The sequence below is a fragment of the Flavobacteriales bacterium genome (assembly GCA_019694795.1).
Taxonomy (GTDB): Bacteria; Bacteroidota; Bacteroidia; order Flavobacteriales_D; family UBA2798; genus UBA2798.
This window is the reverse complement of record JAIBBF010000013.1, coordinates 1-57,671: the sequence shown is the minus strand read 5'-3', so window position 1 is coordinate 57,671 and position 57,671 is coordinate 1. Positions and strand designations below refer to the sequence as shown.

The window sequence follows — 57,671 nt, the reverse complement described above, 5'->3', positions numbered from 1 at the left end:
TTGGCAACTTTTAATTGTTCATTCGCTTCAATTAACTCCAATGCGTGGCGTGTAATTTCTTTGTCCAGATGTTTTCGTTCATCATTGTTCTGGTCAATTTGCGAGGCGCATTCCAGTGCTTCTTTTTCACTCTGTGAGGTAAGTAAACGAACTGCATTTTTTCCTGAGTCGATTCTTCCTGCTGCGTTGATGCGTGGTGCAATTATAAATACGAGATTAGAAATATCGAGCGGCAATGTTTTTCCTGATAAAAGCAAAATGGCTTTTACCCAATGCGCTGGCGATTCATTGATTTTTTTTAATCCGTAATAGGTAAATATTCTGTTCTCTCCGGTAATAGGAACAATATCTGCAGCAATGGCCACAGCCACAAGGTCGATGTATTCGAAGAGGACATTCTCGTCTCGTTGGGTGCTTCTGGTCCAGGCCTGCAATAGTTTGTATCCCACTCCGCAACCGCAAAGTTCTTTATAGGGATAGGCGCAATCCTCACGTTTGGGATCTAAAACTGCAACGGCATCCGGTAATTCGTCACCGGGACGGTGATGGTCGCAAATAATAAAATCGATTCCTTTTTCTTTGGCGTATTGAATTTTGTCAATAGATTTTATGCCGCAGTCCAATGCAATAATCAGCTTCACATCACTATTTTCCGCTGCATCAATCCCTTGGGTTGAAATCCCGTAGCCCTCAGCGTATCGGTCGGGAATGTAATAGTCGATGTTCTCGTGAAATCGGCTTAGATAGGCATATACCAATGCAACCGAACTGGTTCCGTCAACATCATAATCGCCGTAAATCAGTATGTTTTCTTTATTCGCTATAGCAAGTTGGAGACGGTCCACCGCTCTATTCATGTCCTTCATCAAAAAGGGATCGGGCATTTCACCGGGTGATGGACGGAAAAAAGATTTGGCTTCCTCGTAGCTATGAATTCCCCTGCGAACCAATAAACGGGCAATCAGCTCAGGTACCTGCAATTTCTCCTCTAAAAGCGCAATTGCTTGTGTCGACTCAACTTCTTTCAATGCTTTCGCAAATACCCACCTTTTTTGCATATTTTTATGGAATACCTTTTGATGGGATAAAGGTACAACCCTAAACGATCTTATGCGAATACTTTTTTTGATACTTGTTACGCTTGGAAGCTTCCTTCAGGGATACGCTCAGGAAGGCAGTTCCTTTTATTTTACACAAGCACAACCCTCCAATGCCAAAGCGCTGCAACAATTCCCCGACGAGCTGCTGGGCGACTATCGAAGCAAAAAGGATACCCTGCTTACCATGATGATCCGTAAAGATTCTATCCGCATGCGATTGATCACACCTGTGGTGATTGCACGCTCGGAATTAATGGCGCAGAACAATTGGCACTTGCGCGATAATTTGTTGTATGGCGTTTATCCCGATCGTCCCGTTGAAGTGGTAATGAAAAACGATACGTTGATTTTCGGACTCGAATTCGAGCAAACGGTTTTTCGTTTTTGCGATAGCATGGTGCTGAAGGGAAAGGATAAACAATTTTTCTTTAGTACACGATCCGGTAAAGGGAAATGGACGGTTTATCTTCTTGAGTTGAAAAAAGAAAATGAACAGTACTCCATAATTTGGTCCGCCGTAGATCATGAAACCGAACAGAATGAATTGCTGATAAAAAACAGTCCCGGCTATACCCGAAAAACCATCAATGGCAGCACCATTTATTTACTTAACCTGAATGAAATTCAAATGCAGACATTCGTATCCGGAGGCGGATTTAATGTTCCCGAATATTATCACCGGGTGAAATGATGCAGCAAATAAAAAATATCATTTTTCATCGTTACACGGTTTTGATTATAGCCGTTGGAATGATTTGGACAGGAAGTTCGCTCTACAAATCATCTTTTGTTGCGCTGGATCATGATTCGCTGCGTGAACAGGTAGAATCCGCCATTGTTGATCTGGATGCGGAATTGGGTTCCAGCATGAATCAACTGGAGCGTATTCTCAATGAAAATAAATCGGAAACCATTTTTGAGCGTTCAGAATTATTGCTGAAATCACTGGGAAATGAGGATAACAAATCGCTTTTCGTTTTTAAAAATGGAATAGCAGAATTTTGGACTACCGCACATTCTTTGCCCGATAGTTTGCAACTGGCTTCTATGAGCAACAAAGGTGTATTGAAGTTGCGCAATGGTTGGTACCGTTATTTTCGCAAACAGGTGGATGAAGAACGAACGATTGTCGGACTATACCTTCTGCGTCACGATTACCTGAACCGGAATAAATTTCTTTCCGATGCTTTTCATCCGGCATTTGGTATTCCCGAAACAGCCATGTTAATGGATGAACCCTCCGACGATTTAATTTCCATTCAATCGGGAGAAGGAGATTTTCTATTTGGCATAATGCTCAATGAAAACGATGCGCGATCCGATTCGGCTTTGTATTTTATTGCGGTATTGCTACTGGGAGGAATGGTACTTCTTGTCCGTTTCCTAAAGGAAGAATGCATTAATCTTGAGCGATTTGTTGGATCGTTTTACGCTTCTATATTGTTAGTCTTTAGTGTGGGATTACTACGGTACTGGTCATTGGTCATGGAATTTCCCTCTGCATTGTATGAATTTGAATTGTTCAAACCGGATTTATTTGCGGCATCTTTCTTTTTACCATCACTGGGTGATTTTTTAATTAATGCTCTTTTAATTCTCTACGTTTTTTATTTTCTCGATGCCCGGTCGCGTGCTTTTTCTTACCGACTGGCAGGAAATCAAACGCTGGCAACCGTACTCTCCGGGGCCATGGTCTTGCTGATTCTGGTGTATGGATTTATTATAGGCGTATTGTTAAAGGGATTGATTGAGGACTCCAATATTGAGTTTAACATCAATAATATTTTCAATTTATCGCTTTATAGTTTTGTTGGATTTATCATAATTGGATTACTCTTTTTTGCTTTTTATCTGTTTTGTGAATTTGCATTCAGAACCAGTGTCTCCATGCAAACGAAACCGCGAAACATGTTTTTGGTGGTTGCACTTTTGGCCATCATCGATTTGGTGATACAACACATCATTGGTCAGCGCGATTTATTACTAATTCTCTGGCCGGTTTTTGTATTGGGGGTACTCTTTTATGTGCATTATTATTCTAAAACGAAAACAGTAAGCTTTAATGTCACTGTTTTGCTGTTGCTAACCTTTTCCGGCTTTACGGCGCATGCATTATCTAAATTTACCAGTGCTAAAGAAGGTCAAAACCGAATTGTGCTTGCAGAGAAACTGGCCACCGATGAGGATCCTATTGTCGAAATTTTATATTCTGAAATGGAGACGGATCTATTAAGAAGTAATGTGCTTAATAATGCCTTCGATTCAACACGTAATTTTTCTAAAACACAATTTGAAGAGGAGCTTGAAAAAAAATATTTTTCGGGCGACTGGAACAATTTCGATATTCAGTATTATTTGTTTTCCTCCGATAGCACACCGCTCGGCCTGGAAGGATTTGCACCGGTGCGCGAATTTTCCGAATTGGATAATATCATTCTCGAAAATGGCGTACCGTCCAAGTTCAGCGGCAACATGAATTTTATTTATAATTCAGTCAATAAACTCAGTTATGTAATTAAACTTCCCGTAAGCCTCCGTAATGAATCGCCAAAAGGATTTTTATTTTGCGAATTGAGAAGTAAAAAAATTCCGGAGGATATTGGATTCCCGGAATTGTTAATGGACAAGGGATCTAATAAAATTGATGTGATCCATCAATATTCCTATGCCCGTTATGTGGACAGCGTTCAGGTTAACCGCTTTGGGTCATACCGCTACAGTTTGTTGAGTAGTCATTATCCTGCATTAAAATCGAAATACGAATTCAGGAAGGAAAACAATTACGATCATTTGTTTTATCAGGTCGACGATAGAACCATGCTTATTCTAAGCCGACCCGAAGAGCGTTTTATCAATCAGGCAACATCATTCTCGTATTTATTTACGCTTTTCTGTTTGATTGTTATAACCGGATTTTCATTAAAACAATTATCGCGCGGAATAACAGCAATTCATTTAAGTCTTCAAGGTAAAGTACAGTTCTTATTGGTGGGCGTATTACTGATTTCGCTGGTGTTATTTGGATTGGGAACGCGTTATTTTATTGCGGATCAATACCAGGAAAAAAATCACAACATTATTTCAGAAAAGATTCAAAGTGTAAGAATAGAGGTGACACATAAATTGGGCAGGGAACAGGAATTAGGTAAAGAACTAAAAAATTATGTGGGCTATATTCTCGATAAATTCTCATCGGTGTTTTTGTCCGACATAAACCTTTACGATAAAGACGGTTCTTTAATTGCGAGTTCTCGTCCCAAAATTTTCCAGAGTGGATTATTATCCTCGCAAATGAATCCGGAAGCATTTCATCAAATGACACATGAGAAAAACAGTGAATTCATTCAGGATGAAGTCATCGGTAATATGCATTACCTGAGCGCTTATGTTCCTTTGCTTAACGATCACAATGAATTACTGGGATATCTCAACCTGCCATATTTTGCCAAACAAAGCGCATTGGAAACGGAATTATCGAGCTTCCTGGTGGCTATTCTCAATATTTTTGTAGTGCTGTTTGCATTATCCATTCTTGCAGCATTGTTTGTTTCGAACTGGATTACAAAACCATTGCGTCTTGTTCAGCAAAGTCTTGCAAATATCCAACTGGGGAAAACCAATAAGCCGATTGCCTATAAGGGAAAAGATGAAATCGGATCGCTGGTGGAAGAGTACAATAAAAAAGTGAGTGAGTTGGAACATTATGCTGTGGAATTGGCAAAATCGGAGAGGGAAAGTGCATGGCGCGAAATGGCCAAGCAAGTGGCGCATGAAATTAAAAATCCGCTTACACCCATGCGCTTAAGCATACAACACATGCAACGCTCCCTGCGTCCCGAAGATCCGGACTGGAACGAAAAATTAAATCGCTTTACGCATACGGTAATTGAACAAATCGATGCCTTGTCAAATATCGCCACTGAGTTTTCCAATTTTGCCAAAATGCCGAAAGCGCAGGAAGAGTTAATCGATTTGTGTACGGTTTTAAACAATGCAGTTGAATTGTATAAGGACACTCCCGATGTTCAGGTGAAAATTGCCCGAATGGATTTGCAGCAAGCCATTATTTATGCAGATAAGGACCAAATGGTGCGGGTGTTCAATAACCTCATAAAAAATGCCATTCAGGCCATTCCTGAGAATAAAATGGGTAAAGTGGATGTTTACCTGAAGAAGAATGAGGATCGCTTTGTGGTGGAGATCAGGGATAATGGTACAGGGATCGCTCCGGAAAAAATTGATAAAATTTTTACGCCGAATTTTACGACTAAATCAACCGGAATGGGACTTGGTCTTGCCATGGTAAAAAACATTGTGGAAAATGCCAATGGTAAGATATGGTTTGAAACTTCCTGGGGCACAGGCACAGGTTTTTTCGTGGCCTTACCGGTCCATTCTGCCTAACCCTTAAAAAACATCTTTTTTTACATCGGGCTTTTGCTATTTTTGTAAAAACACAATGCTTATGAACTACCAGAATCTTCTGTTCCGCACCGAAAACGGAATCGCATACATTACCATTAATCGTCCCGATAAACTCAACGCTCTTAACCGCGATACTATTACCGAATTACACACAGCACTTCAACGTGCTGATGAAGACACCTCTGTACGTGCAATCATTCTCACCGGTAGCGGTGAAAAAGCCTTTGTTGCTGGTGCTGATATTTCTGAGTTTGCCGCTTTTTCAGTGGAAGAAGGGAAGGCTTTGAGTAAGGATGGTCACGATCGCTTATTTACATTTGCAGAGCGCTTATCCACACCCATTATCGCCGCTGTAAACGGATTTGCATTGGGAGGCGGACTCGAACTGGCCATGAGTTGTCACATTCGTGTTGCATCAGATAATGCAAAAATGGGATTGCCCGAAGTATCACTCGGTGTAATTCCGGGTTATGGTGGAACGCAACGCCTTGCTCAATTGGTGGGAAAAGGAAAAGCGTTCGAAATGATTTTTACGGCGGGAATGATTACAGCTGCAGAAGGATTGCAATACGGTTTAGTTAATTATGTAACACCACAAGCCGAATTGATAGCAAAATGTGAGGAAATTGCCAATAAGGTGATGAAAAATTCTCCTTCGGCCATTGCTAGTGCAATTCGTGCTGTTAATGCAGGATTTATTGCCGGCATGGATGGTATGCAGGAGGAAGTGAAAGAATTTGGAAAATGTTTCGGCACCGAAGATTTTAAGGAAGGTACAACAGCATTTCTTGAAAAAAGAAAGCCACAATTCAGCGGAAAATAAAATTAATCAATCAGCCTGCCTTCGGGTGGGCTTTTTTCTTTCTCTATGAGTGTAATCAGAAAACTGGCATCGCAAACGGCAATTTATGGATTGAGTTCCATTGTTGCGCGTTTTCTGAATTACCTTCTTACACCACTTCACACCAGCAGTTCTGTTTTTTCTGAATCGGAATATGGTGTTATTAGTGAAATGTATGCGTATGTTTCCTTTCTTATTATTTTTCTCACCTATGGAATGGAGACGGCTTTTTTCCGTTTTTACTCCAAGGACGAATTCAATAAGCGCAGTGTATTTGCTACCACGTTCTGGACATTGTTCAGCTCTTCTTCCGTATTCATTTTTACCTGTATTTTATTTGCTGTTCCATTAGCCGATTTACTCGGATATAAAGAACATCCTGAATATGTAGTCTGGTTTTCCATTGTGGTGGGATTAGATGCGCTATCCTCCATTCCAATGGCTTATCTGCGTGCCGAAGGAAAAGCGGTTCGATTTGCGGTGGTCAATATTCTCAGTGTTCTTGTCAATATCGGTTTAAATTTATTTTTTCTGGCCTATTGTATGCCACTGGTAAAATCCGGACAATCCAACTGGCTCACCGAAACGTTTTATGATCCTTCCATCGGCGTGGGATATGTTTTTATTGCAAATCTGATTTCGAGTTTTGTCAAATTCATTTTGCTGGCGCCTGAAATGATTTTAGCTTTTGGCAAATGGAGTTTTTCTTTACTCGAGAAAATGCTGTTGTTCGGATTACCACTTTTGGTAGCGGGATTTGCGGGGATGATCAATGAAACCATCGACCGGATCATGCTGAAACATATTTTACTTCCCAAAATCGGTGAAGAAGCAGCATCTGCTCAGGTTGGAATTTATAGTGCCATTTATAAACTATCCATTATAATCACCTTATTCATTCAGGCCTTTCGTTATGCAGCGGAACCTTTCTTTTTTGCTCAGGAGAAAGAAAAGAATTCAAGAGAGGTTTATGCACGCGTGATGAATTATTTTGTAATTGTTTGTGCTGTAATTTTTCTGGGAGTGATGTTGTATATCGATGTCCTTAAACATTTTGTTCCCAATGAAAATTACTGGAAAGCATTGCACATTGTTCCAGTGTTATTATTCGCTAATATCTTTTTAGGAATTTATTACAACCAAAGTATTTGGTATAAGTTAAGCGGACATACCATGTATGGGGCCTACATCGCCATTTTTGGTGCAACGCTTACTTTGGTACTCAATTATATTTTTATTCCGGAATACGCTTATGTAGCGTCGGCATGGACCACTTTTATCTGCTACGGAAGCATGATGTTGATTAGCTATTTTCTCGGACAGAAATTTTACCCCGTTCCTTATAAAATTTGGAAAAGCATTTTTTATTTGTCGCTTGCATTCGCCATTTATTTTGCGAGTACATGGATAGATATGGAGTGGGGACTTCAACGTTTTATCATTCATTCGTTCTTATTAATTTTATTTGTCGCCGTAGTATGGATGATGGAAAAACCAAAAAAATTGACCCATGAAAATCAAAATCATTAATAAATCTTCGCATTCGCTTCCGACTTATGAAACCATTGCATCAGCCGGAATGGATTTACGTGCCAACTTAACTGAAACGGTATTGTTAAAACCCTTAGAGCGACGATTAATTCCTACGGGTTTATTTATTGAACTTCCGGTTGGTTATGAAGCACAAGTTCGCCCGCGTTCAGGATTAGCGTTAAAAAAAGGAATTACCGTGTTGAACAGTCCGGGTACCGTAGATGCAGATTACAGAGGAGAAATTGGTGTAATTCTGATTAATTTAAGTGCAGAAGAATTTCAGATTGTAAACGGAGAACGAGTTGCCCAATTAGTTATTGCCAAACACGAACGCGCAGAATGGGAAGAGGTGGAGGTGTTAACAGAAACTGCACGTGGTGAAGGGGGATTCGGAAGCACCGGAAAATAATTTTTTTACATGGAGGAGGACCTCAAACAAAAAGTTTCGCTTTTACCGGATTCTCCCGGTGTATATCAGTATTTCGATATTGAAGGCAAACTTCTTTATGTAGGAAAAGCTAAAAATCTTAAAAAAAGAGTTAGTTCTTATTTTAATAAGGAACACGATAGCGGAAGAATCACCATTATGGTTTCCAAAATTGTGGATCTGAAAGTCATTGTAACGGAGACGGAACTCGATGCGCTTTTGCTGGAGAACAATCTGATTAAAAATCTTCGTCCGCGTTACAACGTCATGTTGCGTGATGATAAAACCTATCCATGGATTTGTATTTCGAATGAAGCTTTCCCCCGGGTGTATCATACGCGAAGAAAGGAAAAAGATGGTTCCAGTTATTTTGGACCCTACGCTAATGTAAAGATGATGTGGTCCTTGCTGGAATTAATCCGCCAAATGTATCCCATCCGTTCCTGTCAGCTCAATCTCTCCGAAGAAAATATCGCAAAAAAGAAGTTCAAGGTTTGTCTTGAGTACCATATTGGAAATTGTAAAGGACCCTGCGAAGCCAAACAAAGTGAAGAAGAATATGATGAGATGATTGCCGATATCCGTTATCTGATCAAGGGGAATACGTCGCAGGTATTAAAACAGCTTCGCGAGAAAATGAAAATTTACAGTCAGGAGTTGGCATTTGAAAAAGCACAGGAATTAAAAACGAAAATTGATATTCTCGAAAATTACAGATCAAAATTTACGGTGGTTTCTTCCACAGTGAGTGATGTGGATGTGTTTTCCATTGTTAACGACGATAAGTTTGCTTACGTTAATTATTTTAGGGTTATCGATGGTTCAATCGTTCAGAGTCATACACTGGAAATTAAAAAAATGCTCGATGAGCCCAATGATGAAATTCTCACCATTGCCATAACGGAGTTGCGTCAAAAATTTCAAAGTGATGCGAAAGAAATCATCGTTCCGTTTGAACTGGAATACGATCAGATTTTAGTTACTGTTCCCCAGCGTGGCGATAAAAAGCAGTTACTCGAATTATCGGAGAGAAATGCACGGTATTACATGATGGACAAACATCGTCAGGAAAGTGTTAAAGATCCTGAACGATCTACCGAGCGCATTTTGGAGACGATGAAAAAAGATTTGCGGTTGACGGAACTTCCTCGACACATTGAATGTTTCGATAATTCCAATATTCAGGGTACAAATCCGGTTTCTGCTTGTGTGGTTTTTAAAAATGCAAAACCGAGCAAAAAAGATTATCGCCATTTTAATGTAAAGACGGTAGAAGGACCGGATGATTTTGCTACAATGGAGGAAGTCATTTTCAGACGTTATTCCCGTTTATTGGAAGAAAAACAGGAATTACCCCAGTTAATTGTTATTGATGGTGGAAAGGGTCAATTAGGTGCTGCATTAAATAGTTTAGAGAAATTAGGACTTCGCGGAAAAATTGCCATTGTGGGTATAGCCAAACGATTGGAAGAAATTTATTATCCGGGCGACAGTCTTCCGTTGTATATCGATAAACGATCTGAATCCTTAAAAGTAATTCAACACATGCGGAATGAAGCGCATCGTTTTGGAATTACTCATCACCGCAACCGGCGAAGTAAAGGAGCTATTCAAAGTGAATTAACCTCCATTCCCGGAATTGGTGAAAAAACCATGGAGCAATTAATGAAGGTGTTTAAATCCTTAAAACGACTGAAAGAAGCTGAAGAATCTAAAATTGCGGAAGTCATTGGTCCGGCTAAAACCAAGGTGTTGTTGGAATATTTTAATTCCCTGTCTAAATCAAAACCGGGCTAGACGTCGCGACTTTTTCCACTTTCGTCGAATAGCCTTCATTTAGCATGATATTTCATTCATATTTCCGTTGTTTGCAGTAAGCATGAAGTCGAACTATTACCTCCATATACTTTTTTGGGCATTGTTTTTTTTGCTCCCGGAAAGTTATGCGCTTATCGAGGGAAGGTTTATTTTTCATGGGGGACATTTCCTCCATTCCCTTATTAGTGATGGGTTTTTAGTGACCGTATTTTACGTGAATGCTTATTTTTTACTTCCCAAACTCATTCAGGAAAAGAAGTATGTGTATTATGGTCTGTTTTTATTGGTTATACTTTCCATCAGCTATCTGATCACCTGGCAATTTCATCCCGGACATCATCGTCATCGTGAATTGGATGAGCACGAGTTGATGGAAATAAGAATGGGCATTGAAGAACCACATCATGGAATACCTTTTGGCATGTGGTTTTTTCCTCCTGTATTGTTTGTAACACTTAGTACCATTTACTGGTTGGTGCTTGAGCGCATGCAGTTTGAAAAACGACAGGAAAATTTAATCCGTGAAAATCTGATTACCCAAACTTCATTTTTAAGATCTCAGGTTGCACCGCATTTTCTTTTTAATGTGTTAAATGGATTTGTATCACTGGCCAGGAAAAAATCGGATGATCTCGAACCGATGATGATTAAGCTTTCCGGTTTAATGCAATACATGTTGTACGAATCGGACGCAGATCGTGTAACCCTAAAAAAAGAAATCGATTATATTTCAGATTATATCGATTTGCAAAAAATGCGTTTTGGTAATCGTGCAGATATTCATTTTGAAGCACATGTTACGGGCTTTGAAGCAACCATGATTCCGCCCATGTTATTTATTCCATTTGTAGAAAATGCATTTAAACACAGCGCAAGTTGCGAACGAATTGAAATCAGTATAAAAATAACGCAGAGTAATCAACAGATTGTTCTCGAAGTCAGAAACTCTTACGATCCGCAGTCGGCGAGGGAAAGGACAAGCGGAATCGGGATTTCCAACACCAAAAAACGATTGGATTTAACGTATCCCGGAAACCATGATTTAAATATCACTTCAATCAATAACGAATTTGTTGTAATCCTACATATTCCAGATCATGATTAAATGTATTGCGGTCGACGATGAAGCACTGGCTTTGGATTTGCTGGCGGATAATATCCGGAGGATTCCTTATTTAGAATTAGTGGCCACCTGCAATAATGCCAGAGAGGCAACTCAGGCTTTGGCGGATCATAAAGTCGATTTAATTTTTCTCGATATTCAAATGCCGGGTATTAACGGTATTAATTTTTTAAAAGGAATTCAGCATCCACCGATGGCAATTATCCTTAGTGCATATCCCGATTTTGCTCTTGAGGGATATGAATTATCATTGGTTGATTATCTGGTTAAACCGGTTTCTTTTAATCGATTCGAAAAGGCCGTTTTAAAAGCGAAAGATTTATTCGAACTACGCAACCCAACTACAGATTCGGAGCTTGTCGACACTTCTGTTTCTGAAGATTATTTTTTCGTAAACGCGGATCATAAATTGATTCGTGTCCATTACGATGAAATTTATTTGGTGGAAGGATTAAAAGATTATATTAAAATTCATCTTAGCGGACAAGCACGTCCTTTGGTGACCCGCATGAGTATGAAAAACATGGAGAGCCGGCTCGAAGGAAAGGGCTTTTTACGCATACATAAATCCTTTATTGTTTCATTGGATAAAATCAAAGCCGTTAAAAAAGGATTTGTTTTGGTCAACGATCGAGAAGTGCCCTATTCTGATAATCAAAAAGCCTTGTTATTCGAGTACATCGATAAAATGCGTTAACCGTTCCTCATTGGGGAAGATGATTTTATCTTCAATTTTTAATGTTTGGTATATATTACCAAAATGTAAAATGAAATTGACCGTTATTGCATGAAATAGCAAAAATGGCAATGATGATTCGTCCTACTTTACTTATCGCATTTTTCTGCGGCATGCTTTCCGTTAATGCACAAACGGATTTATATGGCCCGGATATTCAGAAAATAGAAATCTACTTTACACAGTCGAATTGGGATTATCAATTGGACACAGCCAAAGCAGGCAGTGAAGGATATATTGTGGCCGAGTGGGTAAAAGTGAATGGCGTACAATTTGATTCGGTGGGGGTAAAATATAAAGGAAACAGTTCCTATAATGCCAACAATAATAAGAACCCTTTGCATATTGAGTTGGATTATACCCACAACACCACCTATAATGGAATTTCCGATATTAAATTAGGCAATGGGTTTTCCGATCCATCCATGTTTAGAGAAGTGCTTTCTTATGAAATTCTTCGCAATTACATGCATGCTCCAAAATGTAATTTTGCTCAGGTATATATTAACGGAAGTTTAAGAGGATTATATAGTAACGCAGAATCCATAAATAAAGATTTTGTAGGTACGCATTTTTATTCTTTCGGGAATACATTGGTAAAATGTAATCCGCAAACTGTTGGCGGAGGGAATCTCCCTAATCTATCGTATCTGGGAACGGATAGTACTTTATACTATTCGAAGTATGAAATTAAATCCGATTTTGGCTGGACCGATTTAATCCGTTTATGCGATTCTCTCAATAATAATTTCAGCAATATTGAAAAGATAATGGATATCGACCGTGCCATCTGGATGCTTGCATTTAATAACGTGCTTGTAAATCTGGACAGCTATACCGGTTCTTTTGCTCAAAACTATTACGAATACCTGGATGATAATGGGAGATTTAATTCCATCATCTGGGACTTGAACATGTGCTTTGGTGGGTTTAACATGACCGGAATTGGTGCTCCACTTTCTGTAACGCAAGAACAGAACATGAGTCCAACCCTACACTCCACCAGCACCAATCGTCCCCTAATAAAAAACATCCTCAGCGACGCACGCTACAAACGAATGTATATTGCGCACATGAAAACCATTACCAATGAGTTTTTCACTAATGGAGCCTATGTAACTATGGCGCAGGATTACATGACGCTTATTGATACAGCAGTGCAGTCGGACCCCTATAAATTTTTTACCTACACGCAGTTTCAGAATTCGCTTACAACAAGTGTAACGAGCGGACCAATGACAATTCCCGGTATTTCCTTGTTGATGAATGCACGGGCAACCTATTTAAATTCCACCACGGAGTTTCAACAAGTATCACCGGTGTTGTCCAACATCAACTATGCGCCGGCTTCTCCAACCCTGAATGATACAGTGTGGATTACTGCACAAATCAGTAATCAGGTGTACTCTTATTTAGGATATCGTTATCATGAATCAGAAATATTTAATAAAACACAAATGATGGATGATGGTTTGCATCACGATGGTGCAGCAGGAGATGGTGTTTTTGGAGCTTATTTTATTTGCGGCAGCGCACAGATGCAATATTATATTTATACTGAAAACAACAATGCAGGATTATTTTCTCCGGCACGTGCGGAATATGAATTTTATACCATTGATGCCGCTGTTTCCAATTTAAATTCCGGCGATCTGGTCATTAATGAATACATGGCACAAAATACCGCAACAGTTGCTAATGCCAATGGAAAGTTCGGCGATTGGGTGGAACTATATAACAATTCAACTTCAACATTAAGTTTGTTCGGTTTGTATTTAACAGATGATGCAACGAATCCTACGAAATGGGCGTTTCCCTCTGCCACCACTATTGCTCCCAGTTCATTTTTAATTGTCTGGTGCGATCAGGATACTTCTTCATTGGAGTACCATGCTAATTTTAAATTGTCGGCTTCCGGTGAAAGTATTTATCTGAATAAAGCAGATGGAACTGTATTGGATAGTTCTGTGTTTTCTGCGCAAACAGCAGATATCTCCATGCAGCGTTGTCCAAACGGTACTGGTCTCTTTTCTGCCACATTGGGATCGACATTTAACAGTTTAAATTGTGTGGTTGGTGTAGAAGAAAATGTTGGGAGTAGTTTCTCTATTTATCCGAATCCCGCCAGCGATCGAATGGTGATTTCTTCCGCATCTGCATTTAAACAGGTGGAAGTATTTAACGCAACGGGTCAAATTGAAAATTCATGGAGTGGTTCTCTAACCGGAAATGTTTCCATGGATGTTTCTGCTTTATCCAATGGAATTTACTTTATCCGTATCGATGGAAGTTTTGCTGGAAAAGTGTTGATTCAGAAATAAAACTGAAACGAATTTTGCTTAAGATAATTTATCACTGAGAATGCGGACTTCAACAGCAGGAGAAATTTTTTCGTAAATAATATTGTAAACACATTGTACAATGGGCATATCTACATTGTACTTTTTGTTCATTTCTACAATACTTTTTACGGCATAATAACCTTCTGCAACCATTTCCATTTCTAATTGGGCGGCTTTTACGGAATAACCTTTACCAATCATGTATCCGAACGTGCGGTTTCGCGAAAATTTAGAATAGGCGGTCACCAATAAATCTCCCAGATAAGCACTCGATTTTACATCGCGGTGTATCGGATGAACAACATCAATGAATCGTGCAGTTTCTACACTTGCATTCGAAATTAACACAGCCTGAAAATTATCGCCGTAGCCTACACCTCCGCAAATACCGGATGCAATGGCATAAATATTTTTTAATACCGCCGATAATTCCGTTCCCAATAAATCATCAGAAACCGTAGTGCGTAAATAGCGACAACTTAAATGATCGGCCATCACTTGTGCGCTTTGTGTATCGGAGCAGGCAATGGTTAAATAGCTTAGTCGCTCCAGGGCCACTTCTTCGGCGTGACAAGGACCGCATATAATTCCGATCTTATCCATAGGAACGCCAAGCACCTGATTAAAATAATCGGCAGGAATAATATTTAATTCCGGAATCATACCCTTGATGGCAGAGAAAATTATTTTCCCCTTGAAATTTTCTTTCGGATATTTTTCAAAAACCGATTGAAGAAATGCAGCAGGTGTTGCCATGATCAGAATATCGCATTGCGGTACGATTTCTTCCAGCCGGTTAGTAACGATCAGTTTCCCCGGATCGAATTCTACCGATTGCAAATAGCGTGGATTATGATGGAACTTACGGATATGCTCAACACTTTCACTCGTGTGAACCCACCAGTAAACATGGTCTAAATTGTTGCTCAACAACTTTACAATGGCTGTTCCCCAGCTACCTCCGCCAATAACACCGATTTTCATTGCTATTTCATTCTTATTTACCGCAAAATAAACAAATTGAAATTGCCATCGATTTATTATTTTTTTACTACTGGTAATCAGTGGTTTGCGACTTTTTCGGAATAGTAATACTTCTATATTCGGTTATTTTTTTGTTAAAAGGATTTCCATTGCTTAAAAAAAGGGCAATATTTACAGTGAATTATGAGCATTTTAAAAATCAAAAACCTGCGTGCTGTCGTTCTGTTATTGGCGACCTACCATTTATTGGTTTTTACATTGCCATATGTAGGATCCTACCTTCATGAGCTTAGTGTTAAAACTTCAGAAGGTTCCGTTCAAATGGGCGGCGATGAACAGAAGAAAGATTTTCTGTTTGATCTAAGAGAACTGGAAGATCTCGAAGAAACGGATACGGACGGATTGCGATTCCCTGCATTACCGGTATTTTATTCTGAGCCCTGTAATTTCACTTTTCATTCTACTTTCAGCAATAGCGGTTATCACGCTTCTTACTTCGCTGATTTATCTTTTATTTCCACACCACGCTTTATTCAATTGCGAACATTACTGATTTGATGAATTGAAACGTCCCGTTCCTGTAATATGGAACAAGCTTTTTTATTCAACGTTCAATTAAATCAAGTTCGTTTTCACTTAAGAAAACAATCAGTGATGTCTGATCAACATCTCGCATACAGAAAAAAAGATATGGGTGTCGGTTACCGGACAGTTAATCTTGCAGAAGTATTCCTGGATTAAGTCTCGTTCTTTCCTCATTCGCCATGCTTACAGGGGCACCAAGCAAAATCCTGTTCGTAATCGCCGCCTGTGTCTTTTATTCCTTGTGCCAACTGATGACTGAAATTCGATTGAACGAAATCAACAAAAAATTTCGTCCAAATGTCATCTTCAAATCAACATAAAAACCATTCCAAATCCATTCCGTTAGATGGAATTAAAGGATTAGTTCAAAACTGGAAATCCGATATGATGTCGGGATTCCTTGTCTTTCTCCTCGCATTACCACTTAGTTTGGGAATTGCAAAAGCCAGTGAGTTTCCGCCTGCCATGGGAGTGTTAACGGCTATGATCGGTGGATTACTCGTTAGTTTTTTCGCCGGTTCGCGATTAACGATTAAAGGGCCTGCTGCAGGACTTATCACCATTTGTGCCGGCGGCGTTATAGCTATGTCGGAATTAGGGGGTGGCGATAAAACAGAAGGTTGGCATTTGATTTTGGGAGCGGCAGTAGTTGCTGCACTAATTCAAATCGGATTTGGTTTATTAAAATTCGGATCACTCAGTGATTTTTTCCCTCACTCTGCAGTACACGGGATGTTAGCAGCTATTGGAATTTTAATTTTTGCAAAACAGTTTCCGGTTTTATTGGGAGTAGATCCATCCATGACAAAAGGAATGACGCCGATTCAATTATATGAACATATCCCCAACTTCATTGCAAATGCCAATGGAAGCATTGCAACCATCGGATTGTTGTCGCTCCTCATCATGTTTATTCTTCCAGCCATGGGAGGCGTATTTAAAAAAATACCGGCACCAATGATTGTATTACTCATTGCAGTACCAATGGCAGCTTATATGGGATTATCCTCTGTGCACGATCATAGCGGTAAGCCCTTTTCATTGGTAAAAATCGGCGATTTCTGGGGAACACTCGGATTCAATGCCAGTTTCGCAGCAATAGGTACGTTAACATTCTGGAAGTTTGTATTCATGTTTTTGTTTGTCAATACCATCGAATCGTTACTCACGGTAAAAGCGATCGACGGGATGGATCCATATAAACGAAAATCGGATTATAATAAAGATTTAGTTGCAGTAGGAGTAGGTAATGCATTCAGTGGATTGTTGGGTGGACTCCCTATGATTTCTGAAGTTGCTCGTTCTTCGGCCAATGTAAACAATGGCGGAAAAACAAGATGGGCTAATTTCTTTCACGGATTTTTTCTGCTTATCGCTATGCTGGCCATGATACCAGTGATTGAAATGATTCCTAATGCAGCATTGGCGGCAATGTTGATTTTTGTTGCTTATCGTTTGGCAAGTCCAAAAGAATTTATCGGAACCTATAAAATCGGTGCAGAACAATTAGCCATTTTTCTTGTTACAATCATTGTTACTGTTGCCGAAGATTTATTGTTAGGTGTAGCTGCAGGAATTTTAACCAAGCTGATTATTCAGGTTGTTAACGGAGCACCACTTCGTTCTTTGTTTAAAGCACGGTACACCATGAAAGAACATGGAAAGCATATCGACATCCAAATACACGATGCCGCTATTTTTTCAAACTTTCTTGGCTATAAAAAATTATGGGAAACAATTCCGGGTGGACATCACCTCACCTTCGATTTTTCCGACTGTGTATTTGTGGATCATTCATTCATGGAGCAATTGCATTTGTTCGAAGAAGAATATCACTCTACCGGAGGAGAAATTAAAGTGGTAGGACTGGAAAATTTTAATCCATTCTCATCGCATCCGGCAGCAGCACGAAAAAAAGTATCACATACCTGAAGATGAAAACAAAAAAATTATTTTTTATTCTGTTAATAAGCACTGTTCAATTCACCCACGGGGTGATGGCGCAGATACCTGAATTAAAAAAGAATTTTTCTGAAGACGGAAAATATTACATCAAAGCCACCTTTTTAAACCAGGCCTGGCTGAGATATAATCAGAGTAATCCCGGTACCATGGTGTTGGGAGAACCAACAGATGAAACATTTGATATCGGATTAAGGAGAACCCGAATGCAGTTGTTCGGACAACTAACCGATCATCTTTTTTTCTACACGCAATTCGGCATGAATAATTTCAATTATTTATCGGCGAATTCAGGAAACAGAAAACTTCAGGCATTCTTTCATGATGCATTGGCAGAATACCATGTTTTTGCCGGACAGAACTATTTAAAAATCGGAGCGGGATTAACGATCACCAATGGATTATCGCGTTTTTCACAGCCAAGTATTGGAACGATAATGACGCTCGATGTTCCGGTATTTGCACAAGCTACCGTAGATCAAACGGATGAATTTTCACGAAAATTATCGCTGTATGCACGTGGACAATTAGGTCGGTTGGATTATCGAATTGCATTAACGGATCCTTTTCCCATCACCACTTCTGGTGCAAGCATACCGCCAATAAATGCAGATGCAACATTTGCGAGTATGGGTCACCATAAACAATACCAGGGATTATTCATTTGGAATTTTTTCGATAAAGAACCGAATACTACACCGTATATGACGGGAACCTATCTTGGAAAAAAGAAAGTGCTTAATCTCGAAGCAGGTGCTATTTATCAGCAGGCGGCTACCTGGACAAGCGATGGAGTGGATACCAGCTTTCATGATATGTTCCATTGGTCGGTTGCTGCATTTTTAGATATGCCATTGAATAAAGAAAAAGGAAATGCGATTTCTGCTTATGCCGGATTTTTTTCCATGGATTACGGACCTAATTATGTTCGCAATAATGGAGTAATGAATCCGGGTCAGAGCACCAATGCTAATGCTTCCTTTAATGGAACAGGATCCGCTTTTCCAATGATGGGAACAGGAACAACTATTTATGTGCAGTTAGGCTATCTGATGAAACAGGATTTACTGAAGAAGTCAGGAACATTAATGCCTTATGCTTCGATGCAATACAGTCAATTCAATAAATTAGATGATCCCTCTGTTGTTCTTGACGGGGGAATCAACTGGCTGATTAAAGGTCATGCTCAAAAATTAAGTTTAGGCTTACAAAATCGTCCTGTTTTTAACGCCAATACCTATACATTAAAAGAAAGGAAAAACATGCTGGTGCTTCAGTATCAGGTTAGCATTTAGCCGTTTACCCTGAAAAAAATGCCTCAACCTAAGGGTGGGGATCAGGATAAGGAAAAAACACGTATTTTTGGTTTTGGTGTTCGTTATTCGCAAATATCGATCCTTGTCGCTGATCCCCGCTCTTCTCTTATGCGGGGTGGTGTTATGGCTGTCTATCGGAGAGCCATATTTTCTATTGGCAAAACGACTGGTCATTCGCCACGAGATGAAGGAGAAAATTCTTCACAATCTGAAAGCATCTGAACTCACTTATATTTCCATGGAGGAAATTCAGAAAGATCCCTCTTCTTATTGGGAAAATGATCATGAGGTCTATTTTCAGGGCGAAATGTATGATGTGGTCCGCACTGAAGGCAAGGCCTATGCTTGTGTAAAAGACCATGCCGAATCCGATTGGAAAAGAGATTTACTCAAACGACTGGATCAGGATTTCGAAAAACGATTTGAATTTAAAAAGCTACTGGATCTGAAATGGTACAGTGAACAAACCGAAACCATTCTTTTTTATCCTTCCAATGAACCAACATGTCTTGCCGACATTCCCGTTTCTACAGGTGTTGGTTTTTTAAACGGAGTTTTTTCCCCTCCCGAGATTTAATCTGAGAACGCTGAATTTTGTTGCCTGCCTTTGGTGGGATGTCTCTCTATTGATTAAATCCAAAATTTAAAAATGAAAAATCTGTTTACACTTTTGGTGTTCATGGTATCGTCCTTTTCCATGAGCGCTCAAACACTTACTATCATCGATATCACATCGCTGCAACCCTTGCGTGGTGTAGAAGTGTCTGATCCAAAAGGGACGTATAAAGAAATGACCAATGCAAAAGGTCAGGTAAACCTTCCATCTCCGGCACCGGAATCGTTGGTGCTTTTTCATCCAGATTTTCGTCCTCAACTCATTAATCCTGCGCAAGTAATTCCTGCAGGAGGAGTGGTTTATATGAGTACGATTGAAGTCCGCCTCGATGAAGTAGTTGTTTCGTCTTCTAAATTCACTGAAAAACGCGAAGATGTTGCACAACAAATTGATGTGTTAAATGCGCGTCAACTTGAATTCATGAATGCTCAAAATTCAGGTGATGCACTTACACAAACCGGAAATGTGTTTCTTCAGAAAAGTCAACTCGGTGGCGGGTCTCCAATCCTTCGCGGATTCGAAGCAAATAAAGTGTTGATTGTGGTAGATGGAATTCGAATGAACAATGCCATTTACCGCGCGGGACATCTTCAGAATGTAATTCGTTTAGACAATAACATGCTGGATCGTGTTGAGGTGGTTTACGGACCTGCATCTACGGTATATGGTAGCGATGCGCTTGGCGGAGTAATGCATTTTCATACACGAAAACTCCAGTTTTCTACCGATGAAAAAAGTCTGGTTACCGGAAGTGCATTTACACGTTTCTCTACCGTGAATACCGAAAAAACAGGAAATTTTTCATTTAATGTTGCCAATAATAAATGGGCATTTATGCTCACGGGCACCTATTCCGATTTTGGCGATTTGAGACAAGGAAATCTTCGCGATCCACGCAATGGAGATTTATGGAAGCGCATGAATTATGCAGAACGAATCAATAACAAAGATTCAATGTTTGTCAATAATGATCCGAATGTTCAGGTGCAATCCGGTTATAAACAATATAACGTCATTAGTAAAATCGGATTTAAACCAAACGAGCATCAATTACATCAACTCAACATTCAGTACACCAATACCGGAAATGTAAACCGTTATGATCGTCTTCAGGAATACAGTGGCGGAATTTTAAAGTTTGCTGAATGGTATTATGGTCCCGAAACCATGTTGCTGACTGCCTACCAGGGTTTGTACACCAAAAAAACAAAAGTGTATGATCAACTCAATGTTTCACTTTCTTTCCAGGATATTGCTGAAAGTCGCATTAGCCGACGCTTTAACAACAACAACAAAAAATTTCAGGAAGAAAATGTAAACGTGATCAGCCTCAATGTTGATATGATGAAAGAGGTAAAAAAACATGAAATCAGATATGGTGCCGAGGTGAGTTACAATACGGTAAAATCGAACGGATATTCGCGCAATATTGTAACTGAACTTGAATCACCCTCCGCTTCCCGTTATCCCGATGGCGATAATTCAATGATGTATTCTGCAATCTATGTAACCCACAGTTGGGAGATCAACGATAAGTTGATTCTAACTGATGGACTTCGTTTCTCGAATGTAAGTTTGGATGCAAACTTTTCAGATACATCCCTCATGCATTTTCCTTACACCAACGTACAGCAAAAAAATTCAGCACTCACAGGAAGCCTCGGTTTAATTGTGAAACCTGCTCAAGATTGGAGAATCGCTCTATTAGGTTCTACCGGTTTCCGCGCACCGAACATCGATGATGTTGGAAAGGTATTCGACAGTTCACCGGGTATGCTGATTGTTCCTAATCCTGATTTAAAACCAGAATACACTTATAACGCCGATTTAACCATTGAAAAATCGTTCAACGGAAAAGTTCGTTTAGGTGTTACAGGATATTATACCTATTTAACCAATCTGATTACCGTTCAGAAATTTACATTTAACGGATCAGATTCAATTGTGTATAATGGAACACCAAGTTTAGTAACTGCTGCACAAAATTCAGACAAAGGCTACATTTATGGAACCAGCTTTAATTTTGCAGCCGACGTTACTGAACACTTCAGCATTACCAGCGCTATAAATTATACATACGGTCGTGTAATTACAGACACTACCGATTATCCGCTCGACCACATTCCTCCCGTATTTGGAAGAACAGCTTTTATTTTGAATTTGAAAAAATTCAGAGGAGAGTTCTATACCATGTATAGTGGATGGAAAAGGGTTAAAGATTATAACCTGGTGGGAGAAGATAATTACTCTCAGGCTGCACCGGACGGAATGCCCGCATGGTGTACCCTTAATGTTCGCGCTTCGTATCAAATCAACAAATATTTACGAGTTCAGGGAGGAATAGAAAATATCACTGATCTGAATTATCGGGTATTTGCAAGTGGAATTTCTGCGCCTGGCCGCAATTTCACTATGACACTTCGCGCGAATTTCTGACCAAGAAATTATTAATGCTATGCAGTTCCGGAAAAATCCGGAACTGTATTTTATCTCTTACAATTTAATTTCAGTTTTATGAAACGGATTTTTATCACCCTTGTGGTGTCGTTCAATGCTTTTTTTGCAATGGCACAACATCTCCCTTGCGGTTCAGATGCAAAACGCAGAGAACTGATCCATAATCATCCTGAGATCCTGCAACAGGAGGCAGATCATGAATTGATTACTAATCAGCTCATCAATCAGCAAAAAATCAACCGAGCTAATCAGCAGATCTACACCATTCCGGTAGTGTTTCATATCATTCACCAGAATGGTGCAGAAAACATTTCGGATGCACAGGTCATCGATGCCGTAAATATTTTAAATCGCGATTACCGCAAACTGAATGCAGATACCGCTGCAATTGTTCATGGATTTGATACACTTTGTGCAGATGCAGGAATTGAATTTCGTTTGGCAACCATCGATCCGCTGGGAAATTGCACCAATGGAATAGAACGTATTTATTCAACTGAGACTTATGTTGGAGATGACGGATCAAAACTTCATGCATGGCCACGCAACAAATATTTAAATGTTTGGGTAGTGGCACAAATGGAAAACGGAGTAGCAGGTTATGCTTATTATCCTTCATCCGTTTCCGGTGGCTTTATGGCTTTTGTTGATGGCGTAATTATTCTTCACAATTATGTGGGTAGCATTGGAACTTCCAATGTGGGAACATCGCGGGCGCTGACTCATGAGGTGGGGCACTGGTTAAACCTGCAACATCCATGGGGAAATAATAATGATCCGGGAGTGATTTGTGGTGATGATTTGGTGGATGATACACCAATTACAAAAGGCTGGACAACCTGCAATCTGAATGGTAACGTTTGTATTCCGGGCATCTATGAAAACGTGCAGAATTATATGGATTATTCCTATTGCAGTGTGATGTTTACGCAAGGACAAGTAGATCGTATGCGCGCTGCTTTAATTGATAATACGGCAGACCGCAGTAATCTTTGGACAACTGCAAATCTGATTGCTACAGGTGTTGAACCGGGAACAGAATTAAGTTGTGCTCCTAAGGCCGATTTTTATCCTGCCAAACCAACAGTATGTCTGAATGAGAATATTGTTTTTTACGATAACACAGTCAATGGAGCTTCTACTTCATGGCAATGGACATTCCAGGATGGAAATCCTGCAACTTCTACTGTACAGGATCCTACTGTTTCCTTCGGAACTCCGGGATGGAAAACTGTTTCTTTAACGGTTAACAATGCAGAAGGAACAGATTCGCGTACCATTACAAATTCTATTTATGTTTCCAATGGCCTTGCCGATTACGGTACACCTTATTGGGAAAGTTTCGAATGGTATTTACCCTTCGCAGAAAAATGGATAGTGCGTAACCGCGATAATAACGAAACCTATTTTCAATTGTATCATGGCGCAGGGTATACCGGCGATTATTGCATTATGTTGAATAACGCAAGCATCATTACCAATCCATTTGATGATGGTGCAAAAGACATTGATGAGTTAATTACGCCATCTTTTAATCTAACTGCTGTGCAAGGATCAACCCTGAATTTTAGATATGCTTCTTCTACCAATGCAATGAATGCAGATGATATTACTGAAACACTTAAAATATATTCATCAACCGATTGTGGTCAAACCTGGATATTGAGAAAAACAATAACAGGATTGGCGCTGGCTACTAGTCAGGGTGCAGGAGGTTCAAGCTATGTCCCGGTTTCCGCAACTGACTGGGCCTATGAAGCCGTGAACATTTCTGCATCTCTGGCACAGCCGGATATTCGTTTCAAATTTGAATATGTAAGCAGTGCCTATTCCAACAATCTGTTTATTGATGACATCAATATCGCAACAACAACAGGAATCGATGAACAGGAAGAATTAATCGTGGATCTTTTTCCGAATCCTTCTTCGGAAATGTTTACGATCAATTCAAACACACCCGGCACCAAAATGGTGAAGGTTTATTCTGCCACCGGAGAAATCGTACATGATTTTTCTATGACGGGAATAAGTGCAAATGTGGACTGCAGCAAGTGGTCGGCCGGTGTTTATTTAGTAAGCATACAAGCAAGTGGAGGAACCTTTAAAATCATTCGGTATTTAAAGTTCTGAAGCGTTTGGTGAATAGAGAGAGGCCCCGGGTGTTAATTCATCCGGGGTTTTTTATTAATGAAAAGTTAAAATCAATCCCCTTTGGTTTTTTCGGTTTAAATTGGATAGGCTGGCAATGGGGGAATTAAAATCCTTTCATTATGAAAACGCTATCATTCAAATTCGTTATTTTGCTGGCATCAGCTATAATACTTATTTCCTCCTGTGCCATTGTTCGTCCCGGTGAAATCGGCTTTAAACAACGCTTAGGTCGCATCAAAGGTAAACCCATCGAAAGTGGGGTGGTATGGTTTAATCCTTTTACATCCCGCTTAATTAAGATTAACATACGAACGGTTGAGGTTTATAATAATCTTCCATTACCTACTAAAGAGGGATTAAGTGTAAATGCAGAGATCAGTTTATTGTACCATGTAAATCCCGATTCAGCCAAAAGGATTTACGTTCAATTTGGAACAAACTATGAAGAAGTAGCTGTGTTGAGTAATTTTCGCGCTACTGCACGTGAAATAAGTTCTAAATATTATGCAAAAGAATTGTATGCTACAGAACGAAATAAAATTGAAAATGCTATTGCTCAGGAATTAAGTGCACACATCGGTAAATATGGAATTGTTATTGATGCAGTTTTATTAAAAGATATTTTACTTCCTGCACAAATGGTTAAAGCAATTGAAGATAAAACAACGGCAGAGCAAGAAGCATTGCGAATGGAATTTGTCATACAAAAACAAAAGAAAGAAGCAGAACGAATGATCATAGAAGCCGAAGCAATTAAACAGGCACAAACTATTATCAATTCTTCTTTAACTCCTATGTTGATCCAGTACAATCAAATTGAAATGCTTAAAAATTTAAGCACATCTCCCAATGCAAAAGTGATTGTTACCAACGGATCTACATCGCCGATGATATTGAATACCGGCGAGAACTAAAAGTTTAGTTAAAAAATACCTTTTTTCGGGTATTGTAAATTTATTTCATCATGTGGTTTTTTGCATAACCAAAAACCACATGATGAAAAACTATTTATTTATTTCCATCCTAGTTGTTTCCGTTTTTTCCTCTTGTAAAAAGGAGGACCCGGAACCTGAAAACTCTGCCGATCCTAACGCTGCATTAAAAGAAAGTATCGTAACAAGTTATGCAAACATTGTTTTTGCCAATTACGAAGATTGTTATTTAACGGCGGTAATTCTCGATCAGAAAATTGATGCTTTTATAGCAGCTCCTTCGCAACAAAATCTCGACGATGCCCGTCAAGCCTGGCGTGATGCGCGGGAGCCTTATGGTCAATCTGAAGTGTATCGTTTTTACGGTGGAGCAATTGATGATGGAGATGGTCCTGAACCTTTTTTAAATTCCTGGCCATTGGATGAAGCGTATATCGATTATGTGTCGGGCGATTTAAATGCAGGAATTATTAATGATCCGGTTACATTTCCAACTATCACTGCTTCTTTATTGCTACAATTAAATTTAAGCGGAGCTGAAGAAAATGTTGCATTGGGATATCATGCCATTGAGTTTTTATTATGGGGTCAGGATACTTCAGCAAATAATTGCGGACAACGTCCCTATACCGATTACCTGACGGTAGGAGGAACAGCTTCTAATCAGGACCGGAGAGTGTTGTACTTATCGATTGCTTCCGATTTGCTGCTTGCATTTTTAAATGAATTGAAAAATGAATGGGATCCTTCTTTGCAGGGAAATTACCGTCAGGAATTTTTGTCCTATTCCAACGACGATGCTATTCGTAAAATGATGGTGGGAATGGCTGTTTTATCCGGAGCAGAATTGTCGGGAGAACGAATGTATGTTGCTTATGATAATATGGATCAGGAGGACGAACACTCTTGCTTTAGCGATAATACTCATCGCGATATTATTTTAAATGCAAAAGGTATTCATAATGTCTATACCGGAACCTATCAGCGAGTAGATGGAACAATTGTCTCCGGATCCTCCATCAGTCAGTTAGCAGAATTGTTTTCAACTTCACTTAATGCACAGTTGATTCAATCGCTCAATGATGCAGATAACAAATGCAATTCCATTTATGTACCTTTTGATCAAGCAATCATTATTCCTGCAGAACGACAAATTGTATTAGACGCTGTTTTGCATCTTCAATCGCAGGCAGATTTAATTATTGATGTTGCTTCATCTATGGGTTATACAATTGTATTGTAATGAAGTATTTTCTTCTGGCATTATTTTCCTGTTCAATTTTTGTTTGGACCTCATGCAGAAAAGATCCTTCATTGGAAGACGATTTATTATATGCAGAAGAGGGTGAAGAAAAATCAGGAGGTGAACTTACCGTTTACGATGATACACCCAATGCATTCGGACACCAAATTCCCGGTTTATCGACACAGCAGGGACTTGACTTCTTTACGGGAAATTCTTTTTTCAATCAGAATTGGGTTACTGCACCTTCAATTACAACAGCAAGGGATGGATTAGGACCATTGTTTAATTCCAGATCATGTGCAGGTTGTCACTTTCGTGATGGAAGAGGACGGCCACCATCACCTGGTGAATTCGGAACTGGATTTTTAGTGCGGACAAGTATCTCAGGTATTGGATTACATAATGAACCAGTTCCTGAAAATAATTATGGCGGACAATTACAGGATCAGGCCATATTGGGAGTAGATCCGGAAGTAACGATTTCCATTAATGAACTATTGGTAAATGGAAATTATCCGGATGGAACAGTCTATCAACTTTTGCAACCCGATTACCAATTTTCACAATGGAAATATGGAAATCCCGATCCTGCCATTCGTTATTCGCCACGCGTAGCACAACAAATGATTGGATTAGGACTTCTGGAAATTATTCCGGAATCACAAATACTTGAACGTGCAGATGAAACAGATGTGGATGGAAATGGAATTTCAGGGAAAGCAAATTATGTATGGAATTACAGAACACTGCAATCTGAATTAGGAAGATTTGGATGGAAGGCTAATCAACCGGATTTATTTCAGCAAACCGCAGGGGCATTTTTAGGAGATATGGGGATTACCACTTCATTATTTATCAATGAAAATTGTACTTCTGCAGAAATCGATTGTGCAGCTGCTCCCAATGGGGGAACACCCGAGATTGATGATTTGGATTTGAATAAAGTTGTTTTGTATTGCAGAAGTCTCGCGGTCCCTGCCCGAAGAAACTGGAGTGATCAATCTGTTTTAAGAGGTAAAAATTTATTTGTACAGATTGGATGCGAAGATTGTCACAGAATGAATTTTACAACAGGAATTTCTGTTGATATACCAGTTTTATCCTTGCAAAAAATTCATCCATATTCCGATCTGTTACTGCATGATATGGGGCCGGGACTTGCAGATGGAAGAAACGATTTTTTAGCTTCAGGATCAGAATGGAGAACGCAGCCCTTATGGGGAATCGGATTAATCGAAATAGTTAATGGTCATTCACGCTTATTGCATGATGGAAGAGCACGATCCATTGAAGAGGCCATATTGTGGCATGGAGGAGAGGCACAATTGTCGAACACAAAATTTAAACAGCTTACGCTTTCCCAACGAGAGGATGTGTTGAATTTTATTCGGTCGCTGTAAATTATTTATTCATACGCTTCATGATATCTTCCATGAAGTCGGCCTGTATTTGTTGTATTTCTAATAAACGCTGATTTTGCGTTGCCAGTAAATGATCTACTTTTTCATGTAGCATTCTTATTTCCAGTTCCGCTTTCAGATTTACTTTGTAATCGTGAATAGAACGCATTCGGTCTTTTTCTTCTTTTCGGTTTTGACTCATCATAATAATCGGCGCCTGAATTGCGGCTAAGCAGGATAAAATCAAATTCAGAAGAATAAATGGATAGGGGTCAAATGGTTTTTGTACGAAAACAAAAATGTTAATCAGCATCCATGCAAAGAGGAACGAAAAAAAGAAAATGATAAATGTCCAGCTCCCGCCAAAGCTTGCAATTTTATCGGCAAGGATTTGTGAAATGGATAAATCTCCTTTTATTTCATCATCCAGATTTTTACTGATGATTTCATCATTGTTGATGTTTTCCAATACATCGCGTTCCAAATGAGATATTTCTCCGACTTCATCACGCACAAGTTTTTCCAGGTATTTTCTCCGGTATTCATTGAGAAGATCTAGCGAGATCAGCGATTCATCTGTGAAGTTGGGATGATCCGATTTAATTATTTCAAAAATTGAATTACGGATATCCTTGCCGGGAATAAGTTGGTCCAGAGGATAAAATTTCCCGGAAATTGAGCATTGACCACTTTTCTTTTCCATAACTACTTTTTTACAAAATAAACATTTGTAACATTGCCTTTCGAAAAAACATTCTTTCTCCTTGTTAAATCCTTCACGAATGTGTTGTAACCTTCAATTCCCGATTCCGTTATACCTTCAACATTCGTTCTCGTTGGCATGAAAACCTGGCTCTTAATACTCTGTATGTTCAGTGGCAAAAGTCCCGATTTCCCATCGGTTTTTGGCAAAGATTATACCCGGGCGCAGGAATTCATGAAAACAAACGGCACGTATTTTGAAATGGTCTCAAAACGGTTCGGTAACGATCCGCGTTTTTTGAAAGGCATAGTTTTTCCGGAATTGATCCGCTACTCGCAATTCAGCGATTTGTTGGAAACCGGTACGTTGGAGTGGCTTTATGTTGAAGGAGGTAGCAAGGCAGCCGATTTCTCAATCGGTCATTTTCAGATGAAACCATCGTTTGTGGAAACGCTGGAGGGGTTCGTTTCATCTGAGGAGTCACTCAAGGAGGAGTACGGGTTCCTGGTCCTGAACGGGAGCGGATCATCCTTCCGGAAAACGCGCATTGATCGTATGAAAGATCAAGCCTGGCAATTCGTTTATTTATCGTGTTTTTTCGATTGCGCTTTAAAAAAGTTCGCAACGGAAAAATGGAGCAGTGATGAAGATAAACTGCGGTTTATCGCCACCGTGTATAATGCGGGATTACATTTAAGCAAGGATGAAATTCAAAAACTGATTTTTTTCCCTTCCTTCCCTTACGGAACCAAATTTTCTGCTCAGGACCAATATGCTTATTCAGATGTAGCTGTGGATTATTTTCAGCGACTCACCATTTCTAATCCTTAACAATGATTATTTTTCTGCTATGAAATGGAACGTGTTAACTATTGTATTGCTTTCTGTTTTTATTGCTTCCTGCTCGCAAGAAGAGGTAGTGGTAAAAAATGAAGTCCCCAAAAAGGATTCCATTGCAGTTTTGCCGCCACTGGTAAAATCTCCTGTTCCCGAATTTAATCCACCATTGCAAAAGTTGGAACTGGTAGCTGAGACCGGCGCAGAGTTGTTTGTTGAAGGCAGCAAGGGATCAAAAATAATTGTCCCCGCCAACGTATTGGTAGATAGTTTGCGCAGACCCATCAAAGGAAAAGTTACGTTTCACTACCGTGAATTTCACGATGCCGCTTCGGTGTATTGTGCAGGGATTCCGATGGACTATGATGCCGCCGGAATTTTAAAACGATTTGAAACCGCAGGGATGTTTGAACTCAGAGCAGAACAAAACGGGAATACAGTTTATGTGGATAGTGGTAAAACCATTTCAGTTCAATTAGCATCGATGGTTGGGGGCAATGATTATCATTTTTTCTATTTAGATGAACAAGGGACCAGAAACTGGCATTACATGGGTGATGAGGGCGGTGCTCCTAACCCGGAGAAGGAAAAACTAAAGAAAAAGAAATATGGTTCTGCTTTAAAAATTCCATTGGGACCCGAATATTTTTCGTTCAATTACATGGCGGCGCTGGATGTGATGATGAATGATAATTATTCCCTAATCAATAAAAACAGAAACGACGCGGGAACAAAATCCAGGATTAAAGATTATGGTCTCAATTGGAGTAATATTTACAATTATCAAAGCATCACTTTCGAAGGAAAAAAATACCTGGCTTCTATGCTGGTATGGAAAAATTTAACGGGGGTTCCATTTCCCGATTGGGCAGGCAAAGCGGAAAGTGTACTGACGCAGGTTTATGGAAATGTATATGAGATTGTAATTGATGATAAAGCCGGACATTTTTACAAAGGCAAAATTGAAGCGGTGATGTCGCTTAAATCTTTATTCGCATTTTCTGCTTCTCAGTGGAAAAGTAAATATGAAGAAACATTGGCAAAAGTTAAAGCGGATGAAAAACGCATGAATGAATTGGCAGATGTTTACCGCACAATGGAGATTAATCAATTTGGGATTTATAATTACGATCGTTTCCTGAATGATGAAAATGCCGTTTCCGTTCATGCCGATTTCAAATTCGACCGCGATGCCGGTATTTTGCAGAATCAGGAAGTGTGTTACGTGAGTTCTTCCAATCGTAGTTTGGTGAAATTCCCTTATGAAAAATGGAATAATGTCGTATTAATTCCTGATCCGGGGGCAAAATTGTTTGCTGTGTTGCCGGGGAATTATGTTGCCGTGTTTAGTTCTAAAAAATACAAGCAACTCGATTTCCGTCAAATGAAATACAGAAGTCCGGTAAGCATGAGTTTCGAAATGACCAGTATTCGTCCCTTTAAAGGTGCCGACGATTTATTATCGATTCTTCAGGAACATTAAAGCTTCTCAAATAATTTCAGAAAATCGTCTTTTTTACGGGTGGCAACATCTATCCGTGTTCCATTACTCATCTCTACCAAGGAGTCTGACCTCAAAAATTTCTTTACGAAGTTGATGTTGATGATGTAGGATTTATGACAACGAAAAAAAGGATTGTAGTCGAGCAGTTCTTCAAATTCACCAAGATTTTTAGAGGATAATATATGCTCGTTATTTCTCGTATAAATTTTAGTGTATTTGGCATCCGCTTCACAATAGATAATGTCGGCAACGTTTACGAAGGCATAACCATCGTGACAAGGAATAGCAATTTTTTGAATCGCATTTCCCGCCGAACCGATATTCTCCAGCAACAATTCGATTTTCTTTTGATTAAACGTGATTTGCCGCTGACGTTCAAACTTTACAATGGCTTGTGCTAATTCTGTACTGTCGACCGGTTTGAGGAGATATTCCAGACAACTGGCTTTAAATGCGCGAATGGCATATTTTTCATGCGCACTGGTGATGATGGAGTAAAACTGACGATAACTTACTTTTTCGAAAATTTTAAAACTCAATTCATCGCCAAGTTCAACATCAAGAATAACCAACTCAGGTTTCAATTCATCAATTAGAATTACAGCTTCATTTACGTTTTGAGCAGTTCCTATAATTTTAACTTGTGGAGCGATGCTTTGCAATAAAGCAGATAATACGTTTCTGCACGACGATTCATCATCAACAATAATGGCCTGTATCATACTTATTCTTCAATAAAAGGTAAACGGATTAAAATGTGGATTCCGGGATTGGAGTTACGGACCTCAAAATATTCTTTATTTATTTTTTGTTTCGATTTACTCCAGATCATGGTCAATCTGTTTTTTAAAATCGTTAATGCTTTGGATTCTGACGAAGCGGTTGCATTCATTCCGGAACCATTATCAGAAACATGAATCTCTAGGGACTTCTCTTCATTATTTTTTTTCATTTCGACTAATATGGAGGGATACCCTATACTAGTTTTAAAGGCATGCTTATATGCATTTTCTACCAAGGGTTGAACAAGTAAAGGAGGGACCATTGCACCGTTTTTTCCAAAGCCCCTTCTATAGAGATGGTAAATTGAATGGAGCCCTGATTCCGGTCGTTTTCGAAGGAGGCGTAGGTTTCCAAAAATTCCTTTTCCTGATCGAGCGAAATAAATTCTTTATCTGAATGATTTAAGGTGCTGCGCATCAACTTCGAAAATTTTGATACCGAATCCACTGATTTCATTTTATCGCCGGCTAAAATCATTTCCTGGATAGATACCAATGCATTAAAAATTAAATGCGGATTCATTTGTGTTTGCAGGCGTGTAATACGAATCTCTTGCTCGCTTAATTTCTTGTTTATTTTTTGCCGTGAAATAAAAAACCAAATAACAATGATAATCGTGATAAGAAGCAAAATCGAAATTCCTAAAGTGTAATAAAAATTCCTTTCGGCTTCATTTGCTTTCTGTTCTTTGAGTTTTTTCTCTTGCGCAATCAATTTGTTTTCCTTGTCCAGTAATTTTAATTGTGCATCTTTTTTCTCTACATCATATTTTGTCTGCAATTCGGCTATGGCCATCTGCGATTCAATATTTATGATGGAGTCGGAATAAGCATCATACATTTTACGGAATTCATAAGCTTTTTTATAGTCACCAATAGTAGCATACAACTCCGATAAATTATTGGCGAGATCCATCATGTTCTTTTTCTCGTTTTGCTGACTAAAAATGGCGTAGGCTTTTTCATAACTGCTGATGGCCTGACTCGTTTTTTTCTGTCGTGCATAGATATCGCCCAGATTAAAATAGGTTCCTGCGGTGTGACTGGTATTTGGATTTTTCTCCAGATTATAATCCAGTGCTAACTTCATGTATTTTTCCGCTTGTAAATAATCTTCAATGGCCAGGTAATATAGTCCCGCTAAATTATTCGAGCCATAAGTGAAATAAGGATTATTCAGAATTTTTGCCACTGAATCGGCGCGTAAAACCAATGTTTTACATTCATCGGTTTTGCCTTGCTGCAGATACATATTTCCTAATGTTCCGTAAAGCGCAATCATTTGTTTATGGATCGAAAATTTTTCGGAGATCTCTAAACCTTTTCTGTATTGCTCAATGGCTTTGTCAGGCTGTTCTAAAAATTCATAACATCGTCCAATTCGCGTATGTGCAATAGCAATGCGAATGGTATCGTTTGATTTTTCCGCATAGGTTAAAACTTTAAAAAAAACATCCGAAGCTTCTGCAATCTCTCCTTTTTCAGAAAGCATGCGTCCAATTTTTAAATAAGTGCGACCAATTTCCTTATCGTTTTTTGCTTATAAATCTCAAGTTCCTTTTTGTAATAGACAATGGCCGAATCATAATTCGGAATGTTTTCAAAATGAAAGGCGATACTATCGTATTCACTGATTTTTTGTAGCTCCTTCTCCGATTGTGCAAACAGCTTTGAGGTACATACGATAAGAAATAATGTAATAAGGGTGTTGAAACGCTTCATGGACGAGAGATAATACTTGAAAGTAGGTATTTCCGCCTTTATTTCAAATAGTTTGCTCGAAATGAAGCCTTTGCGTTCGTTCCCAAATCCCACACGTTCCTTCCCGAATACGCCGGGTTCCTTAAAATACAAGAAAGGGCAACCTGAAAGATTGAATCTTTGGACGGTAAACAATTAAAAACTTAAAACGAAAAATTATGAAAAAGACACTTGCCCTTGTATCCATTTTTGCAGCCAGCTTACTTTATTCCTGCGGTGGAGCATCCGAAGAATCGAAAGACGGAGCTAAATCTGAAACTGCTGCCGCAAAAGTTGAACTTACAAAAGAAAAACTTGCCGGTAAGGGAAGAGCTTGCTGGACTGTAAGCACCGGTACTGCGCCATTCGGTAATAAAGTTAGTTTTAATGATAATGGAACAGCTAATGTGGGAGAAGGTGGATTTGGTCCTTTCACCATGAATGGTGATCAGTTAACCTTAAAGGATAATAACGCAACAACCATTACTAATCCGGATGGATTCACTTACACCGTAACTGCATTAGATGAAAAATCAATGACCATGAAAGGTGAAGGCGGAGAATTGGTTCTTACGAAAGACTAATCATTAAAAAGATCTGAGATGAAAAAATTTATTTTATTGATAACTGCAGTAATGCTCAGTAGCATGCTGTGGGCCCAGAGCACCTTTCAGGTGAATGATCGGGTAGAAGTTTTATACCAGGGGAAATGGTATAAAGCCACCGTGCTAAAAGTTGATGGCGAACGCTATTTTGTGCATTGGGATGGTTACTCTGCCGCTTATGATTCCTGGGCGAAAAAAGAAGAGGTCCGCGCAATGGGATCTGTTCAAAATTCGGGTAACTCTTCCACTACCGCTGCTACAAAATACAAGGCAGGCGATAAAGTCGTTTATCTTGCGCAGGGATTTCCGGAAGGTACTGTAACCGGTTATAAAAATGGAATGTGTCTGGTTGAAATTTCAGATCCCATGCATCAGCAACAGGGTCGCCAAGGCATAGAAGATAAATGGTTATTGGAACCATGGCCCTATAAGGAATTTTATACCGAAGTAGAAAAAGTATGCAGGCGTCCAAATAACACTATTGATGATTTGGCACGCTTAATTTGCGATCAGTGTAATCCTTCCGGTAAACTTTATTACTCCGTTCCGCTCGATTATATTGAGCAGGCAAAAAAAGATTATGCAGATTTAAAAGAGGTCGTTAAAAAATTCGCTCCTCTACCCTCTACCATCAATAAAAATTTCAGATACAATCCTTCGGTTGTTGGATTGGTATCTTCAAAAAGCGACAGTGTTTTCGCTGTATTGGTTGGTGGTGTAATTTCTGAACGCGCCAAGCGATGGTTTAATCTGGATAGCTATTTCATCGACCTCACCAATTCAAACACCGATCAGCAATTCGCATTAGCGAATGGAAAACGAGCTGAAGATTTTGTAATGTGCGGTAGTATCGACGAAATTAAACCATACCTCGTGGCAAATATCGAAAAAGCATACGCATCCTTTGGAGTAAAAGGCAATTCCGAATTACTCTTAAAAGGATTTGATGAGGCATTCGCAAAGCGTAAAGAAAAATTAACCGCGGAGGCAGAAAATAATGGTTGGGTGAAATCAGATTATCCATATGCCGATGCCACCTTTAATAAACAAATTGAATCGGGAGTTAGTCTGAAAATTTTGAAATGCTTTTATAACGTTCAATCCTTTCAGGTTTATAAAGACGATTACGGTTACATCACCGAACAGGCTAAAGGTGGAGTTGCCATCTATGAAAAACCCGGATGCAATTATTGGATGTGGCAATACATTACCGTTTTTAAACCCTATAAAGGGAACGGAGCTTATTGCGCACCACAAATCCGCTATATGGATTACGGATTCATTAAACCGTTCTGAATATGAAAAGCACAATCGCATTATTGCTTTTTCTGAGTTGGTTTGTACCGGCATCAGCACAAGTTGCAACGAAACATCAACCTGCAGATGGATGGTACAAACTAGTCAGAGAATTGCATCAGAAAAAAATGATTTCGAAGGACTCTTTGCTTAAAATGAAGCAAGGTAAGATCGATGATCATTTTCAGGATACGTTAAGGAAATATGACTGGATCGATCTTGGCGGGTATTTGTATGTCGATAAGCATTTCACTGTTAGATACAATGAAGAACCTATGCAATATGAATTGTTTCGACTTGGCACAATGGACACCGTTCAGAATTTTATTTATGCAAATGGAACATTAACCCACACCATGTTTAAGGAAGTTTATTCCATGCAACCGGTGTATCAGTTTAAACGCGTAAACACTCTTCCTTTTATCCAATTGAATTACGGAGGAGGATCGGTTGAATACCTGAAGCTTATTGCCTATCACAATAGAATACTGGTTATCGACACACCGATGAATGGAAAAACCAGCGACAAAAAAATGTTTTCCCGTCGTGTTTATATGGCGGTTGAAAAATCGTTTCAATGGACAATCAATGAAAAATAAAAACTCAGAAAAAATGAAAAAAACAATTTACCCAATCGCACTTTTTACGGCTATTTTATTCACCGCATGTGGAGGAAATACTGAAGAAAAAAAAGAAACTACAACTGCTGAAACTGAAAAAAAAGCAGAAGAACCGGTATTTGAAGAACCCAAAGAAGTAGTTAAAGACTACAATTGGTTATCTGCAAAATTGGATAATTTTACAATCGAAGGTTATACCTTAACCGTTGATTCTAAAAATGACAATGCCGATAATCAGGATATACGCAGAACATGGACTGCCGATCCTGCCGCTGTGGGATTTGATAAATTAAACATCACTTCTTCCAGCCTTTCACGTTCCGGAAATCAACGTCAGGAACTTGAACATAAATCGCTTCAGGAATTCCAGGACTACACCATGAAATACAAAGGCGAAACGACCAAGTACGAGGACTTTAAAGAAGATAACGTCAATGGTCAGGTGTTTTACTCTAAAGTGATAAAAGGCATGAGTGAAAGTTTAGGTAAAAAGGATTTTAATATGATCCATGGTGAGACATTTATTGGTGATTTAAATGTTCAGTACCGTATTTCTGTATACGACAATAAAGCCGATTTATCCAAAGCCAAAGAATTTGCTGCAAAAGTGATGGAGTTTCTATCGAACGAATAAATCAACCAAAACCCCTTCATCTCAGATCAAAACCCCAGGGTTTTGGATGTCCGCTCCGGCGGACATTTTTTTTGGTTTTCAGTCGACTCAAAATCAACCTACTGACTTTCCTCAGTTGGTAATAAATACCTGATTTTAGGTATTGTGTTTTTTGTTTAACTAGTCGTAATTAGCACCATGAAAATCCCATTCATAGCGCCTAACGACAGCGAAGCGGTTTGTCCGCTTGAATTGCTTTTTAATGAGAGCAAAAAGAAAAGCAAATGCTGTAAAAATTATAAAAAGGGAAAGCGTTGCGGGAAATGTCCCAAGAAATAACACTAGTTTTTCTGCTTTGAAAAATAGTTGTGCGCGTTTTCAATCGTTTCCTTGATTGAACGAAATTCAAAATTTAAAGCCTGCTTAATTTTACTGTTATCGTAGCGGTATGTCCGTCGTGCTGCTCTTGCGGTTTCTTTCGTAAGTAAAGCTTTTTTGCGCAGAAAAAAGGAAATGAATTTATCCATTCTCCATGCTAAACCTGATAAAAATTTTCCTGCTCTGTACCGGGATTTCTTTTTCCCCCATGCCTGTGCAATTTCATCAAACAACGATCGAAAACTTCTGTTTTCTGCAACACATAAAAATCGTTCTTCGGTAAGGGGACTTTCCATCAATTTCACCATAATGATGGCTACATCGCGGGCATCTACAAATGCATTTCCTCCATCCGTGTAAAACATCATTCCCTTACTTCCGTTTCTGAACATGGAAGTGCTGGAAGAGTTCCAGTCGCCGGGACCTAAAATTACACTTGGATTAACAATTACTGCAGGTAAGCCTTCTTCAATTCCTCTCCACACTTCACGCTCTGCATTGTATTTACTAATGGCATACCAGGTATTTTCAGGAGCATTTTTCCATTGTGTTTTTTCATGAATTAGCGAATCATCTTTGCTTCTTCCAATGGCAGCGGTAGAACTGACGTGGCAAAGTTTGGAGATGTTGGCGTCGAGACAAGCGTTCACTACGTTGGCGGTCCCTTTTTCATTGATGCGGATCAGCTCTGCGCGGTCTGCGGCATCAAAACTTACCAGTGCGGCACAGTGATATACTTTATCAATCCCTTCCAATGCATCCTCCAATGAAAAAATATCGTCAATATCTCCTTTTATCCATTCAATTTGCTGGAAGAGTTGTTCTGCTTGTTCCGGGGAATAATGCTTAAACAGGGGAAGGATGGTCTTTATTTTCGATTCATTTCGATAGAGGGCACGAACGCGGAATCCTTGTTTGCAAAGCTCAAACAACAAATGACTTCCCAATAATCCGGTTCCGCCTGTAACTAGAATCATGCTGTAAATGTACAGGGAATGATGGAATGTGCTACAGTCCAAGTCAATTTCTATCTTTGCAGCATGAAGAATTTCATCGAAGAACTGCGCTGGAGAGGCATGCTCCAGGATATAATGCCGGGAACGGAGGACTTATTAAATTCCGGAAAACCCGTAAAAGCATATATAGGTTTTGATCCAACAGCCGATTCCCTTGGGGTTGGAAACCTTGTACAGGTAATGACCCTGTTGCATTTTCAACGTTGCGGACATATTCCTGTGGCGCTGGTAGGAGGTGCTACCGGAATGGTGGGAGATCCGTCCGGAAAATCGCAGGAGAGAAATTTGCTGGATGAAAACACGCTTCAGCACAACCTGAATTGCCAAAAGGCACAGCTCGAAAAATTCCTCAATTTCACAGGTGATAATGCCGCCACCATCGTGAATAATTACGATTGGTTTAAACAATTCGGATTCCTCGAGTTTATCCGCGATGTAGGGAAACATATTACGGTTAATTACATGATGGCGAAGGACTCCGTAAAAAAACGAATTTCCGGAGATGACCGAGAGGGAATGTCATTCACCGAATTCACCTACCAATTGGTGCAGGGTTACGATTTTTATTACCTCTGGAAAAATCAGGGAATCCGTCTGCAAATGGGTGGCTCGGATCAATGGGGAAATATTACTACAGGTACAGAATTAATTCGCCGGATGGATGGAGGAGAGGCTTTTGCTTTAACTACACCATTAATTAAAAAAGCAGATGGAACCAAATTTGGTAAAACGGAAGGTGGAAATGTGTGGCTCGATAAAAAAAGAACATCTGCTTATAAATTCTACCAGTTTTGGTTAAACGCTGCAGATTCGGATGCCGAAAATTATATCCGGATTTTTACCGTTAAAACTCAGGAAGAAATCGAAGCACTGATTGCTGAACATCGCACGGCTCCGCATGAACGAAAACTGCAAAAGGAATTAGCGAAGGATATCACCATTCGTGTTCATTCCGTGCAGGACTACGAAACGGCATTAGAAGCGTCTAATATTTTGTTTGGTAAATCCACTTCCGAACATCTGAGAAAATTAAGTGAAGAAGATTTATTATCCGTTTTCGAAGGAGTTCCACAAGGAAAAATTTCCAAATCGGAGCTCGAAAACGGAATTGACCTTGCAACTTTGTTGGCCGATAAAACCGGATTTTTAAAATCGAAAGGCGAAGCAAAACGCGCGCTCGATGAAAATTCCATTTCACTGAATAAAGATAAAGTCAATCCGGATCAAATCATTAAAACGGATGATCTCATTAACGGAAAATACCTTCTCCTGCAAAGAGGTAAGAAAAATTATTTCCTGGTTATTGCCGAATAAAAAAAGGAGTAATCTTCATTACTCCTTTTCCATTTTTATTTTTTCAATTACTGTTTTTCCGGCCGCATCTGTGGGAAGAACAATACTTCCTGAATCGAGGCATTGTTGGTCATCATCATCGTTAAACGATCAATTCCAATTCCCAATCCCGCAGTAGGTGGCATTCCAAATTCAAGAGCACGAAGAAAGTCATGATCAATAATCATTGCTTCATCATCTCCACGTTCACCTAATTTCATTTGTTCTTCAAATCGCTCACGCTGATCAATCGGATCATTCAATTCCGAATAGGAGTTGGCAATTTCTTTTCCGTTTACATACAACTCAAATCGCTCCACTAATCCTTCTTTGCTGCGGTGCTTTTTGGTGAGGGGCGACATCTCCACCGGATAGTCCGTAATGAAGGTGGGTTGTATATAATTGTGTTCGCACTTATTTCCGAAAATTTCATCAATCAACTTGCCTTTACCCATCGAAGGTTCAATCTCAATATGCAAGGTCTTGCATACATTTCTCAAATCCTCTTCATTCATTTCACTGATGTCGATCCCCGTATGTTCCTTAATGGCGTCGAACATGGTAATGCGTTTGTACGGACGTTTAAACGAAATCGCTTGTTCGCCTACCATCACCTCGGTGCTTCCATTTACATCCAATGCCACTTTCTCAATCATCTCTTCCGTAAAATCCATCATCCAGTTGTAGTCCTTATACGCCACATAAATCTCGAGCGCAGTAAATTCAGGATTATGCGTTCGGTCTATCCCCTCATTTCTGAAATTTTTAGAGAACTCATACACGCCTTCAAAACCACCAACGATTAATCGCTTCAGGTAAAGTTCATTCGCAATTCTTAAAAATAAGGGGATGTCAAGCGCATTGTGGTGGGTGACAAACGGACGCGCCGCTGCTCCTCCCGGAATGGGTTGCAATACGGGGGTTTCCACTTCCAGATAGCCTCTTGAATTAAAGGTGTTGCGTAAAGAATTCATCAGTTTGGTGCGCTTAATGAAGGTTTCTTTTACACCTTCATTTACGATGAGGTCCACATAACGCATACGGTGACGTTTCTCCGGATCGCTAAAGGCATCAAACACATTCCCCGATTCATCGGTTTTTACAATGGGAAGCGGACGAAGCGTTTTGCAAAGCAGTCGCAATTCCTTCACGTGAATGGAGGTTTCTCCCACCTTCGTTTTAAAAACATAACCCTTTACACCGATGTAATCACCGATATCAAGCAGCTTTTTAAAGAGGGCGTCGTAAAGATTTTTATCCTCACCCGGACAAATATCATCCCGGCGGACATAAACCTGAATTCGTCCCGTTACATCAAGAATCTCTGCAAAACAGGCCTTACCCATATCGCGGACCGACATAATTCTTCCGGCCAGACAAACATTTTCAAAGCCCGGTTTTTCTGCTTCAAATTGCGCTTTAATATCAACGGCATAAGCATTTACGGGATATTCCTCCGCAGGATAGGGATCGATACCCAGTTTACGGATTTCATCCAGTTTTTCGCGACGAATTACTTCCTGTTCGGTGAGTTCTTGTAACATGGTAAGGGAAATTTCGGGCAAAGATAGTCATGTAAACGGAATATTCCCCTCTAAAAAAGGGCTTTTAGGGGTCCATATCGTATTCTGCACCATCATTTTGTTTATTTTTGATACCCTTAGATTTATCTATGAAAAAATTAGTTGAAGAATTTCCACAACAGTTGAGGAATGCGGTAGACATTGCAACACAAACCAAGCTGCCGTTGGGTACAGGTTTTAAAAATGTATTGATTACCGGCTTGGGAGGCTCCGGAATAGGAGGCACAATTGCAGCAGAATTAACAGCTAATCAAGCGCAGATTCCTGTGGTAGGCAGCAAAGGCTACTTTATCCCGGGTTGGGTCGGAAAGGAAACCCTTGTTATCGCTTCTTCCTTTTCGGGAAATACAGAAGAAACCATCAACGCATTAAAAATAGCTTCCGAGCGAAACGCATTTATTGTTTGTGTTACCTCCGGAGGATGGATAGCGGATTTCGCCAGGGAAAAAGGTTATGGGTTAGTCGTACTTCCACAGGGGAAATCACCACGTGCATTTTTAGGTGCTTCACTTGTGCAATTGTTGCATGTGTTGAATTTTTATGGAGTTACTTCCCATAATTTCATGAATGAAGTATTAAGTTCAGCTGCTTTAATTGAAAAAGAGGCAACGGAAATTCAATCCGAAGCAAAATCCATCGCCGATTTTCTCAATGGAAAAATGCCGGTTATTTACAGCACCACGTACCGTGAAGGAATAGCCATTCGTTTTCGTCAGCAAATCAATGAAAATGCAAAAATGTTGTGCTGGCATCATGTAGTTCCGGAAATGAACCACAATGAACTGGTGGGATGGAGAATGGAAAATCCGAATTTGGCCGTCATCATTTTCCGCGATCAGGAAGATTATGTGCGCAACCAAAAACGCATTGAAATCAATAAAGAAATCATCGCAAAATATACACCTCACATTCGTGAAACCTGGGCAAAAGGAAATACAGATCTCGAAAAGGCAATCTGGCAAATTCACCTGGGCGATTGGGTAAGTTGTTTCCTTTCCGATTTACGCGGAGTGGATGCTATTGAAGTAAAAGTGATCGATTTCCTAAAAGGAGAACTGAGTAAATTCTGATATGAGAAATGTAATTTTCCAGGATCTCGGGCTTATCGATTACAAAGAGGCCTGGGATGATCAGGAAAAAAAGTTTAATGAGCTGGTCGACCGAAAAATGCGTAACCGCGAGGCGCCGGTGAAAGAAAAAACAGAACATTACCTCTTGTTTTGCGAACATCCCCATGTATATACGCTTGGAAAAAGTGGTGCAGAAAGTAATTTGCTGCTCGATGAAAAAGGACTTCAGGATCACGAGGCTGTTTTCTATAAAATAAACCGCGGCGGCGATATTACGTATCATGGTCCCGGACAATTAGTCGCCTACCCGATTTTCGATCTCGACGATTTTTTTACGGATATCCACAAATACCTTCGCTACCTCGAAGAAGCGGTCATTTTAACACTCGATGAATACGGAATTAAGGGCGAACGTTATCCCGGATATACCGGCGTGTGGATTGAGCCTGAGGATCCGCTGAAAGCTCGCAAGATTTGTGCGATGGGGGTTAAATGCAGTCGCTGGGTTACCATGCATGGAATCGGATTCAATATCAATACCGATCTCAACTATTTTAATCACATTGTGCCCTGCGGAATCGATGATAAACAGGTTACTTCCATGAAGAAGGAATTGGGACGGGAAGTGGATATGGAAGAATTGAAACAAAAATTGAAGACCAATCTTGCAAACATTTTCGATTTCGAATTCGTTGTAAAGGAAAACCTGAACGTATGAAGAGGATCGGAGCCATAAGCTGGAAAATTTTAAAATGGACACTTCTTTCCATTCTCGGAATTTTCATTTTAGCGAATTTGTTCATTGTCATTAGTGGCAAAACATATATCTACAAAGCAGTTGCATGTACGTATTTGGTCGGACAATCCGGACCCGGAATCCGCGATCTGGATTATTTCCCTAAGCGCGAAGTAGAGCAGGGAACACCCGAGCCCTGGCCAACGCATTCTTCCTATGGAAAAGTGGAGTTGAGTCCTACCGCTTTGCAAAAATTCAATCAGTACAAATCCACTTCTTTATTGGTGTTTAAAAACGACTCGCTTTTGTTTGAACATTATGCAGAAGATTTTGGACCAACAACTATTTCTAATTCATTTTCTGTTGCCAAATCCATTGTTTCCATTTTAGTTGGCATTGCAATCGATGAGCATAAAATAAAAAGTGTTGATCAGCCCGTTGGCGATTTTATACCCGCATTCCGCGAAGGTTCCCGATCCAAACTTACGCTCTATCATTTGCTCACCATGAGTGCCGGTCTCGATTGGTCAGAGAGCGGAGGAAATCCTCTTTCGTCTAATGCAGAAGCCTATTATGGAAGTGATTTGTTATCGATGATCAATTCCGTTGAGGTTGTTTCAGAACCCGGGAAAGTGTTCGACTACCAGAGTGGAGCAACACTGATTTTAGGCTATTGCGTGGAGAAAGCTACCAACACAAAATTATCTTATTACGCTTCCGAAAAACTTTGGAAAAAAATAGGAGCAGAAAATCTTGCGTATTGGAGTCTGGATGCTGAAGACGGAATTGAAAAATCGTATTGCTGTTTTTATGCCGCCGGAAGAGATTTCGCACGCTTTGGAAAATTATATCTTCACCAGGGTGAATGGAACGGCACACAAATCGTTTCTTCCGAATGGGTGAAAAAATCCACCGAGCCCGCTGATCTTTTGGATACCGACGGATCGAAAAATGATCGCTACGGATATTGCTGGTGGATTACGGAATACAATGGCAAGAAAGTGTTTTACATGCGTGGAATTCTTGGTCAATATGTAATTTGTGTTCCCGACGATAACGTAATAATTGTCAGAACCGGACATAAGCGTGGTGATAAGCGAAACGATCAGCCATTGGATCTTTTCGATTACCTCAATGCCGGTTATGAAATGATAGAAAGTATTCAATGAAGAAAGACATCGAAATTCCGGTAATGAAAGATGTTGCCGTAGCTATTGTCAATGAAAAAAATGAACTGAATCAGGATGAATGGAATGCCTACTTGGTGAATTTAAAAGAACATGCCATCGAAGGTGTTCTGGTGTCATCTCGTGGTTATGGTGAAATTGATCACGAACAACGAAAAACTTCCGAGTTGCGTCATTTTTTAGACAAGGTAGCCGCCAAAAGTTTTGCCAAAATTGAACCCGTTATGGAAAATGTTTTTCCACTTAATAACGAATATTGGGTGAGCTTTTTCCTCGAAGATAAAATGTACGATAAGAAGTTTATTTTTCTTTCCGAAACCATCAAAGAAGAGAACTTTGTAAAGATTCCCCTCCTCAATAAAAAGGGAGTTATGATCTTGTAACAAAAATGTTATTTTCAAGTCGACTGTAAATCAACATTTTAAATCGGTGTAGATTTTTGTTCTTTTCTTAACGTTTTCGTAACTTGCTAACCATAGAAGTTGCGAATTATGAGCCTTATCGTCTATTTATCGTCTGCCATCTTAAGTTTCTCTTCCATTTCGAATGATGGACTTACTGATGCATCTACTCAAGCACAGGTTGCGCGTTTCAACGTGGTAACTGTGGGTCCGCAGGTAGAAATTTCCTGGGTGAGTTTAAAAGAAGAAAATGCCGGGTACTTTACCATCGAGCGTTCTTCGGATGGTGTCAACTTTTTAGAGATTACACGCGTTTCTGCACTGGGCGATTCTCCTGCGCTATTAGAATATTTCGAATCCGACCGCGATCCGCTTCCGGGTGTTTCTTACTATCGCTTAAAGCAAACGACTAAGGACGGTGAATATTTTTACAGCGATTTAATTACGGTTAAACGTCACGAATGTGGTGAGTCGCCTGAGGGACTCTCCAATCAAAAACCGATGGATGCACCTGCTTTATTAGCGGGAAATGTTTTCGGTGGAGAAGAAACACTGGTTATCGTTCGCGATAAATCGGGAAATGAATTTTATTCGAAAGTTATCTTGATTAATGTCGACGGTAAAATGGTAGCCTATGATCCAGATGGTCGCATTGTTGATGGCGAGTACACCATTGTTGCTTCTTCCAACGATGATTTGAATCAACGTAAGGTGAAGGTCGATTAATCATTTAGCTTCACAGCCTTTTTCTCCAATTTTTTTGCATTCTCACTGTAATGCAAATTCCACACTTAGAACACAATGTTTTCTCTTTTTAATAAAGCAGGGTCTTTTTATTTCCAAAATCATCGTTCGCTAAGTCTCCTTTTGTAAATTGCGCCCCCATGCTTGAGGTTCGCGATTTACATAAAGTGTACGGAGATAAAACTGCCGTCCAGTCCATTTCATTCAAAGTGGAACGGGGTGAGTTTTACAGTTTGCTCGGACCCAACGGCGCCGGAAAATCAACCACGCTTTCTATTTTATCTACCTTGTTAAAACCCAGTTCGGGAACTGTTTTAATTGATGGTATCGATGTGGTAAAAGAACCCTTATCCATTCGTAAAATGATTGGGGTGGTTCCACAGGAGATTGCCCTATATGAAGATTTATCGGCCTTCGATAACCTGATGTTTTTCGGTTCACTTTATCCCATGGGGAAAAATGATCTTCGGATTCGTGTCAACACCCTTCTGGGTGATTTCGGATTATCGGACCGGGCGCATGATAAAATCAGAACTTATTCGGGTGGAATGAAACGCCGCATCAATATTGCCGCCGCTTTATTGCACGATCCGAAACTGCTTTTTATGGATGAGCCAACAGTGGGCATTGATCCGCAGAGCAGAAATAACATTTATGAAGCAATCAGCCGATTAAAAAACGAAGGGAAAACCATCCTCTATACCACCCACTATATGGAAGAGGCAGAAAAATTTTCCGATCGGATTGGAATCATCGATAAAGGGAAAATTATTGCAGAGGGCACCCTTCGTGAATTAATTTCCATGGGCGATGTGCAGGAAGAAATCATTGTCCACAGTGAAACCATTTCCTCATTTGAACATCAGGAATTTCAGCTGAACGAACACATACAGGTAAAAGGAACTTCCGATGCCTTGCACTTTACGTGTAAAGATTTACGTTCATCGCTTCCTGCAATCATGAATTTTTGTTTCGAAAAAGGAATTGTTATTCGAACCATAGATGTACGTTATTCCAATTTGGAATCAGTTTTTTTATCATTAACCGGAAACAAATTGCGCGACTGATGATTCGAATTACTTTAAAAGATCTGCGTTTGTTTTTCTCCGATAAGAAAGCGGTCCTGCTTACCTTTTTAATGCCGGTGGGACTCATCACCCTTTTTGTTTTTGCATTTGGTGGAAACGGGGGAAATAACAATGATATCGAACTGGATGTACTCGTTGCCGACAATGCGCAAACACCGGAAAGCAAACAACTCATTGCAGAACTCGATTCCCTCCCTGCGCTTAAAGTGCAAGAGGTAGACGAAAAAAAATTACGTTCGATTATTCAAAAAGGGGATCGTACCGGTGGATTGATTATTCTTCCTGCTTACGAATCGCGAATGGAAAAGGGTGAAAGTGGATTTGTTTTTGTCTTTGATCAGGCAAAAGCAGCAGAAGCTTCCATGTTAAAAGGATTAATCAGTGCTAAAATTTTCAGAGTGGCAGGAAAGTTTTCCATCAAAGCAAAACTGGCGAAGAAAATGAAGGAAGAATTTCAAATCGAAGATTCAGCTTCATTGGCGATGGTCACACAGAACGTGGATGACATGATGAATTCATCTTCAGATAATGACTCACCTGTAGAAGGAATGATTGCAGAAGAATCACTTTCTTCTCCCGATAATACCAATCCTGCCCTGGTCCAGGCTGTAGCAGGAACGGCCATAATGACCCTCCTTTTTTCGGTGGCTGCAATGGGTGCAGGATTGCTCGATGAAAAAGAAAAAGGAACCTTGCGACGCTTATTAATTTCACCAATCAATCCGCTCGATCTCCTATTGGGAAAAATGCTTTCGGCCACGCTCATTGGATTTTTACAATTAATGGTCATGATGCTCTTTGCCTGGATGGTTTTCGGTCTGCCCATCCTAATTCACCTGCCTGCATTAATTCTAACCACCTTCCTGGCGGCCTTCTCTTGTGCCTCATTTGGAATGCTCATTGCGAGTGTTTGCACTAGCCGGAAACAAGTTGAGGGACTTTCCACCATTGTTGTATTGGTGATGAGCGCCATTGGTGGATCCATGATGCCTACCTTCTTTATGCCGGAGTTCATGCAAAAACTTTCCATGTTTTCGGTCAATTATTGGGGCGTGCAGGCGTATTACGATATATTTTGGCGCGAATTCTCCTGGTCATTATTAGGTTTCCGTTTAATGGTGCTGTTTTTCATAGGGTTGATGATGATCCTGATTTCAATCCCATTTTACCGGAAAAATATTTTAAAAATCGGCTAAACAATTGTGAAGAGTGTTTGTTGTGAGAGGTATAGGCTATGAAAAAGTACTCGATTAAGGATATTGAGAATTTAACGGGAATCAAAGCGCATACATTGCGTATTTGGGAGAAGCGCTATAATATTATTGAGCCCGACAGAACCCAAACGAACATCAGGAAGTATTCAGATTCCGAGCTGAAACGTATTCTCAATATTGCCATCCTTAATTCTTGCGGACTCAAAATCTCGCGTATTGCCGGACTTAGCGACGAAGAGCTTTCGGAAAAAGTGCTGGAGTTGCAAAAGTCTTCCGGTTCCGAGGATGTTTTCATTGAACGAATGGTGGTGTCGATGATCCAGATGGATGAAGACAGTTTTGAATCGGTACTGGATGAATGCATTCAACTGAAAGGATTCGAACGCGCCATGTTGTACGTGGTGTATCCTTTCCTTACTAAAATCGGCGTATTGTGGCAAACCGGATCTATTAATCCGGCACAGGAACATTTTATTTCGCATCTCATTCGGCAGAAGCTGATGGTGGCGAGCGATTCGTTAAAAGATAAACCCAAAAACAAAGGGACTTTCATCTTGTTTTTACCGGTGAACGAATTGCATGAAATAGGATTGTTGTTTTATAATTATCTCTTGCGGAACAGAGGATATAAAGTCATTTATCTGGGACAAGCCGTTCCTTTTGATGATCTTGAAAAAGTCACCAAAATTACTCCTTCCGATGCGATGCTAACTTTTTTCGTATCGCCGATGACAGAAGAAACCGTTCAGGATTACATTAACAAAATGCACAGGAATTTTCCGGATTTAAATATCTACATAACCGGTCACCAGGTGATAGCCGACGCAACGCTTTCCTATCCGAAAAACATAATAAAAATATCCAGCGTTCAGGAATTTGTTTCTATGCTGAAATAAAAAAGGGAGTCGAAAGACTCCCTTTTCATTTATCGAAATTTATTTTCTTCAATTATTGATTGGCAGCATAACGAGCTTGTTGGAATCGGATAAATTCTAAATGAGCACGCGCATCTCTTTCGTATTTATTTACGCCAATGGTGATCACTTTATTAGCGGTCATTTCTGCATTGGAGTAATCATTTAACCAGATATAAGCTTCAGTCATGTTTACTAAACAAGCTGAAGTTACGTTGGCGTCAACACGAGCCTTTTTATCGTTAGGATTTGATTCCTGTAAAATTTGATTGTACATCCCGAGGGCTTCCTGCAATTTTGCCTGGGCCTGTTGAATTTTATCAGGATAAGCCAACATTAACAAAGCCGTTTCCATGGTAGAATAAGCTTTTTGAACATCAGAATAATCTATATTTTTTTGTTTTGCGCTATACAATTCAATTCTGCGCGATTGAACAGGGTATCCATAGGTGCTAACAAAATAACTATTCAACACCGAAATGTTTTCCTGGATAGCTTGGGTTTGGCGTTCTTCCCAAACGATGTTTTCATTGTCGTACCACCACAATTCCAATTCAGATTTTGTTTTGAATTCTTTCGTCCTCCAGCTTCTGAATCCTTCGGTCTCAGCCATGCGTTGACTATACACCATGCCTTTTCCGGCAGCTTCAACTTGCAGCGAGAGTGGATGACGATATTGAATGGAATAAAAATATTTGATGGCAGGAGCAGTACCACTTTGTTCCAGTTTAATCATACCTTTTTCAAATCCTTCGAATACAATTTTAATTTTTGCTGCCGATCCCGTGTTTTGGGTGAGACCATCAATTTTAATCGCCGGAATAATCGAAGTGGGTTGAATTTCCTTAATCAGAAATGGTTTTTTCGGGCGAACCGGCGGATTCATTCCCGGATAAGGTGGTTTTACAGGCGCAACTGCAGTTGTATTTCCTGCTATAACCTGGTTTTCCCAGATGATCATGTTGTTTAAATGCTGACGATCAATTTGTGCTTTTTGCTGATCGTAGGCGTCCATATAGGTGCTTAAAGTGGTCAGGTAATTTTTGCTGGCCAGATCATAAGCATTGGTCGAATCGGTATTTCGTTGCTGATAGCTCATGCTCACTTCAACGGAATAGGTTTTGGTGGCATCGTTAATTTTAACAGCTGGAAGTTGGGTGTATTTGAATGTAACTTTGTTATCCAGAATGTTTTGAGCCGAGGCCCAGGTGCCGGATAATCCGAGGAAAAGGAGTAATAATTTTTTCATAACGCAGAATTTGAGAGGGGATTTGCCATAATCGTGCCAATCCCATGCCCGAAGATAAAATTTTCGAAGATTTAATCCGCCCTCTTTGGCTAAGGAATTTCCTATAAATTTGAAGCTCACATAAATTATTTTCTATGTACGGAAACATGAAAGCTCATTTGGAGCAGGAATTACAAAGCATCGAATCCTCCGGATTGTTTAAGCGCGAACGAATTATTACCACTCCGCAGGGAGCAGCTGTAAAGGTGAATTCCGGGAAAGAAGTGCTTATTTTTTGTGCCAACAATTACCTCGGTTTGTCCTCTCACCCAAAAGTGGTGGAGGCTGCTCATAAAACCCTCGATACCCATGGATACGGAATGAGTTCTGTGCGTTTTATATGCGGAACACAGGATATTCATAAAGAACTGGAACATAAAATCGCACATTTTCTCGGGACCGAGGACACCATTCTCTACGCTGCTTGTTTCGATGCGAATGGTGGCGTTTTCGAACCTTTGCTGGGAGAAGAGGATGCAATTATTTCCGACGAATTAAATCACGCTTCCATCATCGACGGCGTTCGTTTGTGTAAGGCACAACGTTTTCGCTATAAGAATTGCGATATGGCTGACCTCGAAGAACAATTAAAGAAAGCTTCCGGATGTCGTTTTAAAATGATTGTAACCGATGGCGTTTTCTCCATGGATGGATTCGTAGCTCCATTGGATAAAATCTGTGACCTGGCCGATAAATACAATGCACTTGTAATGGTGGATGAATCGCATGCAACAGGATTCATTGGTAAAACCGGAAGAGGCTCCATCGAATTAAGAAATGTGATTGGACGTGTAGATATTATCACCGGTACATTAGGAAAAGCGCTCGGAGGAGCAATGGGTGGATTTACAACCGGTAAAAAAGAAATCATCGAAATGTTACGTCAGCGTTCACGTCCGTATTTATTCTCTAATTCGCTCGCTCCGCACATTGTTGGTGCAAGTATTGCAGTGTTCGATATGCTCAGCGAAACCACTTCACTGCGTGATAAGCTGGAATGGAACATCAACTATTTTAAAGACGGTGTAAAGAAAATCGGACTCGATTACAAAGACGGTGAATCAGCCATTGTGCCTATTATGTTGTACGATGCAAAACTGGCGCAGGATTTTGCTTCTAAAATGCTCGAAGAAGGAATATATGTTACCGGTTTCTTTTATCCGGTGGTTCCGAAAGGACAAGCACGTATTCGTGTTCAGCTTTCTGCTGCACATGAAAAAGAACACCTCGATAAAGCGCTTGCTGCATTTGCAAAAGTGGGCAAAGAGCTGGGAGTTATTAAATAATTTCATGTTCATGTATATTCAAACCAATAAAGGCAGCCGATTTTTTCTGCTGCCTTTTTTTCTGTTCTTCATCACATGGTGTGCCTGTGAAGAGAAAAAATCCACTACTGCAGTACCTAATCAACCTTTAGAGGAAGTATTTCATGGTGCAACCATTTCTGAACCGATGCTGGGAGAATGGTTTGATGTAAAAGACAGCATGCACCGGGTGATTTTCGATGAGCGAAATTGGATTGATATTTACAATCACGATACAGTTTCTGTAAACCCGGCCGTACTGTATTCCGATTTTCCCGATAAAGGCGGAGAACGTTCACTCGAGGGCACTATAATGCGTTTGGAAGAAAGTCCAAACAATTACTATTACTTCAAGATCGAATTACTGGATAGTTTAAGGCTTAATCTTCATTTTATCGATTCGGACCAATACTACTATTTCCTCCGCACCGGGAGCTCCGAAAGCGTTGAAAACCCGGAAAAATCACCTGCCGGAATTTAATTTATTGGGCTGATTACCAGTTCTATCATTAAAAAAGTGTCAAGTGATTCCACATGTCCGTGTTGAAAAGTTTGGCTTTGTAAAATTAAGTTGTAAATTTGCAGCCCCAATTTCCGGGAAATAACAGATTAAAACTCTATTACAGTGGACAGCATTAGCTATAAGACCGTACACGCCAAGAATGAAACGGTTAAGAAAGAATGGATCCTCGTGGATGCCGCAGATATGCCGCTCGGTCGTTTAACCAGCCAGGTAGCAAAATTGCTTCGTGGAAAGCATAAACCAAGCTTTTCCCCGCATATCGATTGCGGTGATCATGTGGTGATTATCAACGCAGACAAGGTGAAATTAACCGGTAACAAGCTTACTGAGAAACAGTATGTTCGTTACACCGGATATCCTGGCGGGCAGCGTTTTGCTTCTCCTACTGAAGTATTGGCAAAGCACCCTGGTCGCGTGGTTGAAACCGCAATCAAAGGGATGCTCCCTAAAACACGTTTGGGTCGTGCCGTGTTCCGTAATCTTCACGTAGTGGGAGGTTCAGAGCATAAGTACCAGGCTCAAAATCCAAAAGCAGTTAACCTTAACGATATTTTCTGATCAAGATGGAAGTTACCAACGCACTCGGACGCCGTAAAGCAGCAGTAGCTCGTATTTACCTCAATAAAGGTAAAGGAACCGTAACCGTGAACAACGTAGATTACAAAGAGTATTTCCCAGTGGGAACGCTTCAGTATAAAATCAACCAAAGCTTTATGCTCACCGGAACTGAAGGTCAGTTCGACGTGAACGTAAATGTTGACGGTGGTGGAATTAACGGACAAGCTGAGGCTGTACGTCTGGGAATCGCCCGCGCACTTGTTAAGGTTGATGCCAATTTCAAACCCGCTCTTAAAGCAGCAGGACTCATGACTCGTGATCCTCGTATGGTTGAGCGTAAGAAACCAGGTCAGAAGAAAGCGCGCAAACGCTTCCAGTTCTCCAAGCGTTAATCCGCTTACGAAAACGAATATTCTGTTTAGCATCCAAACCTGCCGGACTCATCAGCCATTGGCTCGTGACTACCGGCAGGTTGCTTAAATAATGATTAAGTCCAACGGAACGTAAACCAAAAAACAAAATGTCAAAAGTTACCTTCAACGAACTGCTCGACGCAGGGGTGCACTTCGGTCACCTGAAAAGAAAGTGGAATCCAAACATGAAGCCTTATATCTTCGACGAGAAGAAAGGCATCCACATCATCGACCTTAACAAAACGATTCTTAAACTGGATGAAGCATCTGCTGCCATTAAGCAAATCGCTAAGTCAGGTAAAAAAGTATTATTCGTAGCTACTAAAAAGCAAGCGAAAGACGTAGTTGCAGACCGCGTGAAAAACGTGAACATGCCATTCGTAATTGAGCGCTGGCCCGGTGGTATGCTTACCAACTTCGCTACCATCCGTAAATCAGTTCGTAAAATGGCGAACATCGACAAGATGGGTGTAGACGGAACATTGAACACACTTTCAAAACGCGAGCGTCTTCAAATTTCACGTCAACGTGCGAAACTTGATAAAAACCTTGGTTCAATTGCCGACATGACACGCCTTCCGGCTGCATTGTTTGTGGTTGACGTTTTAAAAGAACACATCGCAGTTGCAGAAGCAAAACGTTTGAACATTCCGGTATTTGCAATGGTAGATACCAACTCAGATCCAAACAGTGTTGACTTCGCAATTCCTTCGAACGACGATGCTTCTAAATCCATCGGAAAAATCATCGACATTATGGTTGCTGCAATCTCTGAAGGATTGAGCGAGCGTAAAGCAGATAAAAATGCTGAAGACGATGGCGAAGAAGTAATGGACAACAAGCGCATTGCTAATATCGACGAAGAAGTAGGCGAAGAAGGAAAGAAAAAGCCTGCCGCAAAAAAACCGGTAGCTCGTAAGAAAGATTAATTTTTAAAAAAAGAATAATATGTCAACTGTTGCAATCACCGCTGCTGATGTAAATAAACTTCGTCAGCAAACCGGAGCAGGAATGATGGACTGCAAAAAAGCATTAACTGAAGCCAATGGCGATTTTGAAGCTGCAGTAGATATTCTTCGTAAAAAAGGACAAAAAGTAGCAGCTAACCGTGCAGATCGTGCTGCAGGTGAGGGTTGTGTACTTGCCGGAACCACTGCCGATAAAAAATTCGGAGTTGTGCTCTCCTTGAACTGCGAAACAGATTTCGTTGCTAAGAATGAAGAATTCGTTGGTTTAACCAAAGATTTCCTTCAAATGGCTTTGGATAACAAAATCAAATCGCTCGAAGATTTCCTGAAAATGGATTACAAAGGCATCAGCGTTGCAGAAAAACTCGTTGAGCGTACCGGAGTAATCGGAGAGAAAATTGAAATTGGATCTTATGAAATGCTCGAAGGAGAATTCATCGGAACATACATCCACGCCGGAAACCGTTTGGCAACCATCGTTGCATTCAACAAAAATGCAGGTGACGATAACGCTAAACAAGTAGCTATGCAAGTAACTGCAATGAATCCGATTTCTGTAGATGAGAAATCAGTACCTGCAGATGTAATTGCACGTGAATTGGAAGTAGGTAAAGATTTAGCTATTCAGGAAGGAAAACCTGCTGAAATGGCTGAGAAAATTGCTCAGGGACGTTTGAATAAATTCTTCAAAGAAACTACACTTCTTAATCAGGAATTTATTTCAGATCCAAAGGTTACTATAAAGCAATTCCTTGCCGGTATCGACAAAGAACTTACAGCTACCGCCTTTAAGAGAGTATCGCTGAATTAATTTTTTATTATGAAAAGAGGGACATCGTTCCCTCTTTTTTTTGTCCAAAAAATAGCTTGCAATGAAATACAAAAGAGTCCTCCTTAAACTTAGCGGCGAAGCCCTGATGGGTGATAAGCAATTCGGGATTGACAACAATCGTCTGAATCAGTATGCACAGGAAATTAAAACCATTCACGATAAAGGCATTCAGGTTGCCATTGTAATTGGAGGCGGAAACATTTTCCGTGGTGTACAGGCAGAGCAGGGAGGAATGGAACGTACGCAGGGAGATTATATGGGAATGCTGGCTACCATGATTAATTCCATGGCGCTTCAGGCATCTTTAGAAACATTGGGTGTAAATACACGTTTGCAGTCGGCCATTAAAATGGAACAGATTGCAGAGCCATTCATTCGCCGTCGCGCAATTCGTCACCTCGAAAAAGGACGGGTAGTTATATTCGGAGCCGGTACCGGAAATCCTTTTTTTACTACCGATACAGCTGCATCACTCCGTGCCATTGAAATTGAAGCGGATGTGATTTTAAAAGGAACCCGCGTTGATGGAATTTATACTGCCGATCCGGAAAAAGATCCGAAAGCTGTAAAATATGAACGCGTTACTTTTACGGAAGTGTATGAGAAAGGATTAAATGTAATGGACATGACCGCCTTTACCTTATGCAATGAAAATAAATTACCGATTATTGTTTTCGACATGAATAAATCGGGCAATCTGATGAAAGTAATTACCGGAGATCCACTCGGTACATTGGTTGAATTTTAATACATCATATTTCTTATTTTCGCATAACAATCTGAAAGTATGAGCGACGTAAAAATGATTATTGACCTGACCAAAGAAGAAATGAATTCAGCCATTTCGCATTTGGAAAGTGAACTTACTAAAATCCGCGCCGGAAGAGCCAATCCTTCCATGCTCGAAGGAGTTATGGTGGATTATTACGGATCGCATGTGCCCATTGGACAAGTAGCCAACGTTACCACCACCGATGCGCGTACGATTCGTATTCAGCCATGGGAAAAAAACATGTTGCAACCCATTGCAGAGGCCATCATGAACAGTAATCTATCGCTTAACCCGCAAAACAACGGTGAAGTATTAATTATTTCTGTTCCTCCATTAACCGAAGAACGTCGTAAAGAATTATCTAAGCGCGCAAAAACGGAGGGAGAAAACGCAAAAGTTTCCATTCGCAATCACCGTCGTGATGCCAATGAAGCCGTAAAAAAATTACAAAAGGATGGTCTTGCCGAAGATGAAGCAAAAGATGCGGAAACAAAAATTCAAGACCTTACCAATTCATTCATTACAAAAGTGGATCAGTTGGTAGAAATTAAAGAAAAGGATATTATGACTGTTTAACAGTTCTTGTTATTACTTTGTTAACCCGCCCTCAAAGGCGGGTTTTTTGTTTCAACTATTTGTAACTTGAGGTGTACTGCTTAAAAAATGAAAATGAAACAGGTCCTTTTTTTCATCCTTATTGTTTTTGCTCAGCAGGCAAATGCGCAATATGGCAATTCATTCTCTTTTTCATCGGATGGAAGTATAATGTTGTATGATGACGGCTCGAAATGGAAATTGTATCACTTACCGGATGCGAGTTTGTTGCGCAGCTATTCCGCCGAAGAATTGTTGCAGCAAATTGATGAAGAATTTGATCCAAGTCAACCTTATTATGTAGATGGGAAATTAAATCCGGAATTATCCGGCGATGGTAAAACAGTTGTATTCTATTGCAATCTGCATTATTATTATTTCGGCACGCAGGAGGTGAAACCACTGGTTAGAAAATTCTCGGAATCGGAAAGTGCCAAACAAAGCATGTTTTCGTTTCGTGTGAATTACAATGGAACTAAATTGATCACTACTTACGTTGGAACCGATGCTGTGGATGGAGTTGGAGGTTGTAGTCCCGGTTACCGCATTCCGCAATATTTTGAATTCAGGAAAGCCGCTACATTTCTTCATGAAAAAAATGGATGCTATTTTGTTACTGCAACCGATATGGATGAATCCGGAAATGTAGTTATTCATGCGCCGGATTTTATTTTGTATGGAAATCCGAATGAAAAACTAAAACCCCTTTTTAATTCCAATCAATTTCGCCTCACCGCCAAACCGTTTTTTAATGAAGGAAGATCCCTCTTTTTAAACGGAAGAATCCCCATTAACGATAGCCTGAAGGTAGTCCGCCAGGCAAGGATGGATCGCGCTTTACTGCAGCAATTGTCGATTCCGATTACCGAGAAAGAATTTGCGAAAATCTCCGAAGAAGTAAGGGAAAAAGAATGGCCCGAGTACAAATCAAAAATGGACTGGATACGTTTTTGTCATCCGGATTCCATCTGGACACTCATGGAAACGCATTTGGTTAATGGAAAATGGACTTCCCCAAAACCGGCCATGCCTGTTCAATTGGATCCCGTTGCCTGGGCATCTTCCATTTCTCCCAATGGGAAAAAGGTGATGTGGGTTGATCTAGTTCGTGGAGATGACGGGAATAGTATTGTCGTTAGAAATTTATGTCTAACGCAGCGACTAAGCAATGGCACCTGGACAAAAGCTAAAGTTATTGCCAAAATGGAAGATCATAACAGCATGCTTTCCGTGTTTAACGATTTTGCCGTGTACCAGGATGCAGGTAGGTGTTATGTAGTCAACTTCAATAAGTCGTTTACCAAAAAAGAAGTTTATCTCTAGTTTCGGACAACACACAACGTTTTTGTGTGTTTCATTTTATCGGTGATAACAAAGAGATACATTCCTTTAGGAAGAACACTGATATCGATTTCCGATTGATTTTGAATACACTGAATTTCCTGTCCCCCCGCACTCAAAATTCTTACTTGTTCAATACCATATTTTGAATTGATTCTTACCCATTCGGATCCCGGATTGGGGTAGATGTTTAATTCCATGGCCATTCCCTGTTCGTCGATGGCGTCGAATACTATGACGTAAATAGGTCGTGCTATGCTATCATGCGTAATTGCATTTGGAGCAGCGGGCCAGATGACAATCGTATTTCCGCCGGCGCTGAAATAGTTATAATCGATGGAGTGGGAGATGGCCTGGGTGTCGACCGAAACTTGCGAATACAGCGTATCCGTGGTTTGATAGTTTTGGGAATAAAAGGGAGTCACCAGAAACCCTCCCGTATCCACCCCAACGTGAATGGTGTAGGGTCCGAAAAAATCGACGTTCCCAACGTTTTTGGTATATACAAGGTAACTTACACCCTGGTTCATAAAGACGGAGTCGGCCAATCCGGGGAAAGAGCTGCCGCTTACACTCAGACTCGCCTGAGCTTGTAGTCCGGTATAGAGTAAAATGGACGTCAGAACAATCAACAATCGTTTCATGGGTTCTAATTTTGAACAAGTTTACGGCAAAAGAACATAGGGGTTGTGTTAATTTTGTATATTTCTTACGCGTTCAA

Annotated in this window: 53 protein-coding genes (1 of these 53 running past the window's edge); 42 read left to right on the top strand and 11 right to left on the bottom strand. The window is 40.1% G+C overall.

Annotation, left to right across the window (positions count from 1 at the left end):
* Nucleotides 1–1,058, bottom strand: partial view of a single-stranded-DNA-specific exonuclease RecJ gene (recJ, locus tag K1X56_06360; GenBank protein MBX7094327.1) — the 5' portion only. 685 nt of this gene lie to the left of the window's left edge; the window shows 1,058 of its 1,743 coding nt (coding positions 1–1,058); it begins with the start codon at nucleotides 1,056–1,058; the stop codon falls past the left edge of the window.
* Nucleotides 1,059–1,110: 52 nt separating this feature from the next.
* On the opposite strand from recJ, the gene K1X56_06355 reads away from it, so the two are divergent.
* From K1X56_06355 to K1X56_06315, 9 genes are all read left to right on the top strand, one after another.
* Nucleotides 1,111–1,791, top strand: coding sequence for a hypothetical protein (locus tag K1X56_06355; GenBank protein MBX7094326.1), 681 nt, complete (start codon nucleotides 1,111–1,113; stop codon nucleotides 1,789–1,791).
* A complete protein-coding gene (locus K1X56_06350) occupies nucleotides 1,788–5,504 on the top strand; it encodes a GHKL domain-containing protein (GenBank protein MBX7094325.1) in 3,717 nt (1,238 codons plus the stop codon). Before K1X56_06355 ends, K1X56_06350 begins: the two co-directional genes overlap by 4 nt.
* Before the next feature lie 61 nt (nucleotides 5,505–5,565).
* Entirely contained in the window at nucleotides 5,566–6,348 is a 783-nt protein-coding gene (locus K1X56_06345) for an enoyl-CoA hydratase/isomerase family protein (protein MBX7094324.1), read from the top strand.
* 45 nt (nucleotides 6,349–6,393) lie between these two features.
* Complete coding sequence (locus K1X56_06340; GenBank protein ID MBX7094323.1) at nucleotides 6,394–7,896, top strand: oligosaccharide flippase family protein; 1,503 nt, start codon at nucleotides 6,394–6,396, stop codon at nucleotides 7,894–7,896.
* On the top strand, nucleotides 7,877–8,308 hold the full coding sequence (gene dut / locus K1X56_06335) for a dUTP diphosphatase (GenBank protein ID MBX7094322.1): 432 nt from the start codon (nucleotides 7,877–7,879) through the stop codon (nucleotides 8,306–8,308). The genes K1X56_06340 and dut overlap by 20 nt, the downstream gene beginning before the upstream one ends.
* Before the next feature lie 9 nt (nucleotides 8,309–8,317).
* Nucleotides 8,318–10,123 (top strand): excinuclease ABC subunit UvrC, encoded by a 1,806-nt coding sequence (uvrC, locus tag K1X56_06330; GenBank protein MBX7094321.1) that lies wholly within the window; start codon nucleotides 8,318–8,320, stop codon nucleotides 10,121–10,123.
* 121 nt (nucleotides 10,124–10,244) lie between these two features.
* The gene (locus tag K1X56_06325; GenBank protein MBX7094320.1) at nucleotides 10,245–11,249 is read left to right on the top strand and encodes a histidine kinase; all 1,005 of its coding nucleotides are present in this window, start codon (nucleotides 10,245–10,247) and stop codon (nucleotides 11,247–11,249) included.
* Nucleotides 11,242–11,964: a LytTR family DNA-binding domain-containing protein gene (locus K1X56_06320; GenBank protein MBX7094319.1), complete on the top strand. Its 723-nt coding sequence runs from the start codon at nucleotides 11,242–11,244 to the stop codon at nucleotides 11,962–11,964. The genes K1X56_06325 and K1X56_06320 overlap by 8 nt, the downstream gene beginning before the upstream one ends.
* A 104-nt stretch (nucleotides 11,965–12,068) precedes the next feature.
* Entirely contained in the window at nucleotides 12,069–14,324 is a 2,256-nt protein-coding gene (locus tag K1X56_06315; GenBank protein MBX7094318.1) for a CotH kinase family protein, read from the top strand.
* An 18-nt stretch (nucleotides 14,325–14,342) separates the two neighbouring features.
* On the opposite strand, the gene K1X56_06310 is transcribed toward K1X56_06315, so the two are convergent.
* Nucleotides 14,343–15,329 (bottom strand): NAD(P)H-dependent glycerol-3-phosphate dehydrogenase, encoded by a 987-nt coding sequence (locus tag K1X56_06310; protein ID MBX7094317.1) that lies wholly within the window; start codon nucleotides 15,327–15,329, stop codon nucleotides 14,343–14,345.
* Nucleotides 15,330–15,512: 183 nt separating this feature from the next.
* Between K1X56_06310 and K1X56_06305 the strand changes: the two genes are divergently transcribed.
* The 9 genes from K1X56_06305 (at nucleotide 15,513) to K1X56_06265 (ending at nucleotide 27,994) form a co-directional block, all read left to right on the top strand.
* On the top strand, nucleotides 15,513–15,887 hold the full coding sequence (locus tag K1X56_06305; GenBank protein ID MBX7094316.1) for a hypothetical protein: 375 nt from the start codon (nucleotides 15,513–15,515) through the stop codon (nucleotides 15,885–15,887).
* A gap of 324 nt (nucleotides 15,888–16,211) precedes the next feature.
* Complete coding sequence (locus K1X56_06300) at nucleotides 16,212–17,846, top strand: SulP family inorganic anion transporter (GenBank protein MBX7094315.1); 1,635 nt, start codon at nucleotides 16,212–16,214, stop codon at nucleotides 17,844–17,846.
* A gap of 2 nt (nucleotides 17,847–17,848) precedes the next feature.
* The gene (locus K1X56_06295) at nucleotides 17,849–19,171 is read left to right on the top strand and encodes a hypothetical protein (protein ID MBX7094314.1); all 1,323 of its coding nucleotides are present in this window, start codon (nucleotides 17,849–17,851) and stop codon (nucleotides 19,169–19,171) included.
* A 103-nt stretch (nucleotides 19,172–19,274) separates the two neighbouring features.
* Nucleotides 19,275–19,769, top strand: a complete 495-nt coding sequence (locus K1X56_06290) for a hypothetical protein (protein MBX7094313.1) — start codon at nucleotides 19,275–19,277, stop codon at nucleotides 19,767–19,769.
* A gap of 72 nt (nucleotides 19,770–19,841) precedes the next feature.
* Nucleotides 19,842–22,244, top strand: a complete 2,403-nt coding sequence (locus K1X56_06285) for a TonB-dependent receptor (GenBank protein ID MBX7094312.1) — start codon at nucleotides 19,842–19,844, stop codon at nucleotides 22,242–22,244.
* Nucleotides 22,245–22,322: 78 nt separating this feature from the next.
* Nucleotides 22,323–24,395, top strand: a complete 2,073-nt coding sequence (locus K1X56_06280) for a T9SS type A sorting domain-containing protein (protein ID MBX7094311.1) — start codon at nucleotides 22,323–22,325, stop codon at nucleotides 24,393–24,395.
* Between the two features lie 140 nt (nucleotides 24,396–24,535).
* On the top strand, nucleotides 24,536–25,330 hold the full coding sequence (locus tag K1X56_06275) for a prohibitin family protein (GenBank protein MBX7094310.1): 795 nt from the start codon (nucleotides 24,536–24,538) through the stop codon (nucleotides 25,328–25,330).
* An 82-nt stretch (nucleotides 25,331–25,412) separates the two neighbouring features.
* On the top strand, nucleotides 25,413–26,591 hold the full coding sequence (locus K1X56_06270; GenBank protein MBX7094309.1) for a hypothetical protein: 1,179 nt from the start codon (nucleotides 25,413–25,415) through the stop codon (nucleotides 26,589–26,591).
* Entirely contained in the window at nucleotides 26,591–27,994 is a 1,404-nt protein-coding gene (locus K1X56_06265) for a thiol oxidoreductase (protein MBX7094308.1), read from the top strand. The genes K1X56_06270 and K1X56_06265 overlap by 1 nt, the downstream gene beginning before the upstream one ends.
* A 1-nt stretch (nucleotide 27,995) precedes the next feature.
* On the opposite strand, the gene K1X56_06260 is transcribed toward K1X56_06265, so the two are convergent.
* The gene (locus K1X56_06260) at nucleotides 27,996–28,697 is read right to left on the bottom strand and encodes a DUF1003 domain-containing protein (protein MBX7094307.1); all 702 of its coding nucleotides are present in this window, start codon (nucleotides 28,695–28,697) and stop codon (nucleotides 27,996–27,998) included.
* 138 nt (nucleotides 28,698–28,835) lie between these two features.
* Here K1X56_06260 and K1X56_06255 point away from each other — a divergent pair, with 138 nt between their 5' ends.
* Complete coding sequence (locus tag K1X56_06255; protein ID MBX7094306.1) at nucleotides 28,836–29,528, top strand: hypothetical protein; 693 nt, start codon at nucleotides 28,836–28,838, stop codon at nucleotides 29,526–29,528.
* Between the two features lie 19 nt (nucleotides 29,529–29,547).
* Nucleotides 29,548–31,017 carry a hypothetical protein gene (locus tag K1X56_06250; protein MBX7094305.1) on the top strand — a complete coding sequence of 490 codons (1,470 nt, stop codon included), beginning with the start codon at nucleotides 29,548–29,550 and terminating at the stop codon, nucleotides 31,015–31,017.
* On the opposite strand, the gene K1X56_06245 is transcribed toward K1X56_06250, so the two are convergent.
* From K1X56_06245 to K1X56_06230, 4 genes are read right to left on the bottom strand one after another with little or no spacing between them, the layout of a single operon-like run.
* A complete protein-coding gene (locus K1X56_06245) occupies nucleotides 31,014–31,760 on the bottom strand; it encodes a LytTR family DNA-binding domain-containing protein (GenBank protein ID MBX7094304.1) in 747 nt (248 codons plus the stop codon). The two genes, K1X56_06250 and K1X56_06245, sit on opposite strands and share 4 nt — an antisense overlap.
* Nucleotides 31,761–31,762: 2 nt before the next feature.
* Nucleotides 31,763–31,990, bottom strand: a complete 228-nt coding sequence (locus tag K1X56_06240; protein MBX7094303.1) for a hypothetical protein — start codon at nucleotides 31,988–31,990, stop codon at nucleotides 31,763–31,765.
* Between the two features lie 59 nt (nucleotides 31,991–32,049).
* Nucleotides 32,050–33,312, bottom strand: a complete 1,263-nt coding sequence (locus tag K1X56_06235; protein ID MBX7094302.1) for a tetratricopeptide repeat protein — start codon at nucleotides 33,310–33,312, stop codon at nucleotides 32,050–32,052.
* An 11-nt stretch (nucleotides 33,313–33,323) separates the two neighbouring features.
* The gene (locus K1X56_06230) at nucleotides 33,324–33,542 is read right to left on the bottom strand and encodes a hypothetical protein (protein MBX7094301.1); all 219 of its coding nucleotides are present in this window, start codon (nucleotides 33,540–33,542) and stop codon (nucleotides 33,324–33,326) included.
* Nucleotides 33,543–33,739: 197 nt separating this feature from the next.
* Here K1X56_06230 and K1X56_06225 point away from each other — a divergent pair, with 197 nt between their 5' ends.
* From K1X56_06225 to K1X56_06210, 4 genes are read left to right on the top strand one after another with little or no spacing between them, the layout of a single operon-like run.
* Nucleotides 33,740–34,144, top strand: coding sequence for a hypothetical protein (locus K1X56_06225; GenBank protein ID MBX7094300.1), 405 nt, complete (start codon nucleotides 33,740–33,742; stop codon nucleotides 34,142–34,144).
* Between the two features lie 18 nt (nucleotides 34,145–34,162).
* Complete coding sequence (locus K1X56_06220) at nucleotides 34,163–35,461, top strand: hypothetical protein (GenBank protein ID MBX7094299.1); 1,299 nt, start codon at nucleotides 34,163–34,165, stop codon at nucleotides 35,459–35,461.
* 2 nt (nucleotides 35,462–35,463) lie between these two features.
* The gene (locus K1X56_06215) at nucleotides 35,464–36,060 is read left to right on the top strand and encodes a hypothetical protein (protein ID MBX7094298.1); all 597 of its coding nucleotides are present in this window, start codon (nucleotides 35,464–35,466) and stop codon (nucleotides 36,058–36,060) included.
* Nucleotides 36,061–36,073: 13 nt separating this feature from the next.
* Nucleotides 36,074–36,715 (top strand): hypothetical protein, encoded by a 642-nt coding sequence (locus tag K1X56_06210; protein MBX7094297.1) that lies wholly within the window; start codon nucleotides 36,074–36,076, stop codon nucleotides 36,713–36,715.
* A 320-nt stretch (nucleotides 36,716–37,035) separates the two neighbouring features.
* Here the strand turns inward: K1X56_06210 and K1X56_06205 are convergent, their stop codons facing one another.
* Nucleotides 37,036–38,049, bottom strand: coding sequence for an NAD-dependent epimerase/dehydratase family protein (locus K1X56_06205; GenBank protein ID MBX7094296.1), 1,014 nt, complete (start codon nucleotides 38,047–38,049; stop codon nucleotides 37,036–37,038).
* A 63-nt stretch (nucleotides 38,050–38,112) separates the two neighbouring features.
* On the opposite strand from K1X56_06205, the gene tyrS reads away from it, so the two are divergent.
* Nucleotides 38,113–39,402, top strand: coding sequence for a tyrosine--tRNA ligase (gene tyrS / locus K1X56_06200; GenBank protein ID MBX7094295.1), 1,290 nt, complete (start codon nucleotides 38,113–38,115; stop codon nucleotides 39,400–39,402).
* 47 nt (nucleotides 39,403–39,449) lie between these two features.
* On the opposite strand, the gene lysS is transcribed toward tyrS, so the two are convergent.
* Nucleotides 39,450–40,964: a lysine--tRNA ligase gene (gene lysS / locus K1X56_06195; GenBank protein ID MBX7094294.1), complete on the bottom strand. Its 1,515-nt coding sequence runs from the start codon at nucleotides 40,962–40,964 to the stop codon at nucleotides 39,450–39,452.
* A gap of 128 nt (nucleotides 40,965–41,092) precedes the next feature.
* Between lysS and K1X56_06190 the strand changes: the two genes are divergently transcribed.
* From K1X56_06190 to K1X56_06155, 8 genes are all read left to right on the top strand, one after another.
* Nucleotides 41,093–42,073 carry a bifunctional phosphoglucose/phosphomannose isomerase gene (locus K1X56_06190; protein ID MBX7094293.1) on the top strand — a complete coding sequence of 327 codons (981 nt, stop codon included), beginning with the start codon at nucleotides 41,093–41,095 and terminating at the stop codon, nucleotides 42,071–42,073.
* A 1-nt stretch (nucleotide 42,074) separates the two neighbouring features.
* Nucleotides 42,075–42,791: a lipoyl(octanoyl) transferase LipB gene (lipB, locus tag K1X56_06185; protein MBX7094292.1), complete on the top strand. Its 717-nt coding sequence runs from the start codon at nucleotides 42,075–42,077 to the stop codon at nucleotides 42,789–42,791.
* On the top strand, nucleotides 42,788–43,978 hold the full coding sequence (locus tag K1X56_06180; protein MBX7094291.1) for a beta-lactamase family protein: 1,191 nt from the start codon (nucleotides 42,788–42,790) through the stop codon (nucleotides 43,976–43,978). Before lipB ends, K1X56_06180 begins: the two co-directional genes overlap by 4 nt.
* A complete protein-coding gene (locus K1X56_06175; GenBank protein MBX7094290.1) occupies nucleotides 43,975–44,379 on the top strand; it encodes a hypothetical protein in 405 nt (134 codons plus the stop codon). Before K1X56_06180 ends, K1X56_06175 begins: the two co-directional genes overlap by 4 nt.
* Nucleotides 44,380–44,487: 108 nt before the next feature.
* Entirely contained in the window at nucleotides 44,488–45,123 is a 636-nt protein-coding gene (locus K1X56_06170; GenBank protein MBX7094289.1) for a hypothetical protein, read from the top strand.
* 158 nt (nucleotides 45,124–45,281) lie between these two features.
* The gene (locus K1X56_06165; GenBank protein MBX7094288.1) at nucleotides 45,282–46,208 is read left to right on the top strand and encodes an ABC transporter ATP-binding protein; all 927 of its coding nucleotides are present in this window, start codon (nucleotides 45,282–45,284) and stop codon (nucleotides 46,206–46,208) included.
* Nucleotides 46,208–47,425 carry an ABC transporter permease gene (locus tag K1X56_06160; protein ID MBX7094287.1) on the top strand — a complete coding sequence of 406 codons (1,218 nt, stop codon included), beginning with the start codon at nucleotides 46,208–46,210 and terminating at the stop codon, nucleotides 47,423–47,425. The genes K1X56_06165 and K1X56_06160 overlap by 1 nt, the downstream gene beginning before the upstream one ends.
* A gap of 38 nt (nucleotides 47,426–47,463) precedes the next feature.
* Nucleotides 47,464–48,339, top strand: a complete 876-nt coding sequence (locus tag K1X56_06155) for a MerR family transcriptional regulator (GenBank protein ID MBX7094286.1) — start codon at nucleotides 47,464–47,466, stop codon at nucleotides 48,337–48,339.
* 52 nt (nucleotides 48,340–48,391) lie between these two features.
* On the opposite strand, the gene K1X56_06150 is transcribed toward K1X56_06155, so the two are convergent.
* Nucleotides 48,392–49,606 carry a hypothetical protein gene (locus K1X56_06150; protein ID MBX7094285.1) on the bottom strand — a complete coding sequence of 405 codons (1,215 nt, stop codon included), beginning with the start codon at nucleotides 49,604–49,606 and terminating at the stop codon, nucleotides 48,392–48,394.
* A 134-nt stretch (nucleotides 49,607–49,740) separates the two neighbouring features.
* On the opposite strand from K1X56_06150, the gene kbl reads away from it, so the two are divergent.
* The 9 genes from kbl to K1X56_06105 all read left to right on the top strand — a co-directional run bounded on the left by kbl (nucleotide 49,741) and on the right by K1X56_06105 (nucleotide 56,932).
* Nucleotides 49,741–50,931, top strand: coding sequence for a glycine C-acetyltransferase (gene kbl, locus K1X56_06145; protein MBX7094284.1), 1,191 nt, complete (start codon nucleotides 49,741–49,743; stop codon nucleotides 50,929–50,931).
* 10 nt (nucleotides 50,932–50,941) lie between these two features.
* The gene (locus tag K1X56_06140) at nucleotides 50,942–51,430 is read left to right on the top strand and encodes a hypothetical protein (GenBank protein MBX7094283.1); all 489 of its coding nucleotides are present in this window, start codon (nucleotides 50,942–50,944) and stop codon (nucleotides 51,428–51,430) included.
* Nucleotides 51,431–51,574: 144 nt separating this feature from the next.
* Nucleotides 51,575–52,030, top strand: coding sequence for a 50S ribosomal protein L13 (rplM, locus tag K1X56_06135; GenBank protein ID MBX7094282.1), 456 nt, complete (start codon nucleotides 51,575–51,577; stop codon nucleotides 52,028–52,030).
* A 5-nt stretch (nucleotides 52,031–52,035) separates the two neighbouring features.
* Nucleotides 52,036–52,422: a 30S ribosomal protein S9 gene (gene rpsI / locus K1X56_06130; protein MBX7094281.1), complete on the top strand. Its 387-nt coding sequence runs from the start codon at nucleotides 52,036–52,038 to the stop codon at nucleotides 52,420–52,422.
* Nucleotides 52,423–52,550: 128 nt separating this feature from the next.
* Nucleotides 52,551–53,372 carry a 30S ribosomal protein S2 gene (rpsB, locus tag K1X56_06125; protein MBX7094280.1) on the top strand — a complete coding sequence of 274 codons (822 nt, stop codon included), beginning with the start codon at nucleotides 52,551–52,553 and terminating at the stop codon, nucleotides 53,370–53,372.
* A 19-nt stretch (nucleotides 53,373–53,391) separates the two neighbouring features.
* Complete coding sequence (tsf, locus tag K1X56_06120) at nucleotides 53,392–54,222, top strand: translation elongation factor Ts (protein MBX7094279.1); 831 nt, start codon at nucleotides 53,392–53,394, stop codon at nucleotides 54,220–54,222.
* 61 nt (nucleotides 54,223–54,283) lie between these two features.
* Nucleotides 54,284–54,991 carry a UMP kinase gene (gene pyrH / locus K1X56_06115; GenBank protein ID MBX7094278.1) on the top strand — a complete coding sequence of 236 codons (708 nt, stop codon included), beginning with the start codon at nucleotides 54,284–54,286 and terminating at the stop codon, nucleotides 54,989–54,991.
* 39 nt (nucleotides 54,992–55,030) lie between these two features.
* A complete protein-coding gene (frr, locus tag K1X56_06110) occupies nucleotides 55,031–55,591 on the top strand; it encodes a ribosome recycling factor (GenBank protein MBX7094277.1) in 561 nt (186 codons plus the stop codon).
* A 93-nt stretch (nucleotides 55,592–55,684) separates the two neighbouring features.
* The gene (locus tag K1X56_06105) at nucleotides 55,685–56,932 is read left to right on the top strand and encodes a hypothetical protein (GenBank protein MBX7094276.1); all 1,248 of its coding nucleotides are present in this window, start codon (nucleotides 55,685–55,687) and stop codon (nucleotides 56,930–56,932) included.
* Here K1X56_06105 and K1X56_06100 read toward each other — a convergent pair.
* Nucleotides 56,929–57,594 carry a T9SS type A sorting domain-containing protein gene (locus tag K1X56_06100; protein ID MBX7094275.1) on the bottom strand — a complete coding sequence of 222 codons (666 nt, stop codon included), beginning with the start codon at nucleotides 57,592–57,594 and terminating at the stop codon, nucleotides 56,929–56,931. The genes K1X56_06105 and K1X56_06100 overlap by 4 nt on opposite strands.
* Nucleotides 57,595–57,671 lie beyond the last annotated feature (77 nt).

Coding starts and splice junctions, on each gene's coding strand:
- pyrH (MBX7094278.1), top strand. CDS start 54,284: ATGAAATACAAAAGAGTCCTCCTTAAACTTAGCGGCGAAGCCCTGATG.
- rpsB (MBX7094280.1), top strand. CDS start 52,551: ATGTCAAAAGTTACCTTCAACGAACTGCTCGACGCAGGGGTGCACTTC.
- dut (MBX7094322.1), top strand. CDS start 7,877: ATGAAAATCAAAATCATTAATAAATCTTCGCATTCGCTTCCGACTTAT.
- lysS (MBX7094294.1), bottom strand. CDS start 40,964: ATGTTACAAGAACTCACCGAACAGGAAGTAATTCGTCGCGAAAAACTG.
- K1X56_06245 (MBX7094304.1), bottom strand. CDS start 31,760: ATGATACAGGCCATTATTGTTGATGATGAATCGTCGTGCAGAAACGTA.
- K1X56_06310 (MBX7094317.1), bottom strand. CDS start 15,329: ATGAAAATCGGTGTTATTGGCGGAGGTAGCTGGGGAACAGCCATTGTA.
- K1X56_06220 (MBX7094299.1), top strand. CDS start 34,163: ATGAAAAAATTTATTTTATTGATAACTGCAGTAATGCTCAGTAGCATG.
- K1X56_06285 (MBX7094312.1), top strand. CDS start 19,842: ATGAAAAATCTGTTTACACTTTTGGTGTTCATGGTATCGTCCTTTTCC.
- K1X56_06165 (MBX7094288.1), top strand. CDS start 45,282: ATGCTTGAGGTTCGCGATTTACATAAAGTGTACGGAGATAAAACTGCC.
- K1X56_06180 (MBX7094291.1), top strand. CDS start 42,788: ATGAAGAGGATCGGAGCCATAAGCTGGAAAATTTTAAAATGGACACTT.
- K1X56_06250 (MBX7094305.1), top strand. CDS start 29,548: ATGAAATGGAACGTGTTAACTATTGTATTGCTTTCTGTTTTTATTGCT.
- K1X56_06265 (MBX7094308.1), top strand. CDS start 26,591: ATGAAGTATTTTCTTCTGGCATTATTTTCCTGTTCAATTTTTGTTTGG.
- K1X56_06205 (MBX7094296.1), bottom strand. CDS start 38,049: ATGATTCTAGTTACAGGCGGAACCGGATTATTGGGAAGTCATTTGTTG.
- K1X56_06240 (MBX7094303.1), bottom strand. CDS start 31,990: ATGAAAAAAAATAATGAAGAGAAGTCCCTAGAGATTCATGTTTCTGAT.
- K1X56_06150 (MBX7094285.1), bottom strand. CDS start 49,606: ATGAAAAAATTATTACTCCTTTTCCTCGGATTATCCGGCACCTGGGCC.
- K1X56_06270 (MBX7094309.1), top strand. CDS start 25,413: ATGAAAAACTATTTATTTATTTCCATCCTAGTTGTTTCCGTTTTTTCC.
- uvrC (MBX7094321.1), top strand. CDS start 8,318: ATGGAGGAGGACCTCAAACAAAAAGTTTCGCTTTTACCGGATTCTCCC.
- K1X56_06340 (MBX7094323.1), top strand. CDS start 6,394: ATGAGTGTAATCAGAAAACTGGCATCGCAAACGGCAATTTATGGATTG.
- K1X56_06175 (MBX7094290.1), top strand. CDS start 43,975: ATGAAGAAAGACATCGAAATTCCGGTAATGAAAGATGTTGCCGTAGCT.
- K1X56_06280 (MBX7094311.1), top strand. CDS start 22,323: ATGAAACGGATTTTTATCACCCTTGTGGTGTCGTTCAATGCTTTTTTT.
- K1X56_06155 (MBX7094286.1), top strand. CDS start 47,464: ATGAAAAAGTACTCGATTAAGGATATTGAGAATTTAACGGGAATCAAA.
- K1X56_06300 (MBX7094315.1), top strand. CDS start 16,212: ATGTCATCTTCAAATCAACATAAAAACCATTCCAAATCCATTCCGTTA.
- tyrS (MBX7094295.1), top strand. CDS start 38,113: ATGAAGAATTTCATCGAAGAACTGCGCTGGAGAGGCATGCTCCAGGAT.
- K1X56_06315 (MBX7094318.1), top strand. CDS start 12,069: ATGGCAATGATGATTCGTCCTACTTTACTTATCGCATTTTTCTGCGGC.
- K1X56_06255 (MBX7094306.1), top strand. CDS start 28,836: ATGAAAACCTGGCTCTTAATACTCTGTATGTTCAGTGGCAAAAGTCCC.
- K1X56_06230 (MBX7094301.1), bottom strand. CDS start 33,542: ATGAAGCGTTTCAACACCCTTATTACATTATTTCTTATCGTATGTACC.
- kbl (MBX7094284.1), top strand. CDS start 49,741: ATGTACGGAAACATGAAAGCTCATTTGGAGCAGGAATTACAAAGCATC.
- K1X56_06320 (MBX7094319.1), top strand. CDS start 11,242: ATGATTAAATGTATTGCGGTCGACGATGAAGCACTGGCTTTGGATTTG.
- K1X56_06215 (MBX7094298.1), top strand. CDS start 35,464: ATGAAAAGCACAATCGCATTATTGCTTTTTCTGAGTTGGTTTGTACCG.
- K1X56_06160 (MBX7094287.1), top strand. CDS start 46,208: ATGATTCGAATTACTTTAAAAGATCTGCGTTTGTTTTTCTCCGATAAG.
- K1X56_06355 (MBX7094326.1), top strand. CDS start 1,111: ATGCGAATACTTTTTTTGATACTTGTTACGCTTGGAAGCTTCCTTCAG.
- K1X56_06140 (MBX7094283.1), top strand. CDS start 50,942: ATGTATATTCAAACCAATAAAGGCAGCCGATTTTTTCTGCTGCCTTTT.
- K1X56_06225 (MBX7094300.1), top strand. CDS start 33,740: ATGAAAAAGACACTTGCCCTTGTATCCATTTTTGCAGCCAGCTTACTT.
- K1X56_06295 (MBX7094314.1), top strand. CDS start 17,849: ATGAAAACAAAAAAATTATTTTTTATTCTGTTAATAAGCACTGTTCAA.
- frr (MBX7094277.1), top strand. CDS start 55,031: ATGAGCGACGTAAAAATGATTATTGACCTGACCAAAGAAGAAATGAAT.
- rpsI (MBX7094281.1), top strand. CDS start 52,036: ATGGAAGTTACCAACGCACTCGGACGCCGTAAAGCAGCAGTAGCTCGT.
- K1X56_06105 (MBX7094276.1), top strand. CDS start 55,685: ATGAAACAGGTCCTTTTTTTCATCCTTATTGTTTTTGCTCAGCAGGCA.
- lipB (MBX7094292.1), top strand. CDS start 42,075: ATGAGAAATGTAATTTTCCAGGATCTCGGGCTTATCGATTACAAAGAG.
- K1X56_06305 (MBX7094316.1), top strand. CDS start 15,513: ATGAGCATTTTAAAAATCAAAAACCTGCGTGCTGTCGTTCTGTTATTG.
- K1X56_06210 (MBX7094297.1), top strand. CDS start 36,074: ATGAAAAAAACAATTTACCCAATCGCACTTTTTACGGCTATTTTATTC.
- K1X56_06100 (MBX7094275.1), bottom strand. CDS start 57,594: ATGAAACGATTGTTGATTGTTCTGACGTCCATTTTACTCTATACCGGA.
- K1X56_06235 (MBX7094302.1), bottom strand. CDS start 33,312: ATGCTTTCTGAAAAAGGAGAGATTGCAGAAGCTTCGGATGTTTTTTTT.
- K1X56_06350 (MBX7094325.1), top strand. CDS start 1,788: ATGATGCAGCAAATAAAAAATATCATTTTTCATCGTTACACGGTTTTG.
- K1X56_06170 (MBX7094289.1), top strand. CDS start 44,488: ATGAGCCTTATCGTCTATTTATCGTCTGCCATCTTAAGTTTCTCTTCC.
- K1X56_06275 (MBX7094310.1), top strand. CDS start 24,536: ATGAAAACGCTATCATTCAAATTCGTTATTTTGCTGGCATCAGCTATA.
- tsf (MBX7094279.1), top strand. CDS start 53,392: ATGTCAACTGTTGCAATCACCGCTGCTGATGTAAATAAACTTCGTCAG.
- K1X56_06190 (MBX7094293.1), top strand. CDS start 41,093: ATGAAAAAATTAGTTGAAGAATTTCCACAACAGTTGAGGAATGCGGTA.
- K1X56_06260 (MBX7094307.1), bottom strand. CDS start 28,697: ATGGAAAAGAAAAGTGGTCAATGCTCAATTTCCGGGAAATTTTATCCT.
- K1X56_06345 (MBX7094324.1), top strand. CDS start 5,566: ATGAACTACCAGAATCTTCTGTTCCGCACCGAAAACGGAATCGCATAC.